This window comes from Stenotrophomonas sp. Y6 (genome assembly GCF_022436665.1).
Classification (GTDB): domain Bacteria; phylum Pseudomonadota; class Gammaproteobacteria; order Xanthomonadales; family Xanthomonadaceae; genus Stenotrophomonas; species Stenotrophomonas acidaminiphila_A.
The window spans coordinates 338,190-395,120 of sequence record NZ_JAKUKB010000004.1 but is presented as its reverse complement, the minus strand read 5'-3'; the positions used below and the strand labels follow the sequence as shown (position 1 = coordinate 395,120).

Annotated in this window: 50 protein-coding genes and 1 other RNA gene (2 of these 51 running past the window's edge); 30 read left to right on the top strand and 21 right to left on the bottom strand. The window is 71.1% G+C overall.

Translation table 11 applies throughout. The annotated features are described in order from the left end of the window. Window positions 1–320 carry the 3' end of an acetylornithine transaminase gene (locus MKP15_RS07530; protein ID WP_104940258.1) on the top strand. 907 nt of this gene lie to the left of the window's left edge, so only the last 320 of its 1,227 coding nucleotides appear in the window; the start codon falls outside the window, past its left edge; the stop codon is at window positions 318–320. Window positions 321–682: 362 nt separating this feature from the next. Then, a complete protein-coding gene (locus MKP15_RS07525) occupies window positions 683–6,733 on the top strand; it encodes a fibronectin type III domain-containing protein (protein WP_240212280.1) in 6,051 nt (2,016 codons plus the stop codon). Between the two features lie 145 nt (window positions 6,734–6,878). On the opposite strand, the gene MKP15_RS07520 is transcribed toward MKP15_RS07525, so the two are convergent. Both MKP15_RS07520 and hemL read right to left on the bottom strand, forming a co-directional pair. Then, window positions 6,879–7,466, bottom strand: coding sequence for an HAD-IA family hydrolase (locus MKP15_RS07520; protein WP_240212279.1), 588 nt, complete (start codon window positions 7,464–7,466; stop codon window positions 6,879–6,881). A 137-nt stretch (window positions 7,467–7,603) separates the two neighbouring features. Beyond that, complete coding sequence (gene hemL, locus MKP15_RS07515) at window positions 7,604–8,893, bottom strand: glutamate-1-semialdehyde 2,1-aminomutase (protein ID WP_240212313.1); 1,290 nt, start codon at window positions 8,891–8,893, stop codon at window positions 7,604–7,606. Between the two features lie 166 nt (window positions 8,894–9,059). Here hemL and MKP15_RS07510 point away from each other — a divergent pair, with 166 nt between their 5' ends. After that, window positions 9,060–10,322: a membrane dipeptidase gene (locus tag MKP15_RS07510; RefSeq protein WP_345778724.1), complete on the top strand. Its 1,263-nt coding sequence runs from the start codon at window positions 9,060–9,062 to the stop codon at window positions 10,320–10,322. A 673-nt stretch (window positions 10,323–10,995) separates the two neighbouring features. Here MKP15_RS07510 and thiE read toward each other — a convergent pair. Then, window positions 10,996–11,628, bottom strand: coding sequence for a thiamine phosphate synthase (gene thiE, locus MKP15_RS07505; protein WP_240212277.1), 633 nt, complete (start codon window positions 11,626–11,628; stop codon window positions 10,996–10,998). Window positions 11,629–11,697: 69 nt separating this feature from the next. On the opposite strand from thiE, the gene MKP15_RS07500 reads away from it, so the two are divergent. Then, the gene (locus tag MKP15_RS07500) at window positions 11,698–11,889 is read left to right on the top strand and encodes a rubredoxin (RefSeq protein ID WP_104939489.1); all 192 of its coding nucleotides are present in this window, start codon (window positions 11,698–11,700) and stop codon (window positions 11,887–11,889) included. A 164-nt stretch (window positions 11,890–12,053) separates the two neighbouring features. Here MKP15_RS07500 and MKP15_RS07495 read toward each other — a convergent pair whose 3' ends face one another. The 3 genes from MKP15_RS07495 to MKP15_RS07485 all read right to left on the bottom strand — a co-directional run bounded on the left by MKP15_RS07495 (window position 12,054) and on the right by MKP15_RS07485 (window position 14,042). Further along, entirely contained in the window at window positions 12,054–12,902 is an 849-nt protein-coding gene (locus MKP15_RS07495) for a SirB1 family protein (RefSeq protein WP_161614988.1), read from the bottom strand. Window positions 12,903–13,008: 106 nt separating this feature from the next. Beyond that, entirely contained in the window at window positions 13,009–13,461 is a 453-nt protein-coding gene (locus MKP15_RS07490; protein WP_240212276.1) for a DUF192 domain-containing protein, read from the bottom strand. 59 nt (window positions 13,462–13,520) lie between these two features. Continuing rightward, a complete protein-coding gene (locus tag MKP15_RS07485) occupies window positions 13,521–14,042 on the bottom strand; it encodes a hypothetical protein (RefSeq protein WP_104939486.1) in 522 nt (173 codons plus the stop codon). A 135-nt stretch (window positions 14,043–14,177) separates the two neighbouring features. Between MKP15_RS07485 and MKP15_RS07480 the strand changes: the two genes are divergently transcribed. Together MKP15_RS07480 and MKP15_RS07475 are read left to right on the top strand one after the other, a co-directional pair. After that, window positions 14,178–14,573 carry a helix-turn-helix domain-containing protein gene (locus tag MKP15_RS07480; RefSeq protein ID WP_161614986.1) on the top strand — a complete coding sequence of 132 codons (396 nt, stop codon included), beginning with the start codon at window positions 14,178–14,180 and terminating at the stop codon, window positions 14,571–14,573. Window positions 14,574–14,654: 81 nt separating this feature from the next. Next, complete coding sequence (locus MKP15_RS07475; protein WP_240212275.1) at window positions 14,655–15,629, top strand: hypothetical protein; 975 nt, start codon at window positions 14,655–14,657, stop codon at window positions 15,627–15,629. A 33-nt stretch (window positions 15,630–15,662) separates the two neighbouring features. On the opposite strand, the gene rpiA is transcribed toward MKP15_RS07475, so the two are convergent. From rpiA to MKP15_RS07445, 6 genes are all read right to left on the bottom strand, one after another. Further along, the gene (gene rpiA / locus MKP15_RS07470) at window positions 15,663–16,310 is read right to left on the bottom strand and encodes a ribose-5-phosphate isomerase RpiA (protein WP_104939483.1); all 648 of its coding nucleotides are present in this window, start codon (window positions 16,308–16,310) and stop codon (window positions 15,663–15,665) included. Between the two features lie 91 nt (window positions 16,311–16,401). Then, the gene (locus MKP15_RS07465; RefSeq protein WP_104939482.1) at window positions 16,402–16,887 is read right to left on the bottom strand and encodes an EVE domain-containing protein; all 486 of its coding nucleotides are present in this window, start codon (window positions 16,885–16,887) and stop codon (window positions 16,402–16,404) included. Next, window positions 16,884–17,474: a 5-formyltetrahydrofolate cyclo-ligase gene (locus tag MKP15_RS07460; protein ID WP_104939481.1), complete on the bottom strand. Its 591-nt coding sequence runs from the start codon at window positions 17,472–17,474 to the stop codon at window positions 16,884–16,886. The genes MKP15_RS07465 and MKP15_RS07460 overlap by 4 nt, the downstream gene beginning before the upstream one ends. Window positions 17,475–17,578: 104 nt before the next feature. Beyond that, a non-coding RNA gene (gene ssrS / locus MKP15_RS07455) (6S RNA) lies at window positions 17,579–17,763 on the bottom strand. A gap of 86 nt (window positions 17,764–17,849) precedes the next feature. After that, window positions 17,850–18,149: a cell division protein ZapA gene (locus MKP15_RS07450; RefSeq protein ID WP_161614984.1), complete on the bottom strand. Its 300-nt coding sequence runs from the start codon at window positions 18,147–18,149 to the stop codon at window positions 17,850–17,852. Then, window positions 18,146–18,367 carry a TIGR02449 family protein gene (locus tag MKP15_RS07445; protein ID WP_240212312.1) on the bottom strand — a complete coding sequence of 74 codons (222 nt, stop codon included), beginning with the start codon at window positions 18,365–18,367 and terminating at the stop codon, window positions 18,146–18,148. The genes MKP15_RS07450 and MKP15_RS07445 overlap by 4 nt, the downstream gene beginning before the upstream one ends. A 126-nt stretch (window positions 18,368–18,493) precedes the next feature. On the opposite strand from MKP15_RS07445, the gene MKP15_RS07440 reads away from it, so the two are divergent. Both MKP15_RS07440 and MKP15_RS07435 read left to right on the top strand, forming a co-directional pair. Beyond that, window positions 18,494–19,039, top strand: a complete 546-nt coding sequence (locus tag MKP15_RS07440) for a YecA family protein (protein ID WP_161614983.1) — start codon at window positions 18,494–18,496, stop codon at window positions 19,037–19,039. A 7-nt stretch (window positions 19,040–19,046) separates the two neighbouring features. Further along, window positions 19,047–20,372, top strand: a complete 1,326-nt coding sequence (locus tag MKP15_RS07435; protein WP_240212274.1) for an aminopeptidase P N-terminal domain-containing protein — start codon at window positions 19,047–19,049, stop codon at window positions 20,370–20,372. An 819-nt stretch (window positions 20,373–21,191) separates the two neighbouring features. On the opposite strand, the gene pepQ is transcribed toward MKP15_RS07435, so the two are convergent. From pepQ to rph, 7 genes are all read right to left on the bottom strand, one after another. After that, the gene (gene pepQ, locus MKP15_RS07430) at window positions 21,192–22,520 is read right to left on the bottom strand and encodes a Xaa-Pro dipeptidase (protein WP_240212273.1); all 1,329 of its coding nucleotides are present in this window, start codon (window positions 22,518–22,520) and stop codon (window positions 21,192–21,194) included. 79 nt (window positions 22,521–22,599) lie between these two features. Next, entirely contained in the window at window positions 22,600–22,947 is a 348-nt protein-coding gene (locus MKP15_RS07425; RefSeq protein ID WP_104939477.1) for a PilZ domain-containing protein, read from the bottom strand. After that, a complete protein-coding gene (locus MKP15_RS07420; RefSeq protein ID WP_240212272.1) occupies window positions 22,944–25,487 on the bottom strand; it encodes a DUF1631 domain-containing protein in 2,544 nt (847 codons plus the stop codon). Before MKP15_RS07420 ends, MKP15_RS07425 begins: the two co-directional genes overlap by 4 nt. An 80-nt stretch (window positions 25,488–25,567) precedes the next feature. Next, window positions 25,568–26,788, bottom strand: coding sequence for a radical SAM family heme chaperone HemW (hemW, locus tag MKP15_RS07415; protein ID WP_240212271.1), 1,221 nt, complete (start codon window positions 26,786–26,788; stop codon window positions 25,568–25,570). Window positions 26,789–26,817: 29 nt separating this feature from the next. Beyond that, window positions 26,818–27,414 (bottom strand): RdgB/HAM1 family non-canonical purine NTP pyrophosphatase, encoded by a 597-nt coding sequence (gene rdgB / locus MKP15_RS07410; protein WP_161614977.1) that lies wholly within the window; start codon window positions 27,412–27,414, stop codon window positions 26,818–26,820. Further along, entirely contained in the window at window positions 27,411–27,800 is a 390-nt protein-coding gene (locus MKP15_RS07405) for a VOC family protein (RefSeq protein ID WP_240212270.1), read from the bottom strand. Before MKP15_RS07405 ends, rdgB begins: the two co-directional genes overlap by 4 nt. After that, on the bottom strand, window positions 27,797–28,525 hold the full coding sequence (gene rph, locus MKP15_RS07400; RefSeq protein ID WP_104939473.1) for a ribonuclease PH: 729 nt from the start codon (window positions 28,523–28,525) through the stop codon (window positions 27,797–27,799). The genes MKP15_RS07405 and rph overlap by 4 nt, the downstream gene beginning before the upstream one ends. A gap of 112 nt (window positions 28,526–28,637) precedes the next feature. Between rph and MKP15_RS07395 the strand changes: the two genes are divergently transcribed. From MKP15_RS07395 to MKP15_RS07350, 10 genes are all read left to right on the top strand, one after another. Beyond that, window positions 28,638–29,498: a YicC/YloC family endoribonuclease gene (locus MKP15_RS07395; RefSeq protein ID WP_240212269.1), complete on the top strand. Its 861-nt coding sequence runs from the start codon at window positions 28,638–28,640 to the stop codon at window positions 29,496–29,498. A 377-nt stretch (window positions 29,499–29,875) separates the two neighbouring features. Next, complete coding sequence (locus MKP15_RS07390) at window positions 29,876–31,030, top strand: serine hydrolase domain-containing protein (protein ID WP_240212268.1); 1,155 nt, start codon at window positions 29,876–29,878, stop codon at window positions 31,028–31,030. A gap of 105 nt (window positions 31,031–31,135) precedes the next feature. Continuing rightward, window positions 31,136–31,747, top strand: a complete 612-nt coding sequence (gene gmk / locus MKP15_RS07385; RefSeq protein WP_104939470.1) for a guanylate kinase — start codon at window positions 31,136–31,138, stop codon at window positions 31,745–31,747. Between the two features lie 187 nt (window positions 31,748–31,934). Continuing rightward, entirely contained in the window at window positions 31,935–32,234 is a 300-nt protein-coding gene (rpoZ, locus tag MKP15_RS07380; RefSeq protein WP_054667378.1) for a DNA-directed RNA polymerase subunit omega, read from the top strand. A gap of 256 nt (window positions 32,235–32,490) precedes the next feature. Continuing rightward, on the top strand, window positions 32,491–34,650 hold the full coding sequence (locus MKP15_RS07375; RefSeq protein ID WP_104939469.1) for a bifunctional (p)ppGpp synthetase/guanosine-3',5'-bis(diphosphate) 3'-pyrophosphohydrolase: 2,160 nt from the start codon (window positions 32,491–32,493) through the stop codon (window positions 34,648–34,650). A 365-nt stretch (window positions 34,651–35,015) separates the two neighbouring features. Continuing rightward, complete coding sequence (locus tag MKP15_RS07370; protein ID WP_104939468.1) at window positions 35,016–35,399, top strand: RidA family protein; 384 nt, start codon at window positions 35,016–35,018, stop codon at window positions 35,397–35,399. A gap of 9 nt (window positions 35,400–35,408) precedes the next feature. After that, on the top strand, window positions 35,409–37,553 hold the full coding sequence (recG, locus tag MKP15_RS07365; protein WP_240212267.1) for an ATP-dependent DNA helicase RecG: 2,145 nt from the start codon (window positions 35,409–35,411) through the stop codon (window positions 37,551–37,553). A gap of 65 nt (window positions 37,554–37,618) precedes the next feature. After that, entirely contained in the window at window positions 37,619–38,560 is a 942-nt protein-coding gene (locus MKP15_RS07360; RefSeq protein ID WP_104939466.1) for a nucleoside hydrolase, read from the top strand. 83 nt (window positions 38,561–38,643) lie between these two features. Beyond that, complete coding sequence (locus tag MKP15_RS07355; RefSeq protein WP_056931181.1) at window positions 38,644–38,886, top strand: type B 50S ribosomal protein L31; 243 nt, start codon at window positions 38,644–38,646, stop codon at window positions 38,884–38,886. Between the two features lie 364 nt (window positions 38,887–39,250). Further along, window positions 39,251–40,525 (top strand): citrate synthase, encoded by a 1,275-nt coding sequence (locus tag MKP15_RS07350; protein WP_104939465.1) that lies wholly within the window; start codon window positions 39,251–39,253, stop codon window positions 40,523–40,525. A gap of 546 nt (window positions 40,526–41,071) precedes the next feature. Here the strand turns inward: MKP15_RS07350 and MKP15_RS07345 are convergent. Then, window positions 41,072–41,710 carry a hypothetical protein gene (locus MKP15_RS07345; protein ID WP_240212266.1) on the bottom strand — a complete coding sequence of 213 codons (639 nt, stop codon included), beginning with the start codon at window positions 41,708–41,710 and terminating at the stop codon, window positions 41,072–41,074. A gap of 78 nt (window positions 41,711–41,788) precedes the next feature. Next, window positions 41,789–44,212, bottom strand: a complete 2,424-nt coding sequence (locus tag MKP15_RS07340; RefSeq protein WP_240212265.1) for a penicillin-binding protein 1A — start codon at window positions 44,210–44,212, stop codon at window positions 41,789–41,791. A gap of 218 nt (window positions 44,213–44,430) precedes the next feature. Between MKP15_RS07340 and MKP15_RS07335 the strand changes: the two genes are divergently transcribed. The 12 genes from MKP15_RS07335 to MKP15_RS07280 form a co-directional block, all read left to right on the top strand. Further along, window positions 44,431–45,489: a pilus assembly protein PilM gene (locus tag MKP15_RS07335; RefSeq protein WP_104940255.1), complete on the top strand. Its 1,059-nt coding sequence runs from the start codon at window positions 44,431–44,433 to the stop codon at window positions 45,487–45,489. Further along, window positions 45,489–46,205 (top strand): PilN domain-containing protein, encoded by a 717-nt coding sequence (locus tag MKP15_RS07330; protein WP_240212264.1) that lies wholly within the window; start codon window positions 45,489–45,491, stop codon window positions 46,203–46,205. The genes MKP15_RS07335 and MKP15_RS07330 overlap by 1 nt, the downstream gene beginning before the upstream one ends. Continuing rightward, on the top strand, window positions 46,202–46,879 hold the full coding sequence (gene pilO / locus MKP15_RS07325; protein ID WP_240212263.1) for a type 4a pilus biogenesis protein PilO: 678 nt from the start codon (window positions 46,202–46,204) through the stop codon (window positions 46,877–46,879). Before MKP15_RS07330 ends, pilO begins: the two co-directional genes overlap by 4 nt. Next, entirely contained in the window at window positions 46,879–47,415 is a 537-nt protein-coding gene (locus MKP15_RS07320; RefSeq protein WP_240212262.1) for a pilus assembly protein PilP, read from the top strand. Before pilO ends, MKP15_RS07320 begins: the two co-directional genes overlap by 1 nt. 21 nt (window positions 47,416–47,436) lie before the next feature. After that, complete coding sequence (locus tag MKP15_RS07315) at window positions 47,437–49,326, top strand: type IV pilus secretin PilQ family protein (RefSeq protein WP_240212261.1); 1,890 nt, start codon at window positions 47,437–47,439, stop codon at window positions 49,324–49,326. A gap of 114 nt (window positions 49,327–49,440) precedes the next feature. Further along, a complete protein-coding gene (locus tag MKP15_RS07310; protein WP_240212260.1) occupies window positions 49,441–50,451 on the top strand; it encodes a MoxR family ATPase in 1,011 nt (336 codons plus the stop codon). Between the two features lie 158 nt (window positions 50,452–50,609). Next, entirely contained in the window at window positions 50,610–51,443 is an 834-nt protein-coding gene (locus MKP15_RS07305; RefSeq protein WP_240212259.1) for a DUF58 domain-containing protein, read from the top strand. Continuing rightward, the gene (locus tag MKP15_RS07300) at window positions 51,440–51,895 is read left to right on the top strand and encodes a DUF4381 domain-containing protein (RefSeq protein ID WP_240212258.1); all 456 of its coding nucleotides are present in this window, start codon (window positions 51,440–51,442) and stop codon (window positions 51,893–51,895) included. The genes MKP15_RS07305 and MKP15_RS07300 overlap by 4 nt, the downstream gene beginning before the upstream one ends. After that, window positions 51,895–52,890, top strand: coding sequence for a VWA domain-containing protein (locus tag MKP15_RS07295; RefSeq protein WP_240212257.1), 996 nt, complete (start codon window positions 51,895–51,897; stop codon window positions 52,888–52,890). The genes MKP15_RS07300 and MKP15_RS07295 overlap by 1 nt, the downstream gene beginning before the upstream one ends. Then, the gene (locus tag MKP15_RS07290) at window positions 52,887–54,644 is read left to right on the top strand and encodes a VWA domain-containing protein (protein WP_240212256.1); all 1,758 of its coding nucleotides are present in this window, start codon (window positions 52,887–52,889) and stop codon (window positions 54,642–54,644) included. Before MKP15_RS07295 ends, MKP15_RS07290 begins: the two co-directional genes overlap by 4 nt. Next, window positions 54,641–56,335: a BatD family protein gene (locus MKP15_RS07285; protein ID WP_240212255.1), complete on the top strand. Its 1,695-nt coding sequence runs from the start codon at window positions 54,641–54,643 to the stop codon at window positions 56,333–56,335. Before MKP15_RS07290 ends, MKP15_RS07285 begins: the two co-directional genes overlap by 4 nt. Window positions 56,336–56,538: 203 nt before the next feature. After that, window positions 56,539–56,931 carry the beginning of a dicarboxylate/amino acid:cation symporter gene (locus tag MKP15_RS07280; protein WP_345778722.1) on the top strand. 897 nt of this gene lie beyond the right edge of the window, so only the first 393 of its 1,290 coding nucleotides appear in the window; the start codon lies at window positions 56,539–56,541; its stop codon lies beyond the right edge, outside the window.

Sequence of the window (56,931 nt, the reverse complement as noted above, 5' to 3'; positions counted from 1 at the left end):
TGGCCTCGGAGGGAATCAAGGCCAACGTGGCCCGGCAGTCGGCCGCGCTCAAGGCCGGGCTGGAGGCGATCGGCGCCGAGTTCGGCGTGTTCGAGCAGGTGCGCGGCATGGGCCTGATGATCGGCGCGGTGCTCAAGCCGGAGTACGTGGCCGATATCGGCGCGCTGCTCGACCTGGCCGCCGAAAAGCAGGTGCTGATCCTGCAGGCCGGCACCAGCGTGCTGCGCTTCGTGCCGCCGCTGAACATTACCGACGAGGAACTGGCCGAGGGCCTCAAGCGGGTGCGCGAGGCGATCGCCGCCTACGTCGCCGCGCGCTGACGGCCCGGCCCGGGAGCAACCCCGCCGGGACGCCGCGGCATGGCCCCGTCCCGGCCCCGGAGCCCCTTCCGGAAGCCCCGTCCCGGCTGTTAGATTCGCCACGCCCGCGCGAGCGGGGGTGAGGGTTGTCGATGATCCGCCAGACCCGGTGAGAGGGGGCGTGATCGGATCCGGCTGCTTTCTGCGGTAGGGGATATTGAGAGATTCATTCGTGGGCGGGTCGCCGGTGGGCGGGCCGCCCCTTTGCCTATGGGGTTCAGGGGAAACGCATGTCGACCGTCATCCACGCAGTTTTTTCCGCGGCCAGGTTCCGGGCATGGCGGCGACAGGCGTCTGCTTTGCTGGCAAGGGCCGTACCGGTCGTGGCGTTTCTGGCTGCGCTGGCCTGGAGCGCCCCGGCCTTGGCGGCTACCCCGTCCAACGGATTGACGGGTTTCGGCTCGGGAGGCTATGACGCGCCACTGGCGGCGGGTACTGGCAGCGCCGGCGTGAAGGCCAGCAATGTCCGCAACAGCGGATGGGACGTGACCGTCTATACGCTCACGAGCAACCAGATCCATATCGCGGCGGGCGATCTCTACCACGGGACCGACGATGGCATCTACTACAGCGATTCAGCCTCTGACGGCGAGCCGCTGAGCTCGTTCCGGGTCGCTTCCAGCGACGGCAGCCTGTTCGACCTATCCAGCTTCCAGTTCTCGGCGACCGACGACACGTCGGGTGCAGGGAACACGGTCAACTTCTTCGTCACCGGCTACATCAATGGCAACCCGGTTCCCGGCGCCAGCCAGGCGTTCTCGCTCACCGATGCCGGTAGCGCCAACTGGCCGCTGGGCACGGTGAGCCCATCGTTTGTCGGCATCGACGAGTTCCGCATCACCTTGGCCGGTGGAAGGCCTGTCTATTTCTTCGCCATCGACAACATCGATGTCAGCAATGTGCGGTCGCCCGACACCACGCCGCCAACGGTGGCCAACGTAACCTCGGGCAGCGCCAATGGCACGTACAAGGTGGGTGATGTCATCAATGTCCAGATCGGTTTCAGCGAGACCGTCCTGGTCACCGGCACGCCGCAGTTGACCCTGGAAACCGGCACCACCGACCGCGTCATCAACTACACCAGCGGTTCCAACAGCAGCACCCTGACTTTCAGCTACACCGTGCAGGCCGGCGATACCAGCGCCGATCTGGACTACGTGTCCACCAGCGCCCTGGCCCTCAACGGCGGCACCATCAAGGACCTGGCGGGCAACAATGCGCTGCTGACGCTGCCGGCGCCGGGCGCGGCCGGCTCGCTGGGCGCGAACAGGAACCTCGTCATCGACGGCGTGGCGCCCACGGTTTCCGGGGTGACCTCCAGTACCGCCAACGGCACCTACAAGGCCGGCGAGGTTGTTTCGATCCAGGTCGATTTCAGCGAGGCGGTGACAGTCACCGGCACCCCGCAGCTGGCCCTGGAAACCGGCGCCACCGACCGCGCGGTCAACTACGCCAGTGGCAGCGGCACCAGCACGCTGACGTTCAACTACACGGTGCAGGCCGGCGACACCAGCGCCGACCTGGATTACGTTTCCACCACCGCGCTGGCCCTCAACGGCGGCACCATCAAGGACGCGGCCGGCAACACTGCCACCCTGACCCTGCCCGTGCCGGGCGCGGCCAACTCGCTTGGCGCGAACAAGGCCCTGGTCATCGATGGCGCCGCGCCGGTGGTGAGCGCCATCGCGCCTGCCGGCGGCGCGGCCTCGACGGATACCTCGGTGAGCTTCAGCGTCACCTTCAGCGAGCCGGTGAGTGGCGTGTCCACCGACGATTTCGCCCTAGCCAGCACCGGTACCGCCGCGGGCACCATCACCAGCGTGTCCGGCAGCGGCAGCAGCTACACCGTTGTCGTCGACGGCATCACCGGCAATGGCACGCTGAAGGTCAACCTCAACGCGTCCACCAACATCGTCGACGGCGCCGGCAATGGCCCGCCGGCCGCGTTCACCGTGGGCACGACCCATACCGTGGCCATCCCCACCGCGCCGGGTGCGCCGACCATCGGCACGGCCACGGCCGCCGACGGGCAGGTGTCGGTGGCCTTCACCGCGCCGGTCAACAACGGCGGTTCGGCCATCACCGGGTATACGGTCACCTCCAATCCCGGCGGGATCACCGCCGGCGGCAACGGATTCACCACCTCGCCGATTACCGTGACCGGCCTGAGCAACGGCACCGCCTATACCTTCACGGTGACGGCGACCAACGCCGTCGGCACCAGCACCGCTTCCAGCGCCAGCAACCCGGCCACACCGAAGGCCAGCCAGACCATCACCTTCGACCCGCCCCCGGCGCAGAACTTCGGCACGTCGCCGACGTTGGCGGCCACGGCCAGCTCCGGGCTGGTGGTGACGTTCTCCTCGTCCACCCCGGCGGTATGCACCATCACCGCCGGCGGCGCGCTGACCTTCGTCAGCGCAGGCAGCTGCACCATCGACGCCGACCAGGCCGGCAATGCCGCCACCCATGCCGCGCCGACGGTGTCGCAGACGTTCGCGGTCAATGCCGTTGTCCCGGGCGCGCCGACCATCGGCACGGCCACGGCCGGCAATGCCCAGGCGGACGTGGCGTTCACCGCGCCGGCCAGCACCGGTGGCGCGGCGATCACCGCATACACGGTGACCTCCAACCCGGGTGGCCTCACCGGCACCGGCGCCGGCTCGCCGATCACGGTGACCGGCCTGACCAACGGGGTGCCTTACACCTTCACCGTGACCGCCACCAACAGTGTGGGCACCGGCTCGGCGTCGGCGGCATCCAACAGCATCACCCCGGCCTCGCCGCAGGTCATCACCTTCGCCAATCCGGGTGCGCAGAATTTCGGGACGTCGCCGACGTTGTCGGCCACGGCCACCTCCAGCCTGGCGGTGGCGTTCTCCTCGTCCACCACCGGCGTGTGCACCATCACCTCCGGCGGCGTTCTGACGTTCATCACTGCCGGTACCTGCACCATCAACGCCAATCAGGCAGGGAGCAGTAGTTACCTGCCGGCACCGCAGGTCTCCCGCTCGTTCACGGTCAATCCGGTGGTGCCGGGCGCACCAACCATCGGCACCGCCGTCGCCGGCGACACCCAGGCCAGCGTGGCGTTCACTGCGCCGGCCAATACCGGCGGCAGCCCCGTGCTGGGCTATACCGTGACGGTGTCGCCGGCAGATGTGGCACCGGTCAACGGTGCCAGCTCGCCGATCGTGGTCACCGGCCTGACCAACGGCCAGGCCTATACCTTCACCGTCACCGCGGACAACAGCGCGGGCACCGGCGCGGCGTCGGCCGTGTCCAACAGCATCACCCCCAAGGCGGCCCAGACCATCACCTTCGCCAACCCGGGTGCGCAGACCTTCGGCACCACGCCGACGCTGAGCGCGACCTCCGATTCGGGGCTGTCCCCGACCTTCACCTCGTCCACGACCGCGGTGTGCACCATCACCGCCGGCGGCGCGCTGACCTTCCTCAGTGCCGGCACCTGCACCATCAACGCCGACCAGGCCGGCAACGGCAGCTATCTGGCCGCGACCCAGGTCACCCGTTCGTTCACCGTCGACGCGGTGGTCCCGGGCGCACCGACCATCGGTACCGCCACGGTGACCGGCCCCGGCCGGGTGTCGGTGAGCTTCAGCGCACCGGCGTCCAATGGCGGCACCGCGATCACCGGCTACACGGTGACGCCCAGCCCGGCAGTGGCCGGCGGTCCGACTACTGGCAGCGGCTCGCCGATCACGGTCAACGGGCTCGACACAGGCACCGCGTACACCTTCACCGTGACCGCCAGCAACAGCGTGGGCACCGGTACCTCGTCGGCCGCCTCCAATGCAGTGACCACGGCGGTGACCCAGGTCATCACCTTCGCCAACCCGGGCGCGCAGGCGTTCGGCACCACGCCGACGCTGGTGGCCTCGGTCGACTCCGGCCTGCCACTGCGCTTTGTTTCCTCCACCCCGGCGGTATGCACGGTCACCGCCGCCGGCGTGCTGGCCTTTGCCAGCGCCGGCACCTGCACGGTGACGGTGCACCAGGACGGTGATGCCAGCCACCTGGCAGCGTCGCTGACGCAATCGTTCAACGTCACCGCGCTGGTGCCGCAGACGCCGGTGGTGGTCGAAGTGAGCGTACGCGGCTCGGGCGAGGTGGACGTGGCATTCACGCCGTCGGCGCCCACCGGCCAGCCGGTGACCTACACGGTCACCGCGCAGCCCGGCGGCATCACCGCCAGCGGCACGGCCTCGCCGATCACCGTGCGCGGGCTGACCGACGGGGTGAGCTACACCTTCACCATCACCGCCGCGGCCGCGGCCGGCACCAGCGCGCCGTCGGCGCCCTCGGCGCCGGTGGTGCCGCAGGTGCTGCAGGCGGTGCTCTTCGACGAGGTGGGCACGCAGCGCTTCGACCAGGTGCCGGTGCTGTCCGCCCGCGCCGACTCCGGGCTGCCGGTGACTTTCGCCTCGCCGACGCAGGACGTATGCACGGTCACCAGCGACGGCCTGCTGGCCTTCGTGCAGGCCGGCAACTGCACCGTGGTGGCCACCCAGGCCGGCGATGCCACCCATCGCCCGGCCTCGGCCACGCGCACGTTCCGGATCGATCCGGTGCCGCCGGGCGTGCCGGAGATCCAGACGCTGACGCCCGTCGGCCCCGGGCAGGTGAGCGTGGCGTTCGTGCCGCCGGGGTTCACCGGTGGTGCGCCCATCGACGGGTACCGGGTCACCGCCACGCCGCAGACCCGCGTGGCAGCGGCCGCCCGCGGCATGGGCCTGCGCGCGGCGGCCACGCCGGGCGTGGTCACGGCCACCGGCAGCGGCTCGCCGATCCTGGTGCAGGGGCTGGCCGGCGGGGTGGACTACGTGTTCACCGTGGCCGCCTACAACCTGGCCGGCGAAGGCCAGGCCGACAGCGCCAGCGAACTGGTCGCCGCGCCGGAGCTGGGCTGGATCGGCGACCTGCAGAAGATGTACGGCCAGGCCGATTTCGAGCTGCCGCTGCCGCAGAGCAACAGCCCCGGTGCCTTCACCTTCGCCAGCAGCAACCCGGCGGTGGCCACGGTCAACGGCCGCACCGTCACCCTGGTGGGCGAAGGCACGACCACGCTGACCGCCACCCAGGCGGCGACCCCCAACTACCTCACCGGCACGGTGTCGGTCACGCTGGTGGTCAGCCCCCGTCCGGACCCGACCCTGGACGCGCAGGTCAGCGCTGGCATCCAGGCGCAGGTCGACGCCAGCGTGCGCTTTGCGCAGGTGCAGGGCGACAACATCCGCGACCGCCTGCGGCAGGTGCGCGGCGGGCACAACGCCAGCAGCGTCAACATGGCGCTGGCCTATGCCGGCAGCCAGGGCGTGCCGGGGCTGTCGATGCCGGTGGGCCGCGTGGCCGAGGCGGCATTGCCGGCGCTGCCGGAAGGCTGGGGCCTGTGGCTGGCCGGTACCGCGGGCTTCGGCAAGACCGGGCGCAACGGCCGCGCCGGCGGCGGCTTCGACTTCAACACCGGCGGCCTGACCCTGGGCGCGGACCGCGCGCTGGGCGGGAACCTGCTGCTCGGCCTGGCCGGCAGCTGGGGCCGGCAAGGCACCGACTTCGACGACACCCCGTCCAAGGTCGATGCCGACCAGCGCTCGCTGGCGGTCTACGGCCTGTGGCGGCTGGGCGAGCACCTGTTCGTGGACGGCCTGCTGGCCAACGGCCGGCTGGACTTCGACCTGGTCCGCTGGAGCGAGCTGGCCAACGCCAGCGCCCAGGCCACGCGCAGCGGCGACCAGTGGTTCGGCGCGCTGACCTTCGGCTACGAACACCGCAGTGCCTCCGGGCTGAGCCTGACCGGCTATGGCCGCTATGACGGGCACCGGGCGACGCTGGACGGCTACCGCGAAACCGGGCTGGGCGCCTATGACCTGGCCTATGGCCGGCAGCGGGTGGACAACAGCGCGCTGGCGCTGGGCCTGGAGGGCAGCATGCTGTTCCAGCGCGAACGGCTGAGCTGGCGCCCGCACTGGCGCATCGAATACCGCGGTGCGCTGGAAAACCGCGGCGACGTGGCGGTGAACTACCAGCAGCGCCCGCGCGACGCCGACTACGTGCTGGCGATGCGCAGCTACAACGACGACATGCTGTCGCTGGGCGCGGGCATGGACCTGCAGTTGGACAGCGGCTGGCTGTTCTCGCTGCTGCTGGGCCGCGAGCAGGGCCGCAACGCGATGCACAGCACCAGCATCGGCCTGCAGGTGCGCTACGGGCAGCAGGGCGCACAGGCGCCGGTGTATGGCGAGAACGGCGATGCGTTCAACGCGGACATGACCGGCGACAGCCGCCGCCGCTGCCGCGGGCCGGCACCGCGCTGCGCTGCGCCGGGCACGGCGCCGGGGGACACCCGGCCCTGAGTACGGGCGACCGCGCCGGCCACGGCCGGCGCGGTTCGGTGCAGGCGTGCACACGGCAAGACGCCACCGCCGCGTCGTGGTGGCTGTCGCGCGGGGGGATGCAGGATACGGCGGGCTGGCGGCGCGGCCCGCGTCCGCCGGGCACTCAGAGAAGGCGGTAGCGGCGCAGCACGCGGCGCAGCGACTGGGTGTGGTGCGCGGTGTCCGCGTGCAGGCCGGCGCTGCGCGCGCCCTGCACGTTGCGGAACAGGTGATCGACGAACAGGGTGCGGGCCGGTACGCCGTCGAGCCGTGCGGTCGCGGCCAGGTAGATCCGCGGGTCGGGCTTGCGCACGCCCAGCGTGGCGCTGCACAGCACCTCGATGCCGGGCAGCAGCGCGGTGATCGCGGCCTCGCTCAGCGGGCCGTTGTTGGTCAGCACGGCGACGCGGACCGCCGGGCGCAGCTGCCGCAGCAGGGCGAGCGTGTCGCGGCGCAGGGCACTGGCCGCGGTACGTGCGGCGAACCAGTCGGCGGCGGACAGGCGGCTGCCGAGGCGTGTGTTCAACGCCTGCAGCAATGCCTCGCCATCCAGGTCGCCGCGCGCGTGCGCCCGTTCCAGGTGCTCGCCGCGCAGCGCCGCGTCGACCATGGCCGGCGCGCAGCCGGCCTGCGCCGCCAGGTACTGGAGGTGGCGGGAATGGTCGTAGTCGGCCAGCAGGCCGTCGAAATCGAGCAGCAGCGTCTGGATCATGCAGGCAGCCTTCTGCAGGAGCGCACTTCGGCGCGCGATGCCGTTTTCATGCACGCAGCGCGGGTGCCGGGCCTTGCCCGGCACGGGGGCTGTGTGCGGAAGGCCGATGCGGGGCAGGCCCCGCATCTACCCGGGCCTCAGGCGGCGACCACCTTGAACGCTTCGCGCGCGGCGGCCAGGGTGGCGTCGATCACCGCGTCGTCGTGCGCGCTGGACAGGAACCCGGCCTCGTAGGCCGACGGCGCCAGGAACACGCCGCGCTCCAGCATCGCGTGGAAGAAGCGGTTGAACGCGGCGATGTCGCAGGCGGTGGCCTGGGCGTAGGTCTCCACCTTCTGGTCGGTGAAGAACAGCCCGAACATCGCGCCGACGCAGGTGGTGGTGACGGCGACGCCAGCCTCGCGCGCGGCCGCCTCCAGGCCCTCGCACAGGCGCGCGGTGCGTGCGGCCAGGTCGGCGTGGAAGCCGGGCGCCTGGATCAGCTCCAGCATCGCCAGGCCGGCGGCCATCGCCACCGGGTTGCCACTCAGCGTGCCAGCCTGGTAGATCGGGCCGGCCGGGGCGATCTGCTGCATCAGGTCGCGGCGGCCGCCGTAGGCGCCCACCGGCATGCCACCGCCGATGATCTTGCCGAAGGTGGTCAGGTCCGGGGTGATGCCGTAGTGCGCCTGTGCGCCGCCCAGCGCCACGCGGAAGCCGGTCATCACTTCGTCGAAGATCAGCAGCGCGCCATGCCGGGTGCACAGCTCGCGCAGGTGCTGCAGGTAGCCGTCGCGCGGCGGGATGCAGTTGGCGTTGCCGACCACCGGTTCGATGATCAGCCCGGCAATCTCGCTACCCTGCGCCTCGAACAGCGCGGTGGCGGCTTCGAAATCGTTGTAGGGCAGGGTGAGGGTCAGCTCGCTGAGCCCGGCCGGCACGCCCGGCGAGGTCGGCACGCCCAGGGTCAGCATGCCGCTGCCGGCCTTGACCAGGAACGAGTCGCCATGGCCGTGGTAGCAGCCTTCGAACTTGACGATCCTGCTGCGGCCGGTGGCACCGCGCGCCAGGCGGATCGCCGACAGCGTCGCCTCGGTGCCGGAGTTGACCATGCGCACCATCTCGCACGACGGCACCAGGCGGGTGATGGTTTCGGCCATGGTCACCTCGGCCGGGCAGGGCGCGCCGAACGACAGACCATTGCCGATGGCCCGCTGCACCGCCTCGCGCACCGCCGGGTGGTTGTGGCCGACGATCATCGGGCCCCACGAGCCGACGTAGTCGATGTAGCGGTTGCCGTCCACGTCATGCAGGTAGGCGCCGTCGGCATGCTGCACGAAGAACGGTTCGCCGCCGACCGACTTGAACGCGCGCACCGGCGAGTTGACGCCGCCGGGCAGCAGCTGCTGCGCGCGGGTGAACAGGGCGTGGGACTGGTCGTGGTTCAGGGACATGGCAGGCACGGGAGTGACGAAAGAATGCGCCCATTGTCCGCTTTCGCGCCGGGCGCTGCCACGCGCCGCCGCCGCCATGACCAATGGCCCGCAGGGGCGCGGCGGGCGCATGCAAGAATGCGCCACGATCCGTCCCCAAGGGAGAGCCATGAAGTTCGACATGACGTTCAAGGCCGGTGCGCTGTCGGCCGCGCTGCTGCTGGCTGTCGCCACCACCGCCCAGGCCGGCACCGGCCCGGCGAAGATCTCCGAACGCGCGCGCGCCATCCAGGCCCGGGCGATCAACCTGGACACCCATCTGGACACGCCGGCGCTGTTCTCGCGGCCCGGCTGGAGGATCACCGACCGCCACGACTTCCAGGACGATGGTTCGCAGGTCGATTACCCGCGCATGGTCGAAGGCGGGCTCGATGGCGGCTTCTGGGTGGTGTTCACCAGCCAGGGCGAGCGCGATGCCGGGGGCAACCTGAAGGCGCGCGACGCCGGGCTCAGGCGCCTGTCCGAGATCCGCGAGATGGTCGCGGCCAACCCGGACAAGTTCGAGCTGGCCACCACTGCCGACGATGCGGCGCGGATCAAGGCCGCCGGCAGGAAGTCGGTCTACATCAGCATGGAGAACGCCTACCCGCTGGAGGCCGATCCCAGCCTGCTCAGCTTCTACTACAAGCAGGGCCTGCGGATGATTTCGCTGGCGCACATCAGCCACAACGACTTCGCCGATTCGGCCGGCATGGGCGTGGCCCCGGAGGGCGAGCACGGCGGCCTCAGCGAGAAGGGCAAGGCGCTGATCGCGCAGGCCAACCGGCTGGGCATCATTATCGACCAGTCGCACGCGTCCAACACGGTGTTCGACCAGATGCTGGCGCTGAGCAAGGCGCCGATCATCCTCTCCCACAGTGGCGCCTACGACGTGTTCGCGCATTCGCGCAACATCGACGACGCGCGCATCCGCGCGCTGGCGAAGAAGGGCGGCGTGATCCAGGTGAACTCGCTGGGCGGTTACCTGGTCGACACCGGCGCCACCCCGGAATACCGCGCCGAGCGGCGCAAGCTCTACGACGCGTTCGGCGACCGCGCCGACCTGGGCGCGGCCGAGCGCGCGCAGCTCAAGGCGCAGCTGGCCGCGCTGGACGCGAAGTACAACATCCGCAAGGCCGATTTCGACGATTACATGCGCCACCTGCTGCACATCATCAAGGTGGCCGGCTGGGAGCACGTCGGCCTGGGCGCGGACTGGGACGGCGGCGGTGGCGTGGACGGTTACGAGGACATCGCCGCACTGCCCAAGGTGGTGCAGGCGCTGCTCGACGCCGGCTACGACGAGCGCCAGATCAGCGCCATCCTCGGCGGCAACACCGTGCGCCTGATCCGCCAGGTGCAGGCCCTGGCCGACCCGGCGGCGGTCAAGGCGGCGCTGGAGTAAGCGCGCCGTTCAAGCCCCGCTCCCCACGGGAAGGGGGGGCGGGCCGGGGGCATGCGCCGCCGCCGCGGCGCTTCCGTCGCCGCTGCCCGGGTTTGCCGGGGGCTGCTGCCTGCGGCGATCCCCCGCAGCACGCCGCCGTGCAGCCGCACAGCCCCGTCGAACCGACAAGCCCGCCGCGCGGGGAAGCAGGGCAGGGGCGCGCGACCCAACCCGCGGCGCCCGGCGTCGCCGCCCGCCACAGGCTCCCGTGGTCGTGTGCGCCCGGCGCCCCGGCTGGCCTTGGGCCGGCGCTGTGGGGGCCTGGCCGCGTAGCTGGGCCTTGCGGAGGATGTCGTCCGTTGCAGGGTCCCGTGGTCGTGCGCGTCCGGCGCCCCAGCGTGACCCTGGGCCGGCGCTGCGGAGGCCTGGCCGCGTAGCCGGGCCTTGCGGGGGACGTCGTCCGTTACAGGTTCCCGTGGTCGTGCGCGCCCGGCGCCCCCAGCGTGACCCTGGGCCGGCGCTGCGGAAGCCTGGCCGCGTAGCGGGGCTTTGCGGGGGCATCGTCCGGTACAGGTTCCCGTGGTCGTGTGCGCCCGGCGCCCCGGCGTAGCCCCGGGCCGGCGCTGCGCGAGGCCGGGCCTTGCAGATGCGTTGTCCGCCTGGTGGCAAGGCCGAAGCCGCGCCCCGCCGCTGCTCAGGCGGTGGCGAAGCAGGCCTGGTAGCCGCGCAGCGCGGCCACCGGGTCGTCGGCGGTGAACACGCTGCTGATGACCGCCAGCAGGTCGGCGCCGGCCGCGACCAGCGGCGCCGCGTTGTCCGCGGCCAGGCCGCCGATCGCCACCCGCGGCACGCCCAGCGCCGCGGCCTCGTGCAGCAGCCGCGGATGCGCGCGCCGGGTGGTGGCCTTGCTGCGGCTGGGAAAGAACGCACCAAACGCCACGTAGCTGGCGCCGGCGGCCACGGCCCGCTGCGCCAGCGCCAGCTGGTCGTAGCAGGACGCGCCGATGATGGCACCGGGGCCGAGCAGCGTGCGCGCGGCGGCGATGTCGCCGTCGTCCTCGCCCAGATGCACGCCGGCCGCGCCGACGGCGGCGGCCAGGGCGGCATCGTCGTTGATGATCAGCGGCACGCTGCTGGCCGCGCACAGCGCCTGCAGCGCCCGCGCCTGCTCATGCCGGGTGCCGGCGTCGGCGCTCTTGTTGCGGTACTGCAGCCAGGTGGCGCCGGCGGCGAGCAGCGGCTGCACGCGTTCGAGCAGGCGCGCGGTGTCGGCCTCGTCGGGGGTGATCAGATAGACGCCGCGGGCGGCACGGATGGGCTGGGACATGGATGGCTACCTGTACGGCGGCGGGAATGGGACAATCTGCGACCGCCCTCGTGTTGCCGTGATTATCCGATGTCCGACGCTTCCGCCTCCACCTTGCGCACCTGGATGTGCGTCGTCTGCGGTTTCATCTACAACGAAGCCGAAGGCCTGCCCGAAGAGGGCATCGCCGCGGGCACGCGCTGGGAAGACGTGCCTGAGACCTGGACCTGCCCGGATTGCGGCACCACCAAGGACGATTTCGAGATGGTGGTGCTGGACTGAGTCCAGCCGGCGCCGGGATGCCGTAGGTGCGGGGCTTGCCCCGCATGCGCGTTCCCGGTGAAGCCGCATGCGCGGCAAGCCCCGCATCCACAGGTCAATGCAGCGCGGGTCAGGGCCCGCATCACAGGTCGAGGCAGCGTGCGGGCAGCGCCCGCGTGCGAAGGTCAGTGCAGCTGCGGCCGTTCGCCGCCGAGGTCGATCAGCTGTTCGCGCACCTGCGCCGCGTCGGCGGCATCGGGTTCGCGCCGCAGGTACAGCGACAGGTCCGCGCGCGCGCCGGCCCGGTGGTCCAGGCGCAGGTAGGCCAGGCCGCGGTCGCGCAGCGCCTCGCTCTGTTCCGGGGCCAGTTTCAGGATACGGTCCGCGCTGCGCGCGGCGCGGTCCCATTCCTCGCGCTCGGCGTACACGCCATACAGGTTGCGCAGCATGCGCATCAGGATCGCGCGTGCCGGCGCCGGGTCCAGGATCTGCGCCAGCACCTGGTCATCGGGGGCCTCCCCGCCCAGGTTGTTGCGCGCGCGCTCGCGCAGTTCGTCCACGCCCAGCGGGCGGCCGCCGTTGAACGGGTCCATCACCAGCACGCCTTCCTCCACCGGCAGCCGCACCAGGAAATGGCCGGGAAAGGAAATGCCCTCCAGCGGCAGGCCGAGCCGGCGGCAGACTTCCATCTGCACCAGCGCCAGCGAGATCGGGTTGCCGAGCCGGCGCGTGACCACCTCGTTGAGATAGCTGTTGCGCGGGTCGTAGTAGGCGTCGTGGTTGCCGCTGTAGCCCAGTTCGTTGAACAGGTGGTGGTTGATCGCCGCCACTTTCAGCGGCCATTCGGCGATGGCCGCCACTTCCACCCGCAGGTGGTCGGCATGCGCCTGCAGCAGGCGGTCGTAGCGGCCCGGGTCCAGCTGCGGGTATTCATCGCGCGCGATCAGCAGCGCGGTCGGCAGCAGCGGCAATGCGTCGTCGGCCAGGTCGGCCAGCGCATCCCACTGCGGCAGGGTCAGGCGGGTATCGGACATGCCCCAAGACTGGCGGCAAAGCGTGGCCGGTTCAAGGCACCCGGCCGAACGGCGCGTTCAAGGCACCCGGCCGAACGGCGCGATCAACCCGACGCGCCGCGCGCGCTCACTTGCCGCTGGGGATGCCGGGCCCGAGCACCAGTTCGGTGCCGTCCTCCAGTTTCAGCCGCGCGGCCTGGCCGGCATTGAGTTCCAGCACATAGCGCGCCGGCTTGAAGCTGGGGTACGGCGGGCAGGCGTCGCCGGCCGAGCACGGCGGTACGTCGCGCTGCTGGCTGACCAGCCGGCGGGCGTCGTCGAAGTAGAGGATGTCCAGCGGGATGTGGGTGTTCTTCATCCAGTACGCCTGCGGTTCCACGCGGTCATGGATGAACAGCATGCCGCGGTCCGCGTCCATGTGGTCGCGGAACATCAGCCCGCGCGCGCGGCTGGCGTCGTCCTGCGCCAGCTCCACGTGGTAGCGCGTGCCGCCCAGTTCCACCCAGTGCCCGCCGGCGCTGGCGCAACCGCCCAGCAACAGCAAGACGGACAGGCAGGCGGCATGGCGCGGCAGGGACATGGCGTGATCCACGAAGCGAAAGGAGGCGCTGCGCACCTTCACGGATGCGTGGCGTGGCGTCAAGCGCCGCCGCGGGGCGGCTGCGGCGCGGGCGATGGCGGGGCGAAGGCGGCATGCACCGCGGAAAACAGGCTGTGCACCTCATGCCGCAGGCACGTGCGCATGGCCGCGCAGGGCTGCACGAACAGCTGGCACGACAGCGCCAGCGCCACCGCGTCCAGCCCCAGCGGATCGTCGCGGTTGCGGCCCAGGTGGAAGAAGCGGTCATACAGGTTGAAGCGGCTTTCCAGCAGGTGCCCGTACCAGGCGTCCAGCGCGTGGCTGATGTCCACGCCGGCGGCCTGCCGCGGCGGTGCCCAGTGCGGCGGCAGGTAAAGCGGCGGCACCGGTGCCGGCGCCGCGCCCGAATGCGCATAGGCGCGGCAGGCCAGCCAGAAGCGGAACAGGCACAGTTCGGCGATGGCTTCCGATGGCGCCGGGTGCCGCCGCAGCACGCCGGCGTAGCGGCCGCGGTAGTCCACGTCCAGGTAGTGGCGGATGAAGTGCTCCGGTGCCGCACCGGCGGCGGGGGCGCTGTGCATGGTGCTTCTCCTTGGCAGGGGGCGGGCGCCGCACGGGCGTCGCGCATGGGTCCATGGCCAATGAAAGCAATTAGTTAATTAAAATGAAAGTAACAGGTGATCCCGTCGCAGGCGTGGTCCGTAACGTTTCCGGCCATGAGCGACGAACGCTTCGAATTTTCCCGCCGCTTGGGGCAGGCGATGAGCGCGGCTGGGTACGAACCGCGGCCGGCGATCCTCTTCCGCCTGTTCAACGCGCGCTACACCGGGCGTTCGGTGAGTTTCCAGAGTGCGTCGCGCTGGCTGTCCGGCCGCTCCATCCCCGAGCAGGACAAGCTGCAGGTGCTGGCCGACCTGTTCGGGGTGTCGCCGCAGACCCTGCGCTTCGGCGAGCCGGCGCGGGTCGCCGAGGCCCGTGGCGAATGGCATGCGGTGGGCGCGCGCGAGCGCGCGGTGATCGATACCTTCCTCGGCCTGCCGGCGCGGCAGCGCGAACTGGTCGGCGAGCTGGTGGCGGTGCTGGCGCAGAACGGCCGGCGTCCGGCACGCTGACGCCGTCGCCGGGCCCGCGCCCGGCTGGACACATTTGCCGCGTGCATGCGTCAGGGAAGCATCCCAACCGGAGATGCGCGCATGGCCCGTTCCCGTTCCCCCGCCCCCGTCCTGGTGCCGCTGCTGCTGCTGGTGGCCGGCGCCGCACGGGCCGATACCGGCTGCCCGCCGCTGCCGGGCCTGGATTACTGCGCCGCCGGTGCGCATGGCTGGGTCTACGGCCCCGACGCGGCGCAGGTGCGCCTGCTCGGCGATGACCTGGCCGCCAGCGCCGCGGCGTTCGAGCGCCTGTTCGCGCGTGCGCCGCTGCGCCTGGCGGTGCTGCTGGACGCGCCGGAGGGCATCGCTGCCGATGCGCGCGCGCGGCTGGCCGCCGCGGGCGCCGTGCAGGTGCTCGACTGGCCCGGCATGCAGGCCTTCCAGGCCGCCCGCGAGGCCAGCCAGCCGGCCGACGATCCGGCCCGCCGGCTGCTGGCCGCCAACCCGGCCATCGGCCAGGCGATCTGGCGCAACCTGACCCGCCACGAACTGGGCCACGTGCGCTTCAACCTGACCTACTGGCCGGACCTGGGCCGGACCGCCGGGCATGGCCACGCGCGCAGCCCGGACTGGCTCAACGAGGCGGCGGCGATGGTGCTGGAGGCCGACGACCTGGCGGCGCATCGGCGGCGCCTGCTGCACGGCATGGGCACCGATCCGGCGCAGCCGCTGCCGGCGCTGGCCGATTTCCTGGCCATGGCCAATCCGGCGCGCCCGCGGGACCAGGCCGCGCCGGCCGCCAAGGGCGTCAGCCTGGTCTATCGCAGCCCGGCCGAGGCCGGCGACGCGGCGGCCGGCGCGCGCTACTACGCGCTGGTCCAGGGCTGGGCCGATTTCCTGGTGCAGGCCACCGCGGCCACCCGCGCCGGCGTGCTCGGCAGCATCAGCGCGCGGATCGCCGCCGGCGGCAGTTTCGAGGACTGGCTGGCCGACACCGGCCCGGGCTTCGGGTTGCCGGCCACGCTGCCCGCGCTCGACCGCCAGTGGCAGGCCTGGCTGCAGGCCGCGCCGCGCTGAGGCACGGCCGCGGCCAGCGCCGCCTGCCCGCGCTTACAGCACCTGCGGCGGCTGCCCGCCGACGATGACCACGTCGGCCGGGCGGCGCGCGAACAGGCCGACGGTGACCACGCCCGGGATCTGGTTGAGCTGCTGCTCCAGCTTCACCGGGTCGGTGATGGACAGGTTGTGCACGTCCAGGATCAGGTTGCCGTTGTCGGTGACCACGCCGTCGCGCCATACCGGCTGGCCGCCGGTCAGGGCCAGGATCTCGCGCGCCACCAGGCTGCGCGCCATCGGGATCACTTCCACCGGCAGCGGGAACCGGCCCAGCACCGGTACCTGCTTGCTCGGGTCGATGATGCACACGAACTGCTTGCTGGCCTCGGCGATGATCTTCTCGCGGGTCAGCGCGGCGCCGCCGCCCTTGATCAGGTGCTTGTGCGGATCGCATTCGTCGGCGCCATCCACGTACAGCGACAGGCCGCCGGTGTGGTTCAGGTCCAGCACCTCGATGCCGTGGCCGCGGAGCTGGGCGGTGCTCTGCTCGGAGCTGGAGACGGCGCCTTCGATCTGGTCCTTGATGCGCGCCAGCGCGTCGATGAAGTAGGCGACCGTGGAGCCGGTGCCGACCCCGACGATCATTCCCTTCTGCACGTACTCGATGGCTTTTTCGGCGGCCAGGCGCTTGGCTTCGGACATGGTGGACTCGATGGCGTTGGAGGAGAGGGAACAGGCGCGGCGGCGGATCCGGCGCTGCCCGGCAGCGCCCGTGGCGGCCGCGGCGGCGGGATCAGGCCTGCGGCTTGTTTTCCAGCGACAGCAGCAGCTTCCACTGCGCGCCGGTGACCGGGAACACCGACAGGCGGTTGCCCTTGGCGGTCAGCGGGAAGCCTTCGCCGAGCGCGTCGGCGTGGCGCTTGATCTGGTCCAGCGCGATCACCTGCGCCAGCTTGCGTTCGAAAGCCACGTCCACCAGGTACCAGCGCGGCTGTTCGCGGCTGGCCTTGGGGTCGTAGTAGTCGGAGCGCGGATCGAACTGGGTGTCGTCCGGGTAGGCGTCGCTGGCCACCGTGGCGATGCCGACGATGCCCGGCACCTTGGTGTTGGAGTGGTAGAACAGGATGCCGTCGCCGACCTTCATGCCGTCGCGCATGAAATTGCGCGCCTGGTAGTTGCGCACGCCGTTCCACGGTTCGGTGCCCACGCGCTGCAGGTCGTCGATGGAAAAGGCGTCCGGTTCGGACTTCATCAGCCAATAGCGCTTGCGGGCGGTCATGCGGGCAACGGTTCCGGGTAGAGAATGGCTTGCTCGGTGCAGATGGCGTCCACCGCCACGTCCCAGTCCGCGGCCGGCAGCAGCGGGACCTGCTGGGCGGCGAAGCCGGCGCCGACCAGCCAGGGCGGTGCGCTGCGCTGCTGGCGGAAAGCGAAGCTGCGATCATACCAGCCGCCGCCCATGCCCAGCCGCCGGCCGCGTGCGTCGAAGCCGACCAGCGGCGCCACCACCAGGGCCATGTCCTGCGCCGGCAGCGCGCGCGCCGGATCGATGTCCGGTTCCGGGATGCCGTAGCGGTTGGCGCGCAGCGGCTGCCCGGGGCGCCACGGCGCGAAGCGCAGCAGCGTGCCGTGCAGCACCGGCAGGCAGTAGGTCTGGTGCGCGGGCAACTGCAGCTGCCAGCGGTACAGGGCGATCTCGCCATCCATCGCCCAGTACCCGGCCACCGGGCCGTCGACATCGGCGAAGGGCAGGGCCAGCAGGTGTGCGGCCAGCGCATCGGCGGCCGCGATGTGCTCGGCGGCGGGGATGTCGCGGCGGCGCTGGCGCAGTTGTCGGCGCAGGGCCTGGCGGTCGTCGGCAGTCATCGGCGGCGTGGGTCGGGGCCTGGCGGCATTATCGGCCGGTCTGCCGGCCGGTGCACGGACCTGCAAAGAAGAACGGCGCCTTGCGGCGCCGTTCCGGAATAATTGCATTCTCCGCCATGACGATGCATGCGAAACGACCTTGAACCCGGGGTTCAAGTGGGGACGCTGGGGAACCATCGGGCTTCCCGCTGCAAGGCGGACCTGCACACCCGGTGCCGTCGCGCCCCCGTGGTCGTCATTAAGGGACAAGGCGAATGTTTGCACACGCCGTCGTTCACGGCAGAGAACGCGACGCCAGTATAGCCGTGTTGCAGGCGGATGGCAGCGGTTGCGCGCGGCAAAAAATGAACCGCCCGTCGGATGAATGCGACGGCCTCAACGGCCTTCGTCGATCGCGCTGTCCAGGCGCCGGTTGAGGTCGTTCATCGCGTGCTGGAAGCGCTGCTGCTGCTGCGCCAGTTCATCGCGCATCAGGTGCAGTTCATGGGCCAGGTTGAGCGCGGCCAGTACCGCCACCCGGTCCACCGCGGCCATGCGGTTGTTGCCGCGGATCTCACGCATGCGCGCGTCGAGCATGCGCGCGGCGGCGGTGAGGCTGTCGCGCTCGGCCGGCTCCACGCCGACGGTGTACTCGCGATCGAGGATGCGGACGCTGACCGGCTCGTTCTGGCTCACGTGTGCTGCTCCAGCGACTTGAGGCGGGTGATCATCGCTTCCACCCGCGAGCGGGCCTGCTCGTTCTTGGCCAGCAGCTGCGCGCGCTCGGCCAACAGCTGCTCCTGCTGCTGGCGCAGGCTGCGGTTCTCGTCGGCCAGGCGCTGGTTGCGCTCGAACAGCAGTTCGAGGCGGGCGGCCAGGGCCTGCAGCTGGGCGGCGGGGTCGAAGGAATCCATGCCCGGCACGATAGGCATGCGCCTCGGCGGTGGTCAAGATGGCCGATGCCCTGCCGTTGCTACACTGTGCGGCCGCTGCCGCGCCGCGCGCGGCGGCCTTTCCCGCTTTCCGCAGACCCAGGTGACATGACCGATCTTCCCGCCGTCAACGACATCCTCCAGGCCAGCCAGGCGCTGGACCTCGGGGCCACCCCGGCCGAACTCCACGGTGGACTGTGCGGCTGGCTGGCCGCCGGCGGCGCCGACCTGCAGGCGTGGCCGGCCACGGTGCTGGCCGACGACAACCTGCCCACGCCGGAGCCGGGCAGCGTGCTCGACCGCCTGCGCGAAGCGGTGGTGGCGCAGCTGGAAGACCGCGATTTCGCCTTCGAGCTGGTGCTGGCCGCGCCGGCGGCGTCGCTGCAGGCGCGCACCGACGCGCTGTTCGACTGGTGCCGTGCGTTCCTCGGCGGATTCGGCCTGGCGTCCGGCAAGCGTCCGGCGCTGAGCGAGGAGGGCGAGGAGGCGCTGCAGGACCTGGCGCGGCTGGCGCAGGCCTCCAGCGAGGAATTCGACAGCGCCGACGAGGACGAGGACGCGCTGGCCGAGATCGAGGAATTCGTGCGCGTGGCGGTGCTGCTGCTGCACGGCGACTGCGTGATGGGCGCGCGCCACCGCCAGCGCCTGAACTGAGGCGGCCATGCACACGCTGACCGGCATCGCTGCCGCCGAGTATGCGCACCGCCGCCGCCAGCTGATGGAAGCGGCCGGTGACGACGCCATCCTGGTGTTGCCGGCCGCGCCCGAGCGGGTGCGCAGCAACGACACCCATTACCCGTACCGGCAGGATTCGGACTTCTGGTACCTGTGCGGCTTCCCGGAGCCGGAAGCGGTGCTGGTGCTGATCCCCGGCCGCCGCCACGGCGAGACGATCCTGTTCTGCCGCGAGCGCGATCCCGAGCGCGAGGCCTGGGACGGCCCGCGCGAAGGCCAGGAAGGCGCGGTGGCGCGCTATGGCATGGACGACGCCTACCCGATCGAAGACCTGGACGACATCCTGCCGGGCCTGCTGGAAGGGCGTTCGCGGGTCTATTACCACTTCGGTCGCGACGCCGATTTCGACCTCAAGCTGATCGGCTGGGTGAACCGGGTGCGGTCGCAGGTGCGGCATGGCGCGCAGCCGCCGCACGAATTCCTGGAGCTGGGCCACCTGCTGCATGAGCAGCGGCTGTTCAAGTCGCCGGCCGAGATCGCTTTGATGCAGCACGCCGCCGACATCAGCGTGCGGGCGCACCGCACGGCGATGCGGATCGCGCGCGCCGGCATCGCCGAGTACGAACTGCAGGCCGAGCTGGAACGCGAGTTCCGCCGCCACGATGCCTGCCCGGCCTACAACAGCATCGTCGGCGCCGGCGCCAATGCCTGCGTGCTGCATTACCGCGCCAACAATGGCGGCAGCGGCGACGGCGACCTGGTGCTGGTCGATGCCGGCGCCGAATACCGCGGCTACGCCAGCGACATCACCCGCACCTTCCCGGTCAGCGGCCGCTTCAGCCGCGAACAGCGCGCGCTGCACGACCTGGTACTGGCGGCGCAGGCCGCGGCGCTGGAACAGGCGCAGCCGGGCATTGCCTACGAGGAAGGCCACCTGGCCGCGGTCGAGGTGCTCACCGAGGGCCTGCTGCGGCTCGGGCTGCTCAAGGGCGACCTGGAGGAGAACCTGATCGAGGGCCACTACAAGCGCTTCTACCGGCACAAGACCGGGCACTGGCTGGGCCTGGACGTGCACGACGTGGGCGATTACAAGCTCGCCGGCGAATCGCGGCTGCTGGAGGCCGGCATGGTGTTCACCATCGAGCCGGGGCTGTACGTGTCGCCGGACGACACCAGCGTGGCGCCGCGCTGGCGCGGCATCGGCATCCGCATCGAGGACGATGTGCTGATCACCGCCGAGGGCCACCGCGTGCTGACCGGCGCGCTGGAACGCAGCGCGGACCAGATCGAGGCATTCATGGCCGGGCGCTGAGGCGCCCACGCTTGGGTGTTGCCGCGCACGGCGCGGGAAGGGAGACGCAAACGCGCAGTGGCGATGCCAGCGCCGTGGCTTTTTCTGCCGTTGTCGTTGTCGTTGCGGTTGCCGTTACCCGTGCTTGCGCTGCCGTACTCGTGCATCGTGCTTTTCCTTGCCCGGGAGCAGGCCGGGCACCGCGGCGGAACGCGCGGCGCAGAGGCGCGCGTGTCCGGGCGGGGCGGGTTGCGCGTGGCCGTCGCTGTCGCCGGGAGCGCGGGCATGCCGTTTGGCGGATCGCCTCCGTGGTGCTGTCTTCGGGTTGCTTCTCGGTGCGCGCGCAAGGATGAAGCGGCCCGCTGCCGCGGAGCAGGAGTGACCGCCTTTGATCTCGGCGTCCGCCCTTGCCCAGGGCAGCAAGGCCCAGGGCAACGGCAGCGGTGTCCGCGCGCCTTCCCGCAGCGGCCTGCGTTTCCCCGTACGTGCAAGCAGAAGGCACGCCGCAGACATGCCTTCCAGAAGCTCCCATGGCGGGTCGGGCGGGCCCTGCCATCGCGCACTTCGCCCGCGTGCCCGCGTGGTCAAGTCCGCCGCCGGGATCCTGCGGCACGACCTTCCGGTCGCATCGAAAACGGCAGGCGTCGCGCCCGTCGCACCGGCAGGATCCCTGCCGGCGGCCGCGGCGCTGCCGGCGGGCCGGCCAGTCCCCCGCCGGGGCGCCAGCGCGGAAGCCGGCGGTACCGTGGGCGCGCCGGCGGCCAGGGCGCGCGCGGATCAAACCCCCGGCCGCGTTGCGCGGCCGGGCCCGCTCATGCATGCGCGCGGCGGCGGATGCGGTCAGTCCTGCGCGGCGAATACCGGACGGGTCAGGTTGTCGGCCTCGCCGTCGGTGCACAGCACCTCGTCCTCGATGCGGATGCCGCCGTAGGGACGGAAGAAGTCGACCCGCGCCCAGTTCACGCTGGCGGCGTTGCCGGCCTTCTTCACTTCGTCCAGCAGCATGTCGATGAAGTACACGCCCGGTTCGATGGTGACCACCATGCCCGGCTCCAGCACCCGGGTCATGCGCAGGTAGGGGTGGCCGGCCGGGCGCTCGATGCGGCCGCCGCGGTCGCTGGCGGCGAAACCGGCCACGTCGTGTACCTGCGCACCGATCAGGTGGCCGATGCCGTGCGGGAAGAACGCCGCGCTGACGCCGCTGGCCAGCGCCGCTTCCGGCGACACGGTGATCACGCCGAAGTCCTTGAGGATGCCCATCAGTGCCAGGTGCGCATCGACGTGCAGCTGCTTGTAGTCGAAGCCGCTGCGCACCGCCGCGCACATGCCCCGCTGCGCGGCGTCGACCGCGTCGATCAGCGCCTGGAACTCGTCATGGCCGGCGGCGGCATGGGTGCGGGTGATGTCGCTGGCGTAGCCGCACGCCGACGCACCGGCGTCGATCAGGAAGCTGCGCGCCGGCTGCGGCGCGGCGTGACCGAGATCGGTGTAGTGCAACACCGCCGCATGCTCGTTGAGCGCGATGATGTTGCCGTAGGGCAGTTCGTTGCAGTCCTGGCCCACGGCGCTGCAGTAGGCCATGTGGATGGCGAACTCGCTGGCACCGGCATGGAACGCGGCCGCGGCGGCGCGGTGGCCGCGCACCGCATGCACCTGCGCCTGGCGCATCAGCGCGATCTCGTACGGCGTCTTGAACGCGCGGTGGTAGTCCAGGTAGTCGATGACCGGCTGCGGGTTGTTGGGCGCGAAACCACCCAGCGTGCTCTGCGCTTCGCCGAGAATCGCGCAGCGCGCCGGATCCTTGGGCAGCAGCGCCAGCGCCTGTTCCGGGGTGCGGATGACGTGGATGTCGAAATGCTCGACCCACCAGCCATCGGGCGCGGCCGGCACCGCGTGCCAGTAATCGTGCGGCTGGTGGTAGACCAGCTGCGGGCGGCGGCCGGGGGTGTGGATCAGCCAGCTGTCGGGCACGCGGGTCAGCGGCAGCCAGGCCTTGAACTGCGGGTTGACCGCATACGGATAGTCGCGGTCGTCGAAGGCCTGGTAATGCAGGCGGCCGCTGGGCGCGACCAGGTGATCGAAGCCGCCACGGGCCAGCGCTTCGTCGGCGCGGCGGACGAGGACATCCAGGTGGTCGGCGTACAGGCGGCCGGGATCGGGCAGGTTCATGGACAGGCTCGCGGCAGGGCGGGAATCGAACCGGAATTGTGCCGCAATCGGCGCCGCGCCGCTGTGCCGGTTCCGTCGCTCAGGATGCCGGAAGGCTGGATTCGATCCACTGCCGCAGGCGTTCGCGGTGGCCTTTTTCCAGGGTCAGGAAGCGGAAGCCGGCCCAGAAGTGGCCCGGCGCCTGTGCCGCTTCGCGCCACAGCAGGTGCACGCCGACGTCGATCGGTGCCTCGCCGCCGCGACCGTCGGGCACCGGGAAACGCAGCTGGTAGAGCGCATCCTCGTTGAGCGGTTCGGAGGCGATCAGCAGCATGCCGGTTTCGGACACGTTGCCGAGCCGGCCGATCACGCCGGCGGTCATGGTGTCGGTGACCGGCACCAGCGCAGGCACCTGCAGGCGCGGGGCGCGCCGGGTATCGGGGATCATGCGGACTCCGGTGCGGCGCTGCCGCCGGCAAGCGCGCGCAGGGCGCGCAGGGTGGCCTGCCAGGCGCGGTCGATCAGCCGGCCGCGGTCCTCGGTGACCACGCGCAGCTGGTCGCGTGCCATCAGCCGCGCCAGCGCATCGAGCGAATGTTCGGCCATCTTCTGCCCGCGCTGGTTCACGAACAGCGCGTTGTCGGTGACCAGGCTGTACCAGGACAGGCGCAGGCGGCGGGCGTCGCCCTGCTGGTTGATGGTGAACTCGAACCAGGTGCCGAACGGCAGCGTGCGCAATTGCCGGTAGAAGCCTTCCTCGGCCGGGGTGCGTTCGGCAGGCGGCGGTGCCTGCGGGTCCGCGCCGTTGCTGCTGTCGCCGCCGAGCCGGGCGCGGGCCTTGAGCCGCGCGGCCAGTTCGGTGCGCGAGGTGATTTCATCCTCGCCGCCGGGCGTGGACAGGCGGCGGGCGATGGCCCCGGCCTCATCCTCGTGGTAACCGACCTGCAGCAGCGATTCCTCGATCTGCCCGCACAGCGCCGGATCGGCCGCGCCGTCGGCGCTGGCGGTGATCCGGCCGATGCGCGCCGTCGCTTCCTGGCGCTGGCGCCATTCGTCCGAGTCCTCGCCCTGGCGCAGCAGGGTCAGGGTCAGCACGTCGCTCCAGGCCTCGTGCAGCAGGGTCTGCACGAACCTGGGCGGGTTGGCCGCGCGGCACAGCTGGCCGATGGTGCGGCCAGCCAGCTGCTTGGCCGCTTCCAGCCGTTCCTTGCCGCGCGCGGCCTCGATCTGCCGGCGTTCGGTGACCTCGGCCTTGCGTACCGCCGCCTGCAGGTGCGACTGCACCTGGCGGTTGGCGGCGGCGAACACGGACTCGTCGCCCTGGTACTCGGCGACGACCCGGTCCACCGCTTCGCCGAGCTTCTGCAGCAGCGCCGGGTCGCCGTCGTCGTCTCCCAGCCATACCGCGCCCGACTCGGCCACGGTGTTGAGCAGTTCGCGCGCCGGGTGCTGGTCGCGGATGAAGAACGCCTCGTCGCCGACGGCGGCACGCGCCAGCGGCACCTGCAGGCGATTGAGCAGGTCGGTGGCCGGGCCATTGCTGCGTACTTCGCGCTGGATCTGCCCGTAGAGCATGCCCAGCAGGTCGAGCGTGTTGCTGTCGCGGGACGACAGCGTGGCGCTTTCGCCGTGTTCGGCGCGCACCTGCGACAGCAGCGCCTTCTGGATGTCGCCGAAACTGCGGCGCGCGCCGGGGGCCGCGCCCTGTGGCTGCAGCCGCGCGAGCACGTCCATCACCGCCTCGCTGGGCACCGCGCGCGCCGGCGCGGCGGCCGGGTGTGCCGGCGGCGCCATGCCCGCCAGGTCGGCCAGTGCAACGCCCGGCGCGGGCGTGGCGGAACGCAGTTGGCCACCCAGGGCGGCCAACTGCGGAAGGAGGTCGGGGGGAATGGCCATGCCACCGCCGCCGCTGCCCGCACCCGCACTGGCACCCGCACCCGCACCCGCACCCGCACCCGCACCCGCACCCGCAGCGCCGCCGCTGCCGGCCTGCAGCTGCTGCGCCAGCAGCTGGCGCGCGGCATCGAGCAGCTCGTGCAGCGAGGCCATGCTGGCCGCCGTCGTAGTCGTGGTCGTGGTCGTGTTCGGCGTGGCGGGGGCCGGCCCCGGCGCGGCGGCCGCGGGCATGGACATGGCGCCCATCGCGGCCTCCGCCCATGACGCCGCCGGCGCCTGTCCCTGCCATTGGGTCAGTGGCCGCGGCGCCGCCGCGGACGGGCTCTCGCGCGTGGCCGCGGCGGGCCCGCCGGCGGTGCGGCGCTGGCCTGCCGGCCGTGGCAGGTAGGGGATGTACACCAGCCCAGGCAGCACGCCTTCGCGCGCCAGCAGCATGTTCAGGCGGTCCAGCAGCTCGACGTGCCGCTCCATCGCCTGCCGTTCGAACACATGGTAGAGCTGCCGCTGCGCTTCCAGGTTCAGGCCCAGCCGCTCGCCGCAGGCGCGCAGTATCCGGCACAGCGCATATGGCCCCACCGGCAGGCTCTCGGCATCGAACGCCGGTTGCGCGGCGAGCACGCCGAAGCGCTGCCCGAGCAGCTGCAGGTGCGATTGCGCGCGGTAGCTCTCGCGCCGCGCCATCTCGTGCAGCACGATGTCGCGGTCGATGTCGGTATCGGTGACCAGGCTCATCGCCGGTATCGCCGGTGCGGGTGTCGACGCCGGGGCGTTGCCTGCCGTGGACGGCCGGCGCAGCCGCGCCAGGTCCTCGGCCAGTGCGTCCAGGAACCAGCCCGGGAACTCGGCGGCCTGCGCGCCCAGCTGGCGGATCTGCGCATAGACATCGGCCTGGACCTGGCTGTTGCGCGCCTTCTCGGCGAGGCCGAACAGTTCGCGCTCCAACTGCACCATGGTCAGCTGCAGCGGCGAGGCCAGCACCTGGGCGGCAATGCCGTGGACGGCCTGGAGCAGCTGGCGGACGCGTTCGGGGGCCGGCGCGCCGGCAAGCCGCGCCGCCGCCTGGCTGGAAAAGGGTGCTGTGGTGCCTGACATCCGCTGTACGTTCCGCCCCTGGTGGGCGATTTCTATCACTTCGCCGGTGCTGCCGCTACTTGCGCAGCCCAATGCCCTGTTCAGGGCAGGAACAGCTCGACCACGTCGTTGGTGAAGCGCCGCCCCAGTTCGGTGGGGACGACGCGGACGCCGTCGTGGTGCAGCCAGCCGCGTTCGACGGCGCTGGCCAATGCCGGCTGCAGCACGGCGCGGTCCAGCCCGGTGCGCGACTCGAAGTCGCGCAGGCCGAAGCCTTCGTGCAGGCGCAACAGGTTGAGCATGTATTCGAACGGCAGCCGCGCGGCGTCGATCACGTCGTCGCCGCCGATCGCCGCCGGGGTACCGGCGGCCTCCATGAACGCCTGCGGGTGCTTGTGCTTCCAGCGGCGCAGCACCTGCTGCTGCGCGCCGGAGCTGATCTTGCCGTGCGCGCCGGCGCCGATGCCCAGGTAGTCGCCGAAACGCCAGTAGTTGAGGTTGTGCGCGCACTGCCAGCCGTCGCGCGCATAGGCGCTGACCTCGTACTGGCCGTAGCCGGCCTGCGCCAGCAGCGCCTGGCAATGTTCCTGCATGTCCCAGGCGCTGTCCTCGTCGGGAATGCCGCGCGGCGGCCGCGCGAAGAACACCGTGTTCGGCTCCAGGGTGAGCTGGTAGTGCGAGATGTGCGTGGGCGCCAGCGCGAACGCGCGCTCCAGGTCATGTTCGGCCTGGGCCAGGGTCTGTTCCGGCAGCGCGTACATCAGGTCGATGTTGAAGTTGTCGTAGCCGGCATCCCGGGCCAGCTTCACCGCGCGCTCGGCTTCGCGGCTGTCGTGGATGCGGCCCAGGCGCCTGAGCGCGTCGTCGTCGAAGGTCTGGATGCCAAAGCTGATGCGGTTCACCCCGGCCGCGCGGTAGCGGTCGAAGCGGCCGTGCTCGGCGGTGCCGGGGTTGGTCTCCAGCGTCACTTCCAGGTTCGGCGCGAACCGCAGCCGCGCGCTGGCCTGCTGCAGGAAGCGGTCGATCGCCTCGGGTGGGAACAGGCTGGGGGTGCCGCCGCCGAAGAACACGCTGCTGACCACCCGGCCCCAGACCAGCGGCAGGTCCTGGTCCAGGTCGCGGACCAGCGCGTCGACATAGGCGTCGAACGGCAGCGCGCCCTTGCCGGCATGCGAGTTGAAATCGCAGTACGGGCATTTGCGCACGCACCAGGGCAGGTGCACGTACAGCGACAAGGGCGGCGGCACCAGCCGCACCGGTGCGTGATCTGCGCTGCAGGCCTCGCCGGGCAGGTGGTCGCAATGGTCGTGGGTGTGCGGCATGGGCGGGCAGGGCGTCGCGGACAGGGCGGTCAGTGCCAGGCGGCGAGCTGCCGCTTGAGCTGCTGCAGGGCGAGCGCGCGGTGGCTGATGGCGTTCTTCAGCGCCGGCTCCATCTCCGCGGCGGTCAGGCCATGGCGTTCGTCCAGGAACACCGGGTTGTAGCCGAAGCCGTGGGTGCCGCGCGGCGCATGGGTGATGCGTCCCTCCCAGCGGCCCTCGCAGATCAGCGGCTGCGGATCGGTGGCATGGCGCAGCAGCACGATCACCGCGTAGAAGCGGGCGCCGCGCTCGCCGTCGGGAATGCCGGCCATCGCCTCGAGCAGCTTGGCGTTGTTGGCGGCGGCGTTGCCCGGGACGCCGGCGTAGCGCGCGCTGTACAGGCCGGGCGCGCCGCCCAGGGCGTCGACGATCAGGCCCGAGTCATCGGCCAGCGCCGGCAGGCCGGTGGCCTGGCAGGCCGCGCGGGCCTTGAGCAGCGCGTTCTCGACGAAGGTCAGGCCGGTCTCCTCGACATCGCCCAGGCCCAGTTCGGCGGCCGAGGTGACCTGCAGCGGCAGGTCGGCGAGGATCTCGCGCATTTCCGCCAGCTTGCCGGCATTGTGGCTGGCCAGTACCAGGGTCTTCATTGGCGGGGCTCCAGCAGGTCCCAGGTGTTGCCGTACAGGTCACGGAACACCGCGACCGTGGCATAGGGTTCTTCGCGCGGCGCTTCCAGGAACTGCACGCCGGCCGCACGCATGGCCGCGTGGTCGCGGTGGAAATCGTCGGTGTGCAGGAAGAAGCCGACCCGGCCGCCGGTCTGGTCGCCGATGCGGCTGCGCTGCGCCTCGTCGCTGGCGCGTGCCAGCAGCAGCGCGGCGCCGCTCCCCTCGGCCTGTCCGACCACGACCCAGCGCTTGTGGCCCTGGTCGACGTCCTGCAGCAGCTGGAAACCGAGCTTGCCGGTGTACCAGGCAATCGCCTCGTCGTAATCGGCCACCACCACGGTGACCAGGGCGATGCGCCGGTTCATGCCTGCGCCAGGGCGGCCTGCTGGGCGGCGAACAGTTCGCCGATGCCCTTCTCGGCCAGCGCCAGCAGCGCATCGAGCTCGTCGCGGCGGAAGGCATGGCCTTCGGCGGTGCCCTGCAGTTCGATGAAGCCGCCGCCATCGTTCATGACGACGTTCATGTCGGTGTCGCAGTCGCTGTCCTCGGCGTAGTCCAGGTCCAGCACCGGCACGCCCTTGTAGACCCCGACCGATACCGCGGCGACCGCGCCGAACACCGGGTTGCGCTTGATTTCGCCGCGCTTGAGCAGGGTGTTCACCGCATCCACCAGCGCCACGTAGGCGCCGGTGATGGCCGCGGTGCGGGTGCCGCCGTCGGCCTGCAGCACGTCGCAGTCCAGGGTGATGGTGCGTTCGCCCAGCGCGTTGCGGTCGATGCACGCGCGCAGGGTGCGGCCGATCAGGCGCTGGATCTCCAGCGTGCGCCCGCCCTGCTTGCCGCGCGCGGCCTCGCGGTCGGAACGGGTATGGGTGGAGCGCGGCAGCATGCCGTACTCGGCGGTGACCCAGCCTTCGCCCTTGCCGCGCAGGAACCCGGGCACGCGGTTCTCGACGCTGGCGGTGCACAGCACGCGGGTGTGGCCGAAGCTCACCAGCACCGAGCCCTCGGCATGGCGGGTGAAGCCGCGTTCGAGGGTGACGCTGCGCAGCTGGTCGGCCTGGCGGCCGCTGGGACGGGAAAAGGTCATGGAAAATCCGGGTGGCGATGGAGCGGCATGGGGGCGCCCGGGCGGCCTGCGGGGCCGGCATCCGGGGACGCCTAGGGTACCATTCGCCCTTTGCAACGCACCGGAAATCCACATGATCCGAAGCATGACCGCCTATGCCGGCGGCGAACGCGGCACGCGCTGGGGCACCCTCGGCTGCGAGCTGCGCTCGGTCAACCACCGTTTCCTCGAAGTGGGGGTGCGGTTGCCGGAGGAACTGCGCGCGCTGGAGCCGCAGCTGCGCGAGCGCGTGGCCGCGCGCATCAGCCGCGGCAAGCTGGACCTGGTCATGCGCCTGCGCGCGCCGGACGCGGCGCCCACGCTGGCGGTGGACGAGGCGCTGGTCGAGCAGCTGGGCGGCCTGGCGCGGCGCCTGCACTCGCGGTTCCCGGACATGCGCATCGGCTTCACCGAACTGCTGGCGTATCCGGGCGTGCTGCGCGGCGAGGCGGTCGATGCGGCGGCACTGCAGGCCGAGGCGCTGGCACTGCTGGACGAGACCCTCGACGGCTTCGTCGCCGCGCGCGAGCGCGAGGGCGCCAAGCTGAGCGCGGCGATCAGCGAGCGGGTGGACGCGATCGAACGCATCGCCGGCGAGGTGCGCGGGCTGATCCCCGCCATCCGTGAGGGCCAGCGCGCCAAGCTGGCCGCGCGCCTGGCTGACCTGCCGCACCCGGTCGACCCGGGCCGTGCCGAGCAGGAACTGGTGCTGTGGCTGCAGAAGCTCGATGTCGACGAGGAACTGGACCGCCTGGGCAGCCACATCGGCGAGATCCGCCGCGTGCTGCGCGAGCGCGAACCGGTCGGCCGGCGCCTGGATTTCCTGCTGCAGGAGTTCAACCGCGAGGCCAACACCCTGGGCTCCAAGTCGGTGGACAGCCGCACCTCCAACGCCGCGGTCGAACTGAAGGTGCTGATCGACCAGATCCGCGAGCAGGTGCAGAACCTGGAGTAACCCCCGCCGGCGCCGTCGCGCCGTGCGTTGTGTTTCCGGAGCGGGTCGCCGCATCCCTGCGCCGGGCCGCGTGTTGCCGTGCGCGGGCTGGCCTGCAGGTGCCGGGCCACGTCCGGGACCGGGCGGTGCGTCGGCGCGGCCATTGCCGTGGTGGCGGCCTCACCCGATGCCGCCGCGCGGCGTGTGCGCCTGCCGCGCACCGGCCGGCCGCGCTTGCCGCCACGGGCCGCGGCTGCTATGCAGTCCGTTCCCTGGCGCAGAGGTGTGGGCATGCACGCGACGGTTGCCGATCCGATCCATCGACGCCGCTTCCTGGCGGCCGCCGCGGGCGGCGCGGCACTGCCCTGCTGCCGGCGGCGGGGCGTGCGGCGGCCCGCATGCGCGACGATCCGCGCTGGATCCCGTCCGATGCCTTCCTGGCCACGTTGCCGGAATGGATGCGTGCCTTCGGCGTGCCCGGCGTCGCCATCGCCGTGGTGGACCAGGGCGAGCTGGCGTGGCACCGCGGGTTCGGCGTGGCCGACGTGGACAGCGGTGCGCCGGTCGACGCCCACAGCGTGTTCGAGTGCGCCTCGCTGAGCAAGCCGGTGTTCGCCTACCTGGTGCTGCAGCTGGTGGATGCCGGGGCGCTAGCGCTCGACCGCCCGCTGGTGGACTACCACCGGCCCGATTTCCTGGCCGATGACGACCCGCAGCTGGCGCGGATCACCGTGCGCGACGTCCTGCGCCACAGCAGCGGCCTGCCGGGCTGGCGCGCGCACCCCGACCGCGATCCACTGCGCACGATCGCCGAGCCCGGACAGCGGGTGGATTATTCGGGCGAGGCGTTTTTCTGGCTACAGCGGGTGGTGGAGACGGTCACCGGCCAGGCCCTGGACCAATGGGCGCAGCAGCACCTGTTCGGGCCCGCCGGCATGCACGGCAGCACCTACACCTGGAATGCGCACGCCGCGCGCCACTCGGTGACCGGCGTGCCCGCGCCGGGCGCCCGTCCGGTGGTGCAGACCTTCCGCGCGCAATGGCCGCTGCTGCAGCCGCTGGCCGAGGCCAGCGGCAAGCCACTGGCCGCCTGGACCTGGGACGACGCGGTGCGCGCGCTGCCGCAGGCGCAGGCCGCCGCGCCGACGGGCATGTTCGTATGGCCCGGCGACCTGCTGGCCAATGCCGCCGCCAGCCTGCGCGGCCCGGTGCAGGACTACGCGCGCTTCATCGCCCACATCATGCGGCGCCCGGTGCGGCAGGACTGGGAGATCGGCGAGGCGACCCGGCAGGCGATGCTCACCCCGCAGCTGGCGGTGCGGCCGGGCTGGCTGGACAAGGGCCTGGGCTGGAACCTGGAACGGATCGACGCGGATACGCGCTGGTTCTTCCATGGCGGCGCCAATGCCGGCCGCTACAAGACCTTCGCGGTCGGCGACCCGCGGCACGGGCGCGGGCTGGTGGTGATGACCAGCGGCGGTGGCGGCACCGGGGTCTACCAGCGCATCGTGCGCGCGGCCACCGGGCGCGACATGCTCGCCTTCGACCTCTGACCGGGCCGCGGCTGCAAATGCCCGGCCCCGGCCCCCGGCATTTGCAGCGACGGCCCGGGCTGGTTATCGTGCGCCGCCCGAACCATCGACCCGGAGATCCGCGCGATGCGTGGCACCCTCTTCATCGTCGCGGCTCCCTCCGGTGCCGGCAAAAGCAGCCTCGTCAACGCCACCCTGGCGCGCGATGCGCAGATCGCGCTGTCCATTTCCTTCACCTCGCGGGCGATGCGCCCGGGCGAAGAGAACGGTCGCCACTACCATTTCGTCAGCGCCGCGGAGTTCGAGCGCATGATCGCCGCCGGCGATTTCTTCGAGTACGCCCGCGTGCACGGCGACTGGAAGGGCACCGCGCGGCAGTCGGTGGAGCCGCAGCTGGCCGCCGGCAAGGACGTGCTGCTGGAGATCGACTGGCAGGGCGCGCGCCAGGTGCGCGAAAAGGTGCCCGACGCGGTCAGCGTATTCATCCTGCCGCCCTCCAAGCAGGCGCTGGACGACCGCATGCGCAAGCGCGGCCAGGACAGCGAGGCGGTGATGGCGCAGCGGCTGGCGGCCGCGCGCGAGGAAATGCTGCATTACGACGAATTCGACTATGTGATCGTCAACGAGGTGTTCGACACCGCCGTGGACGAGATGTGCGCCATCTTCACCGCCAGCCGCCTGCGCCGGGCGCAGCAGCAGGCCCGCCATGGCGGCCTGATCCGCTCGCTGCTGGACTGAGCCGCGGCGGCCCGGGCCGGGTGTCGCGGCCGCCATGGGGCGGCCGCCGGTGCCGGCCGGGCAGGCAACTGATTGATTCCAAAGGACCCGGGGCAGCGGCGATTTGTATCCCGGGGCGTCGGCCTGTACAATCCCCGACCTTTCCCTCATCCGATCGAGCGGCCGCTGCTGGTCGCCGGGAGCTCGCATGGCCCGCATTACCGTAGAAGATTGCCTGGAAGTCGTTAACAACCGTTTCGAGCTGGTCATGATGGCGTCCAAGCGCGCCCGCCAGCTGGCCAACGGCGTGCAGGCCACCCTCGACAACAGCGAGACCGAGGACAAGCCGACCGTGCTGGCGCTGCGCGAGATCGCCGCGCGCAAGATCGACAACGCGCTGATCGAGGAAGTCGAGAAGGCCGAGCGCGAGCGCGCCGAGCGCGAGGCGCTGGAATGGGCCGCCGCCGAAGTCGTCGCCGACGAGGATATGTCCAAGAACGACGACTGATCCGCCGGGTCATCGCTGTGCATCGACAGCCCGCCACGTGCGGGCTGTCTGCGTTATGGGCGCCCGGCACCCTGCATTCCATGCCCCGGACGCGTCTGCAGGAAAGCCTTCGTGTGCCAGTCGGCGCTGCGAAGCGGCGCGGCGATGAACAGGACGGGGCCCGCCGCCCGCAATGCAGGCCGTGGGGCGGCGGCGCCAGCGCGATGCCGCGTCTTTGGCGTTGCCGTGTGGGTGCTGCTGGCATATCTTCCCAGCCATGAACCCAGGACCCTCTGCCCAGGTCGCTGCGCCCGCGGGTGGCGCGGTGCCGGACTACGTACTCCAACTCGAACGCGCAGCCAGTTACCTGCCCGCCGAGCAGCTGCCGATGCTGCGCCGTGCCTGGGAAGTGGGCGCGTCCGCGCATGCGGGCCAGACCCGCAAGTCCGGTGAGCCCTACATCACCCATCCGGTGGCGGTGGCCGGCATCCTGGCCGAGCTCGGGCTGGACGTGGAGGCGCTGGTCGCGGCGATCCTGCACGACACCATCGAAGACACCCCGCTGACCTACGACGAGCTGGCCGGCGAGTTCGGGCAGACCGTCGCCGAGCTTGTCGAAGGCGTCACCAAGCTGGACAAGCTGCGCTTCCGCGACCGCCAGGAAGCGGCGGCCGAGAGCTTCCGCAAGATGCTGCTGGCCATGTCGCGCGACCTGCGCGTGATCATGATCAAGCTGGCCGACCGCCTGCACAACATGCGCACGCTGGGCGCGCAGAGCGCCGAGGCGCGGCGCCGCATCGCGATGGAAACGCTGGATATCTACGCCCCCATCGCCCAGCGCCTGGGCATGAGCCTGATCAAGTCCGAGCTGCAGAACCTGGGTTTCAAGGCGCTGTACCCGTGGCGCCACGCCATCCTGGAAAAGCACATCCGCAGCCAGCCGGTGGTGCGCCGCGAGGCGATGGCGCAGGTCGAGGTGCAGTTGTCGCAGCGGCTGGCGCGCGAAGGGCTGGAACACCGCCTGGTCAGCCGCATCAAGACGCCCTGGAGCATCTACACCAAGATGCGCGAGGAGAACAAAACCTTCGACCAGGTGATGGACGTGTTCGGCTTCCGCCTGGTGATGCGCTCGGTGCCCAGCTGCTACCACGCGCTGGGCGCGGTGCACGCCGCGTTCAAGCCGCTGGACGGGCGCTTCCGCGATTTCATCGCCATCCCCAAGGCCAACGGTTACCAGTCGCTGCACACGGTGCTGTTCGGGCCCTACGGCTCGCCGATCGAGGTGCAGATCCGCACCGAGGAGATGGACCTGATCGCCGAGCGCGGCGTGGCCGCGCACTGGACCTACAAGTTCGGCGGCGATTCGCCCAACAGCGCGCAGAGCCGCGCGCACGCGTGGATCGTCGAGCTGATCGATTCGCAGCGCTCGGCCGGTTCGTCGCTGGAGTTCCTGGACAACGTCAAGGTCGACCTGTTCCCGGACGAGGTCTACCTGTTCACGCCCAAGGGCAAGATCCTGGCGTTGCCGCGCAACTCCACCGCGCTCGACTTCGCCTATGCGGTGCACACCGACATCGGCAACCGCGCGGTGGCTTCGCGCGTGGACAAGAAGCTGGTGCCGCTGCGCACCAAGCTGGCCAGCGGGCAGACGGTGGAAGTGATCACTGCGCGCTCGGCCACGCCCAAACCGCAATGGCTGGAGTTCGTGGTCAGCTCCAAGGCGCGTACCGCCATCCGCCACCAGCTCAAGCAGCTCGAGCACGAGGACGCCGTGCAGCTGGGCCACCGCATGCTCGACCGCGCGCTGGAAGCGATGGACAGCTCGATCGAGCGCCTGCCCAAGGGGCGGCTGGATGCCTTCCTGGGCGAGCACCGCTACCCGCGCCTGGAAGCGTTCCTGGCCGACGTCGCGCTTGGCAACTGGATGCCCACCCAGGCCGCGCAGGCGCTGATGGCGCATGGCGAGCCGCGCGCCGGCGGTACCACGCAGCGGGCGCAGGAGAAGATCCTGATCAACGGCAGCGAGCGCGGCGTGGTCAGCTTCGCCGGCTGCTGCCAGCCGATCCCGGGCGACGAGATCATGGGCTACCACACCGCCGGCAAGGGCATCGTGGTGCATCGCATGGACTGCCCGAACCTGGCCGAGCTGCGCAAGTCGCCCGAGCGCTGGGTGCCGATCGGCTGGGACAGCAGCGTGGTCGGCGACTACGACACCGCGCTGGTGGTGGAAGTGGAGAACGGCACCGGGGTACTGGCGCAGCTGGCCGCGGCCATCGCCCAGAGCCAGTCCAACATCGAGCGGGTGGACTACCTGGACCGCGACTTCAATGCCGCGGTGCTGTGCTTCAACATCCAGGTGCGCGACCGTACCCACCTGGCCGAGGTGATGCGCCGGTTGCGGCGCCTGAGCGTGGTGCAGTCGGTACGTCGCCAGTGAGCGCTGCGAACGGGTAGCTGCGGGGCTTGCCCCGCATGGAGCTTCACCGGAACGCCCCACCGGGCGCAGCCCTGCGCCATGGACGCCAGCGCCGACCCCTGTAGCGCGGGGCACCGTAGCGCTGGGGCCCTATCGACCCTGTCCGCACCCGCTGCGGAACAACCGTCATCCGCCGCCGCCGCGCTTTCTCCACAGCCGGTGTGCAACGGCATGCCGACAACCTGTGGATAAGCGCCCATGCGCCTTGCCGGGCGTGCCTTCGCCGCGGGTGGTGAAAAAATGTCCACGATGGCCGCGGCGCCGGCGGGCCGGCATGCCCGGGGCGGACGCTACAATGCCGGGCCATATCCCAACCGGAGTCCCCCATGTCCCGCCAGATCATCAACACCGCCAACGCGCCGGCCGCCATCGGCCCGTACTCGCAGGCCGTGCGTGCCGGCAACACCGTGTATTTCTCCGGCCAGATCCCGCTGGACCCGGCCACCGGCGAGATCGTCGCCGGCGACGTCGCCGCACAGGCGCGCCGCGCCTTCGACAACCTCAAGGCGGTGGCCACCGAAGCCGGCGGTTCGCTCGACCAGATCGTGCGCCTGGGCCTGTACCTGACCGACCTGGGCGAGTTTGCCAAGGTCAATGCGGTGATGCAGGAGTACTTCCAGGCGCCGTTCCCCGCCCGCTCCACCATCGAAGTGTCCGGCCTGCCCAAGGGCGCGGCGTTCGAAGTCGATGCGGTGATGATCCTCGACTGATCCACCGGCATGGCGCGTACCCGTGCGGCGGCCCCCGCGCTGGCGGCCAGCGGCGAAACCCCGGTGACGGCGCTGCCGGGCGTCGGCCTGGCGGTGGCCGCCAAGCTGCAGGCGCGCGGCATCGGCAGCCTGCAGGACCTGTGGCTGCACCTGCCGCTGCGCTACGAGGACCGGACCCGGCTCAGCGCCATCGCCACGCTGTTGCCGGGCAGCGCCGCGCAGGTGGAAGGGCGGGTGGTCGCGGTGGAGCGCGGCTTCCGCTACCGGCCGGTGCTGCGGGTGGCGCTGGAAGACGACTCGCGCGGCACCCTGGTGCTGCGCTTCTTCCACTTCCGCGCCGCGCAGGTGGCGCAGTTCGCGGTCGGCGCGCGCCTGCGCTGCTACGGCACCCCGCGCCCGGGCCAGCACGGGCTGGAGATCGTGCACCCCAGCTACCGCATGCTCGGTGACGGCGAGGAGGCCGGCCTGGGCGACGCCTTGGATCCGGTCTATCCGGTGGTCGAGGGGATCGGCCCGGCGACCCTGCGCAAGTTGATCGGCCAGGCGTTGGAGCGGTTGCCCGGCGAGGCCGCGCTGGAGTTGCTGCCGGCCGCCCTGCTGGACGGCCTGGCGTTGCCGTCGCTGCGGCAGGCGCTGTTGACCATGCATCGGCCGCCCGCCGATGCCGATGTCGCCGCGCTCGCCGCCGGCACCCACCCGGCGCAGCGGCGGCTGGCCATGGAAGAACTGCTGGCCCACCACCTGAGCCTGCGCCGCCAGCGCATCGCCCTGCAGCAGCATCACGCCCCGGCGCTGAAGGGGGGCGACAAGCGCGTGCGGCAACTGCGCCAGTCGCTGCCGTTCCGTCTTACCGGTGCGCAGCAGCGCGTGTTCGCGCAGATCCGCCAGGACCTGGCGCGGCCGCACCCGATGCTGCGCCTGGTGCAGGGTGACGTCGGCTCCGGCAAGACCGTGGTGGCCGCGCTGGCGGCGATGCTGGCGGTGGAGCAGGGCAAGCAGGTGGCGCTGGCGGCGCCGACCGAACTGCTGGCCGAGCAGCACCTGGCCAACCTGCGCGGCTGGCTCGAGCCGCTGGGCGTGCAGGTGGCGTGGCTGGCCGGCAAGGTCACCGGCAAGGCGCGCGCGCGGGCGCTGGAGGACATCGCCTCGGGGCGTGCGCAGGTGGTGGTCGGTACCCACGCGCTGATGCAGGACAGCGTGGTGTTCCACGACCTGGCGCTGGCCATCGTCGACGAGCAGCACCGCTTCGGCGTGCACCAGCGGCTGGCACTGCGCGACAAGGGCGCCGATGGCCGCAGCGTGCCGCACCAGCTGGTGATGACCGCCACGCCGATCCCGCGCACGCTGGCGATGGCCGCCTATTCCGACCTGGACGTGTCGGCGATCGACGAGCTGCCGCCCGGCCGCACCCCGGTGCAGACCATCGTCATCAGCGCCGAGCGCCGGCCGGAACTGGTCGAACGCATCCGCGCCGCGTGCGCGCAGGGGCGCCAGGCGTATTGGGTATGCACCCTGATCGACGAGAGCGGGGACGATGGCGGCGGCCCCGCGGCCAACGCCGGGCGCATGGAGGCCGTGGCCGCCCAGGCCACCTTCGAGGCGCTGTCCGCGCAGTTGCCGGGCGTGCGCGTCGGGCTGGTGCACGGGCGCATGAAGGCCGCCGAGAAGCAGGCCGCGATGCGCGCCTTCAAGGCAGGCGAGACCGGCCTGCTGGTCGCCACCACGGTGATCGAAGTGGGCGTGGACGTGCCCAATGCCTCGTTGATGATCATCGAGAACGCCGAGCGCCTGGGCCTGGCGCAGCTGCACCAGCTGCGCGGCCGGGTGGGGCGCGGCGCGGCCGCGTCCAGCTGCGTGCTGATGTACCAGGGGCCGCTGTCGGCGATGGCGCGGCAGCGGCTGGAGACCATGCGCCAGACCAGCGACGGCTTCGTGATCGCGGAAAAGGATCTGGAGCTGCGCGGCCCCGGCGAACTGCTCGGCACCCGCCAGACCGGTCTGGCCGCGTTCCGGGTGGCCGACCTGGCGCGCGACGCGGGGCTGCTGCCGGGCGTGCATGCCCTGGCCGAACGGCTGCTGGCCGACGCGCCGGCGGTGGCCGACCGCGTCGTGGCGCGCTGGGTGGGCGGCGCGGCCCGTTACGCCTCGGCCTGAGCGCGCACTTCCCCTGTCAGGGCCCAGGTGCCAGACTCCATGGCCGACCAGAAGGCAAGCATGAGATGAGCAAGAAGATTCCGCTGCTGATTGATACCGACCCGGGCGTGGACGATGCGCTGGCGCTGTTGATGGCCTTTGCCGACGCGCGCCACGACGTGGTCGGGTTGACGGTGGCGGCGGGCAATGTCGGCCTGGGCTACACCGTGCGCAACGCGTTGAAGCTGTGCGAGGTTGCCGGGCGCGGCGACGTGCCGGTGTTCGCCGGTGCCCCCGATCCGCTGGTGTATCCGGCCGAGGACGCGGCCCATGTGCATGGCCGCGACGGCTTCGGCGACGTCGACCTGCCCGCCGCCGCGCGCGCGGTCGAGGACGAGCACGCCGCGCTGGCGATCCTGCGCCTGTCGCACCAGTATGCCGGCGAGCTGCTGCTGGTCGCGCTGGGGCCGCTGACCAACATCGCGCTGGCGCTGAAGCTCGACCCGACCCTGCCGCAGCGGGTGAAACGCTTCCTGGTGATGGGCGGGGCGATCACCGGCCACGGCAACATCACCCCGGTGGCGGAGTTCAACATCGCCTTCGACCCGGAGGCGGCGCACATCGTGTTCACCGCGTTCCCGCATGTCGAAGTGGCCGACTGGGAAGCCACCGTCGCCCATGGCCTGCTGCACCGGAACGTGGAGCAGTGGCTGGCCGCCGATACCGACAAGGCGCGTTTCTACGAGCTGATCTCGCGCCAGACCCGGCTGTGGTCCGAGGACAGCCGCGGCGAGTACTGGTACGCGGCCGACGCGCTGGCGATGGCCTGGGCGCTGCAACCGGAAGGCGCGACCCGGCTGGAACAGCGCCCGCTGGCGATCGAGATGGCCGGCGGCCGCACCCGCGGCGCCACCGTGGTGGACTGGAACCGGCAGACCGGCGCGGCGGACAACACCACCCTGCTGATCGGCTACGACCAGGCCCGCTTCGAACGCCAGGTGCAGCGGGCGCTGGGGCTGGATTCCTGATTCCCTTCAATCCCGGCTTGCCCCGACGGGCCGGCCGGGACTATAATGCCGCTCTTGACCACCAGCCCACACGGTGTGAGCCCATGAAGGCCGACATTCATCCCGATTACCACAACGTCGTGTTCCACGACGTCACCTCCGATTTCAAGTTCCTCACCCGTTCGACCATGTCCTCCAAGGAAACGGTCAAGTGGGAGGACGGCGAAGAGTACCCGCTGATCAAGGTCGAAATTTCCTCGGCCTCGCACCCGTTCTACACGGGCAAGCACAAGGTCATCGACACCAGCGGCCGCATCGACAAGTTCCAGAAGCGCTACGCGCGCTGATCGCAACTGTCGTTCCGCCCGGACAACGGCCGCGCCCTGCGCGGCCGTTGTTTTGTCGTGCTGGCAGCTGCGCCAGCCCCTGCGTGCCATGCCGGGCGGCTGTCCGCTGCGCCCCCGCCGGGGACGCCGGGCGTGCCGTCAGCGTGGCGCGCGCCACGGCTGAATCCCGGCGCAATGCCGGCCGGTGCGTGCGCGACGCTGTGTCGCGCGCGTGCGCCGTCCATAGGACTTTAGTCTGCGCAACCGGCAAATGCTGCTGTGCGATAATGGCCTGAACCGCGGTGCAAAACCGTGGAACTTCCTTCACGTGCCTGCCCGTCATTCCTCGTCGGGGCCGGCGCCATCCACTTGAGGAGCGCACACTGTGTCCGATCTTGATCAGGTCACGCTCAACGCCGGCGACACGTCGGTCGTTCTGCCTGTAGTCAAGCCCGTCCTGGGCAACGACTGTGTCGATATCTCGAAGCTGACCAAGGAAACCGGTCTCTTCACCTACGACTCCGGTTACACCGCCACCGCCAGCTGCAAGTCGGCCATCACCTACATCGATGGCGACAAGGGCGTGCTGCTGTACCGCGGTTACCCGATCGAGCAGCTGGCCGAGAAGTCCAGCTTCGTCGAGGTTGCCTACATGCTGGTCAACGGCGAGCGCCCGGACGCCGCGCAGCTGAAGGCCTTCGAGGCCGAGCTGGCAGAGGAAGCCGGTGTCGACGCGTCGATCAACACCCTGATCGGCAGCTTCGCCAAAGATGCGCACCCGATGGCGATCCTCGCCGCGGCGATCGCGCAGCTCTCCGCCAAATACCACGATTCGCTGGACCTGGCCGATGCCGAGCAGCGCCGCAAGGCCGCCGTGCGCCTGATCGCCAAGGTGCCGACCCTGTCGTCGCTGATCTACCGCCATGGCAAGGGCCTGCCGGCCAACACCCCGGACACCTCGCTGGATTACGTCAGCCGCTTCCTGAAGCAGACCTTCGAGTCGGCCGACGGCCAGTACGAACTCAACCCGCACGTGGTGAAGGCGCTGGACCTGCTGTTCATCCTGCACGCCGACCACGAGCAGAACGCCTCGACCTCGACCGTGCGCCTGGTCGGCTCGACCGGTGCCAACCCGTACGCCTCGGTCGCCGCCGGCGTCACCGCGCTGTGGGGTCCGGCGCATGGCGGCGCCAACGAAGCCGTGCTGAAGATGCTGGAAGAGATCGGCAGCGCCGACAACGTCGAGTCCGCGGTGCTCAAGGCCAAGGACAAGACCTCCGGCTTCCGCCTGATGGGCTTCGGCCACCGCGTCTACAAGAACTTCGACCCGCGCGCCAAGGTCATCGGCGAGATGACCAAGCAGGTGCTGGGCCAGCTGGGCGTGACCGACCCGCTGCTCGATGTCGCCATCAAGCTGGAGCAGGCCGCGCTGCAGGACGACTACTTCGTCGCCCGCAAGCTGTACCCGAACGTGGATTTCTACAGCGGCATCATCTACAAGGCGCTGCAGATCCCGACCGAGATGTTCACCGTCATGTTCGCCCTCGGCCGCACCGCCGGCTGGGTATCGCACTGGCTGGAGCAGCAGGTCGATCCGGAAATGAAGATCGGCCGTCCGCGCCAGGTCTACACCGGCCACGCCGTGCGCGACTACACCTGAGCCTGCGCGCATCGGCGCAGCGATGCGCCGCCCGCGCGAGCAAAGCCCCGCTCCGGCGGGGCTTTTTCGTTTTCGTGGTTCCAGGCATGCGGCTTTGCGCGCGGCAGGGCGATGGCCCGTATCGCACGCGGCGACCGGTATCCGGACGCGGGTAGCGGCGCCAGCAGCAGCCCCCGCGCACGCCACTTCTCCACAAGGTCTGTGCGGCACTTCCGGCAGAAGTTGTGGATAACGCCGGCGCCGCCTTGCGTGGCGGGCCTCGGCGAAGCATGGTGAAAAAACCGCCAGGAGCGGTTTTTGACATCGCCTGTCGATGGCCCGAAGGGTTCCCACCATGGACGGCGGGAACCAAAAACCGCCAGGAGCGGTTTTTGACATCGCCTGTCGATGGCCCGAAGGGTTGCCGCCATGGAGGGCGGGAACCAAAACCGCCAGGAGCGGTTTCCGGCATCGCCCGTCGATGCTCATGCCCGGGGGCAACAGACGTCCCCGGCGCCAGGCGCGTCCGGGCGCAGGGAAAGTGCGCGGGCGGGCCGCCGCCGCAGCTCAGGGCGCCGGTTGCCCCTGTCCGCCGGCCAGCAATTGCCGCAGCTGCGCGAGTGTCGCCCGCGGCAGCGGCTTGCCGTCGTCGCTGGAAACCGGCGGGTGGCGCAGTGCGTCTTCGGGCAGCACGATCAATTCGAAGGCGATGCCGTCGGCGGCGAATTCCCAGCGCGGATAGGGTTGCCGCGAGGCGTGCCCAGCCAGTTGCAGCAGCGACGTGCTCGCCTCGGCGGGAATGCGCTGGTCGTGCAGGAAGCGCTGCACCGCATCGGGGTCGTCGCAGTGCAGGTGCAGGACCACCGGCGTGGACGCATCGGCGGTGCCGGCCAATACGGCCCCGCCCAGGCGTGGCTGGAAGGCCTGCAGGAACTGCATGGCCTGCACGGCCGATTCGCGGCGCTGGCGCAGCGCCGTCGGCTGCGCGTGCGCGTCGAACAGCCGCTGCTGCTCGCGCAGCACTTCTTCCACCTGGGCCTGGCGCGGCCACAGCGCTTCGTCGTGGATGCCCAGGCGGCTGGCCGCCTTGCGCCGCGCCTGGTCGAGATCGTGGATGCCGCTCTCGCGGACCAGGCGGGCCGCCTCCTGGGCGATCAGCTGCCGCTCGCGGCTGCCGCGCTGCGCGTTGGGTGCCGGGCGTGGCATCGCGGTTCTCCCCTTGTCGGCGGCCCGCCGGATCGCGGGCCGGTGCGGAAAGGCGGCCCGCCGCCTTTCCGGGGTGGGTCAGAAGATATCGAACGCGGCGTCGTCGGCCTGCGGGTCGTGCTGGTCGAAATCGAATTCCTGCATCCGGTCCAGGTCCTCGACCTTGATCCATTCGGTGGCGCCGTTGAGGGTCGCCTGGACCATGCCCGAGGGCGGGTCGTTGCGTGCGATCGGCGCATCCTTCAGCGCTACGCGCATGTAGTCGATCCAGATCGGCAGCGCGGCGCGGCCACCGTACTCGCGGTAGCCCAGCGAGCGGAAGTCGTCGCGGCCGACCCACACCGTGGTGGCCAGGGGGCCACCGAAGCCGGAGAACCACGCATCGCGGTGGTCGTTGGTCGAGCCGGTCTTGCCGCCCACGTCCTCACGCCCCAGCACCTTGGCCGCGGTCCCGGTGCCGCGCTGGACCACGTCGCGCATCATCGACACCAACTGGTAGGCGGTGCGCTCGTCGATCGCGCGCGGCGCGGTGCGGGCGTCGGGATTGGGCGCCACCGGTTCGGCCTGGGTGCCGGTGCCGGCATCGGCGCTGGCCGGTGCGGGCGCGGCTTCGGCACCGAAGTTGAAGCCGTCCACCACCTGGCTGGCCGGCGCCGTGCCACCGGCGGCGGCGGCGCAGCCGCGGCAGGCCAGCGCCGGATTGGCCTTGAACACCACGTTGCCGTCGCGGTCCTTGACCTCGTCGATGGTCCAGGTGTCGACCCGCGAGCCGCCGTTGGCGAACACCGCATAGCCGCGCGCGACCGACAGCGGCGTCAGCGAGGCGGTGCCCAGCGACATGGACAGGTTCGGCGGCAATTCGGCTTCCTGGAAGCCGAACTCGCTGATGTACTTGCGTGCGAAATCCACGCCGATGCTGTCCAGCAGGCGGACCGACACCAGGTTGCGCGACTGCACCAGTGCCTCGCGCAGGCGCATCGGCCCGCGGAAGCCGCCGCCGTCGTTCTTCGGCTCCCAGGTCTTGCCGCGGCGGTCGCGGAACACCACCGGCGCGTCGAGCACGATCGAGGCCGGGTTGAAGCCCTTGTCGAACGCGGCCGCGTACAGGAACGGCTTGAAGCTGGAGCCGGGCTGGCGCCGGGCCTGGGTGGCGCGGTTGAACTTGTTGCCGGCGAAGCTGAAGCCGCCGACCAGGGCACGCAGGGCGCCGTTGCCGGCGTCGAGCGAGACCAGCGCGGCCTGGCCGAGCGGCAGCTGTTCGATCAGCCACTCGCCCTCCTTGTCGCCGGCACGCACGCGGATGACGTCGCCGCGCGCGGCCAGCTTGGCCGGCGCGCGTGTGGTCCAGCGGCTGGCGGCCACCGGCAGGACCAGTTCGGTGCGGTCGGCCAGCACCACGCTGATGCCGCCATCGGCGTGGACCGCCGACACGATCGCCGGCAGCAGCCCGGACTGCGCGGGGATCGCGGCGAGGTGGCGCGCCAGCGCGGCGGCATCGGCATCCGCGGCGACGTCGAAATGCTGTTCCGGGCCGCGCCAGCCGTGACGGTGGTCGTACAGCAGCAGACCATCGCGGACGGCGATGTTGGCCGCTTCCTGCGCCTGGCTGTCGATGGTGGTGGTGACCCGGTAGCCCTTGTTGAGCACGTCGCCGCCATGCAGGGCGATCATTTCCTGGCGGACCATTTCCGCCACGTAGGGCGCGTTGACCTCGATCGGCGGTTCGTGCGGGCTGGCATGCATCGGCACCGCCTTGGCCGCGTCGGCCTCGGCCTGGCTGATGAAGCCCAGGTCGGCCATGCGCTGCAGCACGTAGTTGTCGCGGCGCTGGCGGGCGCGCTCGGGATTGCTGATCGGGTTGCCGCTGGACGGGAACTTGGGAATGCCGGCCAGCGAGGCCATCTCGTCCAGGTCCAGTTCGCCCAGCTTCTTGCCGTAGTAGTACTCGGCGGCGGCGCCGATGCCATAGGCGCGGTTGCCGAAGAAACTCTTGTTCAGGTACAGCTCGAAGATCTCGTCCTTGCTCAGCTCGCTCTCGATCCTGCGCGCGAGCAGGATCTCGGCCAGCTTGCGGGTGTAGCTGTACTCGGAACTGAGGAAGAACTGGCGGGCCACCTGCTGGGTGATGGTCGAGCCACCCGGCACGCGCCTGTCGCTGGTGGTGGCCAGCAGCCAGACCGCGCGGGCGATGCCCTTGTAGTCGACTCCGCCATGTTCATAGAAGCGCGCGTCCTCGGTGGCCAGGAACGCCTGCTTCAGGCGCTCGGGCACGTCCTTCATCTCGACCGGATAGCGCCGGGTCTCGCCGAACACGGCCATCAGCTTGCCGTCGCTGGCATGGACGTACATCGGCTCCTGCAGCTCCACCTCGCGCAGGGCCTGCACGTCGGGCAGCTTCGAGGAAACCACGTAATAGAGGGCGCCCGCGGCGATGGCGCCGACCAGGGCAAGGGCAACGCACAGTGCCAGCAGCCAGCGCAGCCAGCGACGGAAACGGGGCATCAAGCAGGATCCCGATTGCGGATTTCGTGGCCGCAGAGTATAGAGTACGCGGGGGAACGGCTGGGGCCGTCCCCTGGGGAGATGGGGGTCGGGGATGGCTCTGATGGCGTGACGGATTTCTCGGCCTGCGCGCGGAGCGGTTGCCAATCACCAGAAATTCATTATTAATGCGCGGGCGCAACAAGTGCGTCCAAGTGCCCGTCGGCAGGGGAGAAACCGTGGGGCTTATCCCAAAGAGTCAACCACCGATCATCGGTGTTGACATCAGCTCGACTGCGGTGAAGCTGCTTCAGCTTGCCCGCAGCGGCAATCGTTTTCGCGTGGAACACTACGCCGTGGAACCGCTTCCGCCCAATGCGGTGGTGGAAAAGAACATCGTCGAGGTCGAGGCGGTTGGCGAAGCCATACGCCGTGCGGTGGCCCGCTCGGGAACCCGCGCCAAGGGCGCGGCCGCCGCGGTCGCCGGCTCGGCGGTGATCACCAAGGTGATCCCGATGCCGGCGGACCTGGACGAGGCCGACATGGAAGCCCAGGTCGAGCTGGAGGCGGTGAACTACATCCCGTACCCGATCGAGGAAGTGAGCCTGGACTTCGAGGTGCTCGGGCCGGTGCCCAACAACCCGGAAATGGTCCAGGTGCTGCTGGCGGCCTCGCGCTCGGAGAACGTCGAACTGCGCCAGTCGGCGCTGGAGCTCGGCGGGCTGGTGGCCAAGGTCATGGACGTGGAAGCGTTCGCCATCGAGAACGCCTTCGCGCTGGTGGCCAGCGAGCTGCCGGTGGCCAGCGACGGTGTCGTCGCGCTGGTGGACATCGGCGCCACCATGACCACGCTCAACGTCCTGCGTGGCGGTCGCAGCCTGTACAGCCGCGAACAGGTGTTCGGCGGCAAGCAGCTCACCGACGAGGTGATGCGCCGCTACGGCCTGAGCTACGAGGAAGCCGGGCTGGCCAAGCGCCAGGGCGGGTTGCCCGAGAGCTACGAGGTGGAAGTGCTGGAGCCGTTCAAGGAGGCCACGGTCCAGCAGATCGGCCGCCTGCTGCAGTTCTTCTATGCCGGCAGCGAGTTCAATCGCGTCGACCACATCGTGCTGGCCGGCGGCTGCGCGTCGCTGCCGGGGCTGCCGGTGATGGTCGAGGAACAGCTGGGAGTGAGTACGTCGGTGGCCAATCCGCTGGCGCAGATGACGCTGGGGCAGAAGGTGCAGGCGCATGCGCTTGCCCAGGACGCCCCGGCGCTGATGATCGCCACCGGCCTGGCCCTGCGGGGGTTCGACTGATGGCACGCATCAATCTATTGCCATGGCGCGCCGAACGGCGCAAACAGCGCCAGCGCGAGTTCTACACCATGCTCGGCCTGGCCGCCGTCGCCGGCGTGCTGATGTCGCTGCTGCTGTACTTCTACTACGACGGCCAGGTCAGCGGCCAGAACGAGCGCAATGCCTACCTCGAGGCTGAGATCGCCAAGGTCAAGGAGCAGAACAAGGAGATCGACCGGCTCGACAGCCAGAAGAAGCGTCTGCTCGACCGCAAGCAGGTCATCGAGGAACTGCAGGGCAAGCGCTCGCAGATGGTGCACCTGTTCGACGCGCTGGTGCGCACCATTCCCGATGGCGTGGTGCTGACCGCGCTCAAGCAGGAAGGCGAGACGCTGACGCTGGAAGGCCGCACCCAGTCCAACGCGCGGGTCAGTACCTACATGCGCAACCTGGAAAGCTCGGGCTGGATGTCCAATCCGGAGCTGTCGGTGATCGAGGCCAAGGCGCAGGAGGCGTCGGGCTCGGCGGTGGACATCAAGTCGCTGCCGTACGTCTTTACCCTGAAGGTGAAACTGCCGGCGCCGGGTGAGAACGCGGCGCAGGGTAACGCGGTGCCGGATGCCGCCGCCGCCGCAGCGCCCGCCGCCACGCCGGCAGCGGCCGCCGACCCGGCAGCGCCGGCCCCCGCCGCGCCGGCCCCGGCGGCCGACACGGCGCAGAAGGAGGCCCGCCCGTGAGCCAGAAGAAGAGCAGTTTCAACAACCTGGACCTCAACAACATCGGCAACTGGCCGCAGGGTCCCAAACTGGTGTTCTGCGCGCTGCTGGCGCTGCTGATCCTGGGCCTGTCCTACCTGCTGGTGATCCGCGGCACGGCCGAGGAGCTGGAAGGGCTGGAAGCCAGGGAAGTGGAACTGCGCGCCAGCTTCGAGAAGGAGCAGCAGCGCGCGGTCAACCTCGAGCCGCTCAAGCAGCAGCTCGTGCAGATGGAGCAGGTGCTGCAGCAGATGCTGCGCCAGCTGCCGAGCAAGACCGAGATGCCCGACCTGATCATCGATGTGTCGCAGACCGCGCTGTCCAGCGGGCTGAACAACGAACTGTTCAAGCCGGGCGACGAGCAGCTCAAGGAGTTCTACGCGGAGAAGCCGATCGCGCTGCGCCTGGTGGGCAGCTACCACCAGTTCGGCGCCTTCGTCAGCGGCGTGGCCTCGCTGCCGCGCGTGGTGATCCTGACCATGCACGACATCAACCTGAAGCCGAAGGATCCCAAGGCCGGCATTTCCGCACGCAGCGGTGCGCTGGAGCTGTCGGGCACGGTCAAGACCTACCGCTACCTGGACGACAACGAGCTGGCGGACCAGGAAAAGAAGGCCGCCGACGAAGAAGCGGCGCGCAAGAAGGGGGGCAAGTGATGAAAGGTTCCCTCCGCATCCGGGCGCTCTGCGCGGTGCTGCTGGTGGTGGCCGCGAGCGGCTGTTCGCGCGGCATCACCAGCACCCCGGGCGACGCGCCCAATCTCGAGAAGTGGGTGGCGGACGTACGTGCGCGCCCGGCCACGCCACTGGAGCCGCTGCCGGTGATGCAGCAGTTCGAGACCTTCGAATACTCCGCACAGGGGCTGCGCGATCCGTTCAGCGATGCCTGGGCCAGCGCCGACGGCAACAGCGCCCTGCGCCCGGACCCAAACCGGCGCAAGGAGCCGCTGGAGGCCTTCCCGCTCGACAGCCTGGACATGGTCGGGACGATCGGCAAGGGCGCGGCCATGGTCGCGCTGGTGATGGGGCCGGACAAGGTGACCTACCGCGTCCGTCCGGGGGTGTACCTGGGGCAGAGCGATGGCCGCGTCACCAGTGTGCGCGAGGACGGCATTGAGCTGATTGAACTGGTGCCCGATGGTGCTGGCGGCTGGCTGGAACGCCCGGCCTCGCTGGCGCTTGACGATCGATGAATGATTATTGGGGATAGCACGATGACTTTTTCCAAAGCCCTGAGCCTGCGTCCCGCCCGGCGCCATGCGATGGTCCATGCCCGCGCACTGGGAGTTGCGCTGGCACTGGCCTGCGGCTCTCCGTTGGTGGCCTTCGCCGCCGACCTCGCTCCGCCGGCCGCCGCACAGCCCGCGGCTACCGTCGCGGTCACCAAGGTCGACTTCAAGCGCGGCGATGACGGCGCCGGCCGCCTGATCCTGCAGTTCGACGGCCAGGGCGCCAGCCCGGACCTGAGGACCCAGGGCAATGACATCGTGGTCGACATGGGCAATGCGACCCTGCCGGCCGCGCTGCAGCGGCCGCTGAACGTGGTCGATTTCGCCACGCCGGTGCAACGCATCGACGCCCGCCCGTCGGGCCATGGCTCGCAGCTGGTGCTGAGCACCCAGGGGGCGTTCGAGTCGCTGGCCTACCAGTCCGGCAACGAGTACGTGGTGGAGATCTCGCCACGCCAGGCGCCGTCGGCGACCGGTGCGGTGACGGCGCAGACCGTGGCCCAGGCCGCGGCCACCGTGGCCGCGCGCGGCTACAGCGGCCGCCCGGTGACGTTCAACTTCCAGGACGTGCCGGTACGCACCGTGCTGCAGCTGATCGCCGAGGAATCCAACCTCAACGTGGTCGCTTCGGACACCGTGCAGGGCAACGTGACCCTGCGCCTGGTCAACGTGCCGTGGGACCAGGCGCTGGACATCGTCCTGCGCGCCAAGGGCCTGGACAAGCGCCGCGACGGCGGGGTGATCTGGGTGGCGCCGCAGCCGGAGCTGGCCAAGTTCGAGCAGGACAAGGAGGACGCCCGCATCGCGATCGAAGAGCGCGAGAACCTGGCCACCGATTACATCCAGATCAACTACCACAGCGCCGAGGCGATCTTCAAAGCCCTGACCGAAGCCAAGGGCATCGGCAACGCCGGCGCCGGCGGTGGTGGCACCGGCGGCGGCTCGCAGCACGAGAACGGCTTCCTGTCCAAGCGCGGCATGATCGTCGCCGACGAGCGCACCAACACGCTGATGATCAGCGACATCCCGAAGAAGATCGCGCAGATGCGCGAACTGATCGCGGTGATCGACCGGCCGGTCGACCAGGTGCTGATCGAAGGCCGCATCGTCATCGCCTCGGACACCTTCGCACGAGACCTGGGCGCCAAGTTCGGCATCCAGGGGCGTCGCATCGGTGACCGCACCCAGGCCATCAGCGGTTCGCTGGGCGGCAACAGCAGCATCATCAACAACGGCATAGTGAGCAACGAAGGGCTAAACGTGAATCTGCCCGCGAAGAGCTATACCGAAAGCCCGGCCGGCGCGATCGCCTATACCCTGCTGGGTGCCAACTTCGCCCTGGACGTCGAGTTGTCGGCGATGCAGGAGGAGGGCCGCGGCGAGGTGGTCTCCAATCCGCGCATCGTCACCGCCAACCAGCGCGAAGGCGTGATCAAGCAGGGCAAGGAGATCGGCTACGTCACCATCTCCGGCGGTGGTGGTGCCGGCGGTGCGCCCACGGCCAACGTGCAGTTCAAGGAAGCGCTGCTGGAACTGAAGGTCACCCCGACCATCACCCAGGACAACCGCGTGTTCCTCAACATGAATGTGAAGAAGGACGAGATCGACCGATTCCTTGACGTGACCGACTTCGGCACCGTGCCGATCATCAACCGCCGCGAGATCAATACCGCGGTGCTGGTGGACGATGGCCAGACGGTGGTGATCGGCGGCGTGTACGAGTTCAACGACCGCAGCAGCGTGGCCAAGGTGCCGTTCCTGGGCGACGTGCCGTTCCTGGGCAATCTGTTCAAGAAGCGCGGCCGCGCCAAGGACAAGGCCGAGCTGCTGGTGTTCGTGACGCCGAAGATCCTGCGCGTCGCCAAGCCGCACTGAACCGGGTCCATCCGCAAGAGCACGGGAGGCCGCCGCAGGGCGGCCTCTTCGTTTGCTCTCCGGCCACCGGCGTGCCGGTGAACCATTCCTGCGTGGATCGGTCAAACTGCGCCTATGGACCACACCCCGCACCTGCCCCCGCCGCCGGCCGACGCCGCCGCCCTGCATGCCGCTTTCATCGCCCTGCGCGACGCCCTGGCCGGCGAGATCGTCGGCCAGTCGGTCCTGGTCGAACGCCTGTTGGTCGCGTTGCTGGCCGATGGCCACCTGCTGGTGGAAGGCGCGCCCGGGCTGGCCAAGACCACCGCGATCCGCGCGCTGGCCGCGCGCATCGACGCGCGCTTCGCGCGTATCCAGTTCACTCCCGACCTGCTGCCGGCCGACCTGACCGGCACCGACATCTGGCGCCCGCAGGAAGGCCGCTTCGAGTTCCAGCCGGGCCCGGTGTTCCATCCGATCCTGCTGGCCGACGAGATCAACCGCGCGCCGGCCAAGGTGCAGTCGGCGCTGCTGGAAGCGATGGGCGAGCGCCAGGTGACGGTAGGGCGGACGACCTATCCGTTGCCGCCGGTGTTCCTGGTCATGGCCACCCAGAACCCGATCGAACAGGAAGGCACGTTCCCGCTGCCCGAGGCGCAGCTGGACCGTTTCCTGATGCACGTGCGCATCGGCTATCCCGATGCCGCGGCGGAGGTCGACATCCTGCGGCTGGCCCGCGAGCGCGCGCTGCGCGAGATGGATGCGACGCCAGTGCAGGTGCGGAAGCTCTCGCTGGAACAGGTCGAACAGGCACGACGGGCGGTGCTGGAACTGCACATGGCGCCGCAGCTGGAACGCTATCTGGTGGAGCTGGTGCTGGCCTCGCGCGACGCCTCGGCCTACGACGTCTCGCTGGCCCGCCGCATCGCCTGGGGGGCCAGTCCGCGCGGGTCCATTGCCCTGGAGCGCTGCGCGCGGGCCAAGGCGTGGCTGGCCGGGCGCGACTACGTGACCCCGGACGACGTGCGTGCGGTGGCGCCGGACGTGTTGCGCCACCGGGTCCTGCCCAGCTATGAGGCGGCCGCCGAGGGCTGGGACGGCGAGCGCCTGGTCGCGGCGCTGCTCGACCGCGTACCGTTGCCGTGATCAAGCCGGTTGCGGGGAACGGGGACAAACCGACGGCGGTATCGCCCGCCCGGTCGGCCGCTGGCGGAGACGCCGTCGCGGCCCCCGGTTCCCGGCTCCCTGCGTCCGAGGGCATCGCCCCTTCGCTGGCCGAGCTGATCGCGCTGCGGCGTGCGGCGATGCCGGCGCGTGGCCCGCGTCGCGGCCGGCGCGGCGCGTCCGCGCGCGCGCTCTCCGCGCAGCGTGGGCGCGGCATGGAATATGCCGAGTCGCGCGAATACGTGGCCGGCGACGATGCCCGCCACATCGACTGGAAACTCAGTGCGCGCACCGGCTTCACCCACACCAAGACCTTCCAGGCCGAGCGCGAACGGCTGACCCTGCTGGTGGCCGATACCGCACCGGCGCTGTACTTCGGCACCCGGGTGCGGTTCAAGTCGGTGCAGGCCGCGCGCGCCGGCGCGGTCGCGGCCTGGTCGGCATTGCGCGACGGCGACCGCGTGGCGGCGCTGTGCGCGGGCGGAGGGGCCGCGCTGGTGCCGCCGGCCGGGGGCATGCGCGGGGTCCTGCGCGTACTCGATGCGCTGGTGCGCTGGTACGGCGCGCCGGCTGTGGATGACGCAGGCCTGCAGCCGGCACTCGAGCGTGCGGCGCGCCTGCTGCACCCGGGCGCGCGGGTGCTGGTGCTGGCCGACCCGGGCAGCGCCCTTGCCGTGGCCCCGGCCACCTGGTCGGCGCTGTCGATGCACGTGGACGTACGCCTGCTGCTGCTGGTCGATCCGCTGGAGATGCGGCCGCCCCACTGCATGTTGCCGGTGCTGGCGCCGGGCGCGCGCATGGAGCTGGACCTGGCCACCGGCGCGACGCGCGATGCCTGGCACGCGGCGTTCGTCGCCCCGGTGGAAGCGCTGTGCCGGTCATTGCCCGGGCGCAGGATCCAGGTGCAGGTGCTGGCATCGGACGACGCCAGCGACGCCTGGCTGGCGCCTGCCGCGGCGCGGAGTGGCCGGTGATCGCCACCACGCTGCCGCTGCGCGACGTGCACCTGCCGGCCGCGCCCGGCGTGTGGCCGCCGGCGCCAGGCTGGTGGCTGCTGCTGGGCGTCCTGCTGCTCGGGCTTGCCGTGTTCGTGGCACTGCGGCTGCGTCGCCGGCACCGGCGGCTGCGCTGGCAATCGCTGTTCGATGCGGCGCTGGCGGCGGCATCCGCTCCGGCCGCGCGCGTCGGCCGTGCCTCGGACCTGCTGCGGCGCGCGGCACGTCGCTGCGACCCGTCGGCCGCGCTGTTGCAGGGCGAGGACTGGCTGCGGTTCCTCGACGGGCCGGCGCGCCGCGATTTCAGCCAGGGCGAGGGTCGACTGCTGCTCGACGGCGGCTTCCGCCGCCAGGTCGACGAGCCCCAGGCCGCGCGCGCCTGCGCGCTGGCGCGCGGGCGTTTCGTCGACCTGATGGAGCGGCGCCGGTGATGGAGCGCCTGCACGCGCTGCTGGGCGGCCTGCCGGAGTTCGCCTGGCCTTGGCTGTGGCTGGCGGTGCCGCTGCCGCTGCTGATGGCTTTGTGGCCACGGCCGGCCGGCAATGGGCCGGCGCTGCGGGTGCCCTGGCCGCCGGCGCGGTTGCAGGCAACGGCGGCGCACCGGCACGGGCCGTGGCCGCGCACCCTGCTGCTGTGGCTGGCGTGGCTGTGCCTGTGCGCGGCCGCCGCGCGACCGCAGCAACTGGGGGATGCGGTCGAACCGCCGCGGCAGACGCGGCAGATGATGCTGGCCGTGGACCTGTCCGGCAGCATGAGCGAGGGCGACATGCTGCTCGGCGGCCGCGTGGTGGACCGGCTCACGGCCGCCAAGGCGGTACTGGCCGACTTCCTCGACCGCCGCGAGGGCGACAGCATAGGCCTGCTGGTGTTCGGCCAGCGCGCCTACGCGCTGACCCCGCTGACCCGCGACCGCGCCAGCGTGCGCGAACAGCTGCGCGACAGCGTGGTCGGGCTGGCCGGGCGCGAGACCGCGCTGGGCGATGCCATCGCGCTGGCGGTCAAGCGGTTGCGCGGGCAACCCGAAGGCCAACGCGTGCTGATCCTGCTCACCGACGGCGTCAACACCGCCGGCGTAATCGACCCGCTGAAGGCGGCCGAGCTGGCCAGGGCCGAGGGCGTGCGCGTGCATACCATCGCGTTCGGCGGCAACGGCGGGGTATCGCTGTTCGGCATGCGGCTGCCGGGCGCGGAGGACCCGATCGACGAGGACACGCTGGCGCGCATTGCCCGGGACACCGGCGGGCGCTTCTTCCGCGCGCGCGATACCGGCGAGCTGGTCGGCATCTATGCCGAACTGGATCGCCTGGAGCCGGTGCGCAGCGCCGGACCGGCGCTGCGTCCGCGCCTGGAACGGTATGCGTGGCCGTTGGCGGCGGCCCTGCTGCTGGGCCTGCTGGCGCTGGCCTGGCCGGAGCGGCGCCGGTGATCGCGTTCTGGAACAGCCTGCATTTCATCCGCCCGGATTGGCTGTGGGCGCTGCTGCTGCTGCTGCCGGCCGTGTTGCTGGGCGGCTGGTACCGGCGGCGCCGGCGTGGCGATTGGCGCAGCGTGGTGGACGCGCACCTGCTGCCGCACCTGCTGGCGGATGGCGGCCGCCGCGCCCGCGGCAGATGGCTGGCCGTACCGGTCGCCCTGTTGCTGGCGGTGCTGGCCCTGGCCGGGCCGAGCTGGCGCCAGGTGGAGCAGCCGCTGTGGGAATCGAAGACGCCGTTGGTCGTGGTGCTGGACCTGTCCAGCCATACCGGCGCGGCCGACCTGCCGCCGAGCCGCCTGCTGCAGGTGCGCGCGAAGCTGGCGCTGCTGCTGCGCGAGCGCCGCGGTGGCGAAGTGGCGCTGGTCGCGTATGCCGACGAGCCGTTCACCGTGGCGCCATTGACCGATGACGCGGCCAACGTCGCGCTGTTCCTCGACGCACTGGCGCCGGAGGTCATGCCGGTGGACGGGCAGGACGCCGGCAAGGCGCTGGAATGGGCCGGCAGCCTGCTGCGCCAGGCCGGTGCGCGCGACGGCGCGGTCCTGCTGGTGAGCGACCGCGCCGATGCCGGCGCCGCCGCCGAAGCCGCACGCCTGCGCGCGGCCGGCTACCCGGTATCGGCGCTGGGGCTGGGTACGCCAGCGGGGGCTGCCTATCGCGACCGCGAGGGACGCATCGGCCATGCCCGGCTGGACGAACCGTCGTTGCGTGCGCTGGCGCTCGCCGGCGGCGGTCGCTACGCGCGGCTTTCCGCCGGCGACGCCGACCTGCAGGCGCTGGCGGTGCTGCAGCCGCAGGCCGCCGCCGGCGAGCGTGCCGGCCGCACCGACACCGCCTGGCAGGACGAAGGCTACTGGCTGCTGCCGCCGCTGCTGCTGGTCGCGCTGTTGGCGTTCCGGCGGCGCCGGCAGGCGTTGGCGGCGCTGGCGCTGTGCCTGTGGCTGCCGCTGGCCATGCCGGCACATGCGGCCGAACCCGGCGGCTGGTGGCAGCGCCCGGACCAGCGCCAGCACCAGCGCCTGGCCGAAGGCGTCGAGGCGTACCGCAAGGGCGATTTCGCCACCGCCCAGCGCCGCTTCGAGGGTGTCGACAGCGAACAGGGCTGGTACAACCTGGGCAACGCGCTGGCGCGGCAGGGTCGCTACGACGAGGCGATCGCCGCCTACGACCGCGCATTGGCACTGCGGCCGGGCATGGACGACGCAAAGGCCAACCGCGCCGCGGTCGATGCCGCGCGCAGGCGCAAGCCACCGCCAGGCCCGCAGGGGGGCGGCCAGCAGAACACACCCGATACGCAGCAGGGCAAGTCATCGCCCGGCCAGTCACAGGATGGCCAGTCGCAGGACGGCAAGTCGCAGCCGCCGCCATCGCAGGCACCGTCGCAGCCGAAGCACGCGCCGCCGCGGCCGGGACAGGGCCAGGCCGCGGCCGATACGGCGCCGAAGGCGCCGCAGGCGGAAGATGCCCGCGGCCAGCAGCAGGCCGACCGGGCCCAGCGCGAGCGCGTGGCCGAGGCGCTGCGCCGGCAGACGGGCGGCGACGGCGACCCCGGAAAGCGCGCGGCGCAGGCGGCGATGAGCCCGGAGGAGCGCGAGCGACGGCAGGCGATCGAGGCATGGATGCAGCGCGTGCCCGATGCGCCGGGCGATCTGTTGAAGGCGAAGTTCCAGCTCGAATACGAGCGGCGCAGGCGGGAAGGGCAATGAAGCGGCGAAGCGTTCTCCTGAAGGTGGGGTTGTGGGTGTTGCTGGCCTGCGCCGCCAGCGTGCAGGCGCAGACCCGCGCATGGCTGGACCGTGACCGCATCGGCGAAGGCGACGTGGTCACCCTCAACATCGAGACCGACCAGCCCGGCGCGGCACCGGACTACGCGCCGCTGCAGGCCGATTTCGCGTTGGGCGGGCGTACCAGCGGCCGGCAGACGCGGCTGGCCAATGGCAGCGTCAGCACTGCCGCGCTGTTCGGCGTGGTGCTTACGCCACGGCGCAGCGGCGCGCTGCAGGTGCCGGCCCTGCGCGTCGGCGCGGCGCGGACGGCGCCGCTGCAACTGCGGGTCGATCCCGCCCCGGTGGCCGGCGCCGGCGACGCGGTGGCCTTCGTGGAAACCGAGGTCGACGATCCACAGCCGTACGTGCAGCAGAGCGTGGGCGTGGTGGTCCGGCTGTTCTTCGCGACCCAGCTGGCGTCCGGCGAGCTGGACCTGGCCACGCCGGCTTCGGCCTCGTTGCAGCGGGTCGGCGAGGACCGCACCTCGTCGCATGACGTCGGTGGCCGCCGCTACAACGTGGTCGAGCGGCGCTTCCTGCTGATTCCCGAACGCAGCGGCCCGCTGCGGCTGCAGGGCGCGCGCTTCAGCGGTCGCGGCGCCGGCGGCCTGTTCGACGATCTGCTTGGCCGTGGTACCGGCGCGCTCAGTGCCCGCGCGGCCGACCAGACCCTGCAGGTGCGCGCGGTGCCCGATGCCGCACCGCAGCCGTGGCTGCCATTGAAGGACCTGCGCCTGCGCTACACCGCCGCGCCGCAGTCGGCGCAGGTCGGGCAGGCGTTCACGCTGCAGGTGGAGGCCACCGCGGTCGGCGCGACGCGTGCGCAGTTCCCGGAATTGCCGGTGCCGGCCCTGGGCGACGCCGCGCAGGTGTTCGCCGAGCCGCCGCAGTACGACGAAACCTTCGATGGCGGGAGCCCGCGGCTGAAGCTGACGCGGCGCTACTCCATCGTGCCGCAGCGGCCGGGCCCGCTGCAGGTACCGGGCCTGCGCCTGGGCTGGTGGGACGTGGGCGCCGCCGAGGCCAGAACCGCGGCACTGCCCGACTTGGGCCTGGAGGTGGCGCCGGGGACCGGCGCGGCAGCCGCGGTGCCGGCGCCGGATGCGCCTGCCGCCACGGTCGCGCCGCCGGCGCCCACCGGCGAGCGTGCCATCGCGGTGGCCGGCGCCCGGCTGCTGCGCGCGTCGCCGTGGCCGCTGCTGGCGGCGGGGTTCGCGCTGCTGTGGCTGCTGACCCTGGTCTGGGCACTGACCCGGCGGCGCCCGCCGCCCAGCCAGGGCCCGCGGAGGCCAGGCGACAGCGGGCAGGGCGATGCCGGCGTGGGCACGCATTCGCTGGCCGATTTCAGGCGCGCGCTGGACACCGGCGACCTGGATGACGTCGAGCAGGCGCTGCGCGGCCTTGCCCGGCCGCCGGTCGTCGACCTGGATGTGCTGGCCGCGCGCCTGGACAGCGCGGCACAACGCGAGGCACTGGAAGCCCTGCGCCGCGCCCGCTGGGCCGGTGGCAGCGGGTCCGCGGCACGCACCGCGCTGCGCGCCGCGTTCGCCAACGGGCCGGCATGGCGGGCGCGGGCCGATGCCCCGCCATCACCGCTGCCGCCGCTCTATCCGGGGCAGGGAGCCGGCTGATCGGTCGGGCGGATCGCGGCCGTGGCGCCGGCGCCGGGACGCCGCCGGGACGGCTGCGGAGGCGCCCCGACGCCTCGTCCCGGTACCCCCGGGACCGGGCCAAATGGCAGGGTTGGCGGCTGTGCAGCTTTTGTTAAGCTACGCGATCTTTCGCCCGCGAGTACCGCCGCATGCCCCACGCCCACGCGTCAAGCAAGCCCTCCATGCCGTTGCACATCAAAGTGCTGCTGGGGTTCATGTTGGGCACCATCGTGGGCCTGGTGGCGCACGCCACTTCCGCCGATGCGGCGTGGGTGAACACCACCATCGATTACGTCACCCAGCCGTTCGGGCAGATCTTCCTCAACCTGCTGTTCATGCTGGTGGTGCCGCTGATGTTCTCGGCGCTGGTGCTGGGCGTGGCCGAGCTGGGCGACATCGCCTCGCTGGGCCGGCTGGGCTGGAAAACCCTGAACTACACCGCGGTGGTGACCGCGCTGGCGGTCGGCATCGGCCTGTTGTGCGTCAACCTGCTGCAGCCCGGCACGCACATGGAGCCGGCCCTGGTCGAACAGGCCATGAGCAGCGCCAAGACCGGTGAGATCGTCAGCAAGGGC

Coding starts and splice junctions, on each gene's coding strand:
- MKP15_RS07520 (WP_240212279.1), bottom strand. CDS start 7,466: ATGATCCAGACGCTGCTGCTCGATTTCGACGGCCTGCTGGCCGACTAC.
- MKP15_RS07510 (WP_345778724.1), top strand. CDS start 9,060: ATGACGTTCAAGGCCGGTGCGCTGTCGGCCGCGCTGCTGCTGGCTGTC.
- thiE (WP_240212277.1), bottom strand. CDS start 11,628: ATGTCCCAGCCCATCCGTGCCGCCCGCGGCGTCTATCTGATCACCCCC.
- MKP15_RS07500 (WP_104939489.1), top strand. CDS start 11,698: ATGTCCGACGCTTCCGCCTCCACCTTGCGCACCTGGATGTGCGTCGTC.
- MKP15_RS07495 (WP_161614988.1), bottom strand. CDS start 12,902: ATGTCCGATACCCGCCTGACCCTGCCGCAGTGGGATGCGCTGGCCGAC.
- MKP15_RS07490 (WP_240212276.1), bottom strand. CDS start 13,461: ATGTCCCTGCCGCGCCATGCCGCCTGCCTGTCCGTCTTGCTGTTGCTG.
- MKP15_RS07485 (WP_104939486.1), bottom strand. CDS start 14,042: ATGCACAGCGCCCCCGCCGCCGGTGCGGCACCGGAGCACTTCATCCGC.
- MKP15_RS07480 (WP_161614986.1), top strand. CDS start 14,178: ATGAGCGACGAACGCTTCGAATTTTCCCGCCGCTTGGGGCAGGCGATG.
- MKP15_RS07475 (WP_240212275.1), top strand. CDS start 14,655: ATGGCCCGTTCCCGTTCCCCCGCCCCCGTCCTGGTGCCGCTGCTGCTG.
- rpiA (WP_104939483.1), bottom strand. CDS start 16,310: ATGTCCGAAGCCAAGCGCCTGGCCGCCGAAAAAGCCATCGAGTACGTG.
- MKP15_RS07465 (WP_104939482.1), bottom strand. CDS start 16,887: ATGACCGCCCGCAAGCGCTATTGGCTGATGAAGTCCGAACCGGACGCC.
- MKP15_RS07460 (WP_104939481.1), bottom strand. CDS start 17,474: ATGACTGCCGACGACCGCCAGGCCCTGCGCCGACAACTGCGCCAGCGC.
- MKP15_RS07445 (WP_240212312.1), bottom strand. CDS start 18,367: ATGGATTCCTTCGACCCCGCCGCCCAGCTGCAGGCCCTGGCCGCCCGC.
- MKP15_RS07440 (WP_161614983.1), top strand. CDS start 18,494: ATGACCGATCTTCCCGCCGTCAACGACATCCTCCAGGCCAGCCAGGCG.
- MKP15_RS07435 (WP_240212274.1), top strand. CDS start 19,047: ATGCACACGCTGACCGGCATCGCTGCCGCCGAGTATGCGCACCGCCGC.
- pepQ (WP_240212273.1), bottom strand. CDS start 22,520: ATGAACCTGCCCGATCCCGGCCGCCTGTACGCCGACCACCTGGATGTC.
- MKP15_RS07425 (WP_104939477.1), bottom strand. CDS start 22,947: ATGATCCCCGATACCCGGCGCGCCCCGCGCCTGCAGGTGCCTGCGCTG.
- MKP15_RS07420 (WP_240212272.1), bottom strand. CDS start 25,487: ATGTCAGGCACCACAGCACCCTTTTCCAGCCAGGCGGCGGCGCGGCTT.
- hemW (WP_240212271.1), bottom strand. CDS start 26,788: ATGCCGCACACCCACGACCATTGCGACCACCTGCCCGGCGAGGCCTGC.
- rdgB (WP_161614977.1), bottom strand. CDS start 27,414: ATGAAGACCCTGGTACTGGCCAGCCACAATGCCGGCAAGCTGGCGGAA.
- MKP15_RS07405 (WP_240212270.1), bottom strand. CDS start 27,800: ATGAACCGGCGCATCGCCCTGGTCACCGTGGTGGTGGCCGATTACGAC.
- rph (WP_104939473.1), bottom strand. CDS start 28,525: ATGACCTTTTCCCGTCCCAGCGGCCGCCAGGCCGACCAGCTGCGCAGC.
- MKP15_RS07395 (WP_240212269.1), top strand. CDS start 28,638: ATGATCCGAAGCATGACCGCCTATGCCGGCGGCGAACGCGGCACGCGC.
- MKP15_RS07390 (WP_240212268.1), top strand. CDS start 29,876: ATGCGCGACGATCCGCGCTGGATCCCGTCCGATGCCTTCCTGGCCACG.
- gmk (WP_104939470.1), top strand. CDS start 31,136: ATGCGTGGCACCCTCTTCATCGTCGCGGCTCCCTCCGGTGCCGGCAAA.
- rpoZ (WP_054667378.1), top strand. CDS start 31,935: ATGGCCCGCATTACCGTAGAAGATTGCCTGGAAGTCGTTAACAACCGT.
- MKP15_RS07375 (WP_104939469.1), top strand. CDS start 32,491: ATGAACCCAGGACCCTCTGCCCAGGTCGCTGCGCCCGCGGGTGGCGCG.
- MKP15_RS07370 (WP_104939468.1), top strand. CDS start 35,016: ATGTCCCGCCAGATCATCAACACCGCCAACGCGCCGGCCGCCATCGGC.
- recG (WP_240212267.1), top strand. CDS start 35,409: ATGGCGCGTACCCGTGCGGCGGCCCCCGCGCTGGCGGCCAGCGGCGAA.
- MKP15_RS07360 (WP_104939466.1), top strand. CDS start 37,619: ATGAGCAAGAAGATTCCGCTGCTGATTGATACCGACCCGGGCGTGGAC.
- MKP15_RS07355 (WP_056931181.1), top strand. CDS start 38,644: ATGAAGGCCGACATTCATCCCGATTACCACAACGTCGTGTTCCACGAC.
- MKP15_RS07345 (WP_240212266.1), bottom strand. CDS start 41,710: ATGCCACGCCCGGCACCCAACGCGCAGCGCGGCAGCCGCGAGCGGCAG.
- MKP15_RS07340 (WP_240212265.1), bottom strand. CDS start 44,212: ATGCCCCGTTTCCGTCGCTGGCTGCGCTGGCTGCTGGCACTGTGCGTT.
- MKP15_RS07330 (WP_240212264.1), top strand. CDS start 45,489: ATGGCACGCATCAATCTATTGCCATGGCGCGCCGAACGGCGCAAACAG.
- MKP15_RS07320 (WP_240212262.1), top strand. CDS start 46,879: ATGAAAGGTTCCCTCCGCATCCGGGCGCTCTGCGCGGTGCTGCTGGTG.
- MKP15_RS07315 (WP_240212261.1), top strand. CDS start 47,437: ATGACTTTTTCCAAAGCCCTGAGCCTGCGTCCCGCCCGGCGCCATGCG.
- MKP15_RS07310 (WP_240212260.1), top strand. CDS start 49,441: ATGGACCACACCCCGCACCTGCCCCCGCCGCCGGCCGACGCCGCCGCC.
- MKP15_RS07305 (WP_240212259.1), top strand. CDS start 50,610: ATGCCGGCGCGTGGCCCGCGTCGCGGCCGGCGCGGCGCGTCCGCGCGC.
- MKP15_RS07295 (WP_240212257.1), top strand. CDS start 51,895: ATGGAGCGCCTGCACGCGCTGCTGGGCGGCCTGCCGGAGTTCGCCTGG.
- MKP15_RS07285 (WP_240212255.1), top strand. CDS start 54,641: ATGAAGCGGCGAAGCGTTCTCCTGAAGGTGGGGTTGTGGGTGTTGCTG.